At 77.7% G+C, this 57,493-nt stretch carries 50 protein-coding genes and 1 other RNA gene (2 of these 51 only partly in view); 34 read left to right on the top strand and 17 right to left on the bottom strand.

Annotated features, from left to right (window positions below):
- Together WDZ17_RS06360 and WDZ17_RS06355 are read left to right on the top strand one after the other, a co-directional pair.
- Positions 1-492: the 3' end of a lysylphosphatidylglycerol synthase transmembrane domain-containing protein gene (locus tag WDZ17_RS06360; RefSeq protein ID WP_339574296.1), read on the top strand. Its footprint begins 618 nt before the window's first position; only the last 492 of its 1,110 coding nucleotides appear in the window; the start codon falls outside the window, past its left edge; its stop codon occupies positions 490-492.
- 117 nt (positions 493-609) lie between these two features.
- Positions 610-1,401 carry a YflT domain-containing protein gene (locus WDZ17_RS06355; RefSeq protein WP_339574295.1) on the top strand — a complete coding sequence of 264 codons (792 nt, stop codon included), beginning with the start codon at positions 610-612 and terminating at the stop codon, positions 1,399-1,401.
- A gap of 72 nt (positions 1,402-1,473) precedes the next feature.
- On the opposite strand, the gene WDZ17_RS06350 is transcribed toward WDZ17_RS06355, so the two are convergent.
- Entirely contained in the window at positions 1,474-3,165 is a 1,692-nt protein-coding gene (locus tag WDZ17_RS06350; protein ID WP_339574294.1) for an aminopeptidase P family protein, read from the bottom strand.
- Between the two features lie 49 nt (positions 3,166-3,214).
- On the opposite strand from WDZ17_RS06350, the gene WDZ17_RS06345 reads away from it, so the two are divergent.
- Together WDZ17_RS06345 and WDZ17_RS06340 are read left to right on the top strand one after the other, a co-directional pair.
- Complete coding sequence (locus WDZ17_RS06345; protein ID WP_339574293.1) at positions 3,215-4,495, top strand: DUF2332 domain-containing protein; 1,281 nt, start codon at positions 3,215-3,217, stop codon at positions 4,493-4,495.
- A gap of 9 nt (positions 4,496-4,504) precedes the next feature.
- Positions 4,505-5,347 carry a PHP domain-containing protein gene (locus WDZ17_RS06340; protein ID WP_422631853.1) on the top strand — a complete coding sequence of 281 codons (843 nt, stop codon included), beginning with the start codon at positions 4,505-4,507 and terminating at the stop codon, positions 5,345-5,347.
- A 22-nt stretch (positions 5,348-5,369) separates the two neighbouring features.
- Here the strand turns inward: WDZ17_RS06340 and WDZ17_RS06335 are convergent, their stop codons facing one another.
- From WDZ17_RS06335 to WDZ17_RS06310, 6 genes are all read right to left on the bottom strand, one after another.
- The gene (locus WDZ17_RS06335; protein ID WP_339574291.1) at positions 5,370-6,218 is read right to left on the bottom strand and encodes an oxygenase MpaB family protein; all 849 of its coding nucleotides are present in this window, start codon (positions 6,216-6,218) and stop codon (positions 5,370-5,372) included.
- Between the two features lie 110 nt (positions 6,219-6,328).
- Positions 6,329-6,733 (bottom strand): ATP-binding protein, encoded by a 405-nt coding sequence (locus tag WDZ17_RS06330; protein WP_339574290.1) that lies wholly within the window; start codon positions 6,731-6,733, stop codon positions 6,329-6,331.
- A gap of 67 nt (positions 6,734-6,800) precedes the next feature.
- A complete protein-coding gene (locus WDZ17_RS06325) occupies positions 6,801-8,600 on the bottom strand; it encodes a DEAD/DEAH box helicase (RefSeq protein WP_339574289.1) in 1,800 nt (599 codons plus the stop codon).
- A gap of 307 nt (positions 8,601-8,907) precedes the next feature.
- The gene (locus WDZ17_RS06320) at positions 8,908-9,177 is read right to left on the bottom strand and encodes a GlsB/YeaQ/YmgE family stress response membrane protein (RefSeq protein ID WP_339574288.1); all 270 of its coding nucleotides are present in this window, start codon (positions 9,175-9,177) and stop codon (positions 8,908-8,910) included.
- A gap of 128 nt (positions 9,178-9,305) precedes the next feature.
- Positions 9,306-9,530, bottom strand: a complete 225-nt coding sequence (locus tag WDZ17_RS06315) for a DUF3107 domain-containing protein (RefSeq protein ID WP_339574287.1) — start codon at positions 9,528-9,530, stop codon at positions 9,306-9,308.
- A gap of 228 nt (positions 9,531-9,758) precedes the next feature.
- Positions 9,759-10,316, bottom strand: coding sequence for a TetR/AcrR family transcriptional regulator (locus tag WDZ17_RS06310; protein ID WP_422631860.1), 558 nt, complete (start codon positions 10,314-10,316; stop codon positions 9,759-9,761).
- A 341-nt stretch (positions 10,317-10,657) separates the two neighbouring features.
- Between WDZ17_RS06310 and WDZ17_RS06305 the strand changes: the two genes are divergently transcribed.
- From WDZ17_RS06305 to WDZ17_RS06285, 5 genes are all read left to right on the top strand, one after another.
- Entirely contained in the window at positions 10,658-11,530 is an 873-nt protein-coding gene (locus WDZ17_RS06305) for a DUF3152 domain-containing protein (protein WP_339574285.1), read from the top strand.
- A gap of 44 nt (positions 11,531-11,574) precedes the next feature.
- Positions 11,575-12,813: a ThiF family adenylyltransferase gene (locus WDZ17_RS06300; protein WP_339574284.1), complete on the top strand. Its 1,239-nt coding sequence runs from the start codon at positions 11,575-11,577 to the stop codon at positions 12,811-12,813.
- The gene (locus WDZ17_RS06295; protein ID WP_339574283.1) at positions 12,810-13,124 is read left to right on the top strand and encodes an MGMT family protein; all 315 of its coding nucleotides are present in this window, start codon (positions 12,810-12,812) and stop codon (positions 13,122-13,124) included. Before WDZ17_RS06300 ends, WDZ17_RS06295 begins: the two co-directional genes overlap by 4 nt.
- A gap of 166 nt (positions 13,125-13,290) precedes the next feature.
- Positions 13,291-16,674: an ATP-dependent helicase gene (locus WDZ17_RS06290; protein ID WP_339574282.1), complete on the top strand. Its 3,384-nt coding sequence runs from the start codon at positions 13,291-13,293 to the stop codon at positions 16,672-16,674.
- Complete coding sequence (locus WDZ17_RS06285) at positions 16,671-20,228, top strand: ATP-dependent helicase (protein WP_339574281.1); 3,558 nt, start codon at positions 16,671-16,673, stop codon at positions 20,226-20,228. The genes WDZ17_RS06290 and WDZ17_RS06285 overlap by 4 nt, the downstream gene beginning before the upstream one ends.
- 1,047 nt (positions 20,229-21,275) lie before the next feature.
- Here the strand turns inward: WDZ17_RS06285 and WDZ17_RS06280 are convergent.
- Together WDZ17_RS06280 and WDZ17_RS06275 are read right to left on the bottom strand one after the other, a co-directional pair.
- Entirely contained in the window at positions 21,276-22,085 is an 810-nt protein-coding gene (locus tag WDZ17_RS06280) for an endonuclease/exonuclease/phosphatase family protein (RefSeq protein WP_339574280.1), read from the bottom strand.
- 113 nt (positions 22,086-22,198) lie between these two features.
- Positions 22,199-23,131 carry a phosphotransferase gene (locus tag WDZ17_RS06275; protein ID WP_339574279.1) on the bottom strand — a complete coding sequence of 311 codons (933 nt, stop codon included), beginning with the start codon at positions 23,129-23,131 and terminating at the stop codon, positions 22,199-22,201.
- Between the two features lie 88 nt (positions 23,132-23,219).
- Here WDZ17_RS06275 and nudC point away from each other — a divergent pair, with 88 nt between their 5' ends.
- Entirely contained in the window at positions 23,220-24,170 is a 951-nt protein-coding gene (nudC, locus tag WDZ17_RS06270; protein WP_339574278.1) for an NAD(+) diphosphatase, read from the top strand.
- Between the two features lie 46 nt (positions 24,171-24,216).
- Here the strand turns inward: nudC and WDZ17_RS06265 are convergent, their stop codons facing one another.
- Both WDZ17_RS06265 and WDZ17_RS06260 read right to left on the bottom strand, forming a co-directional pair.
- A complete protein-coding gene (locus tag WDZ17_RS06265; RefSeq protein WP_339574277.1) occupies positions 24,217-24,792 on the bottom strand; it encodes a nucleoside/nucleotide kinase family protein in 576 nt (191 codons plus the stop codon).
- Between the two features lie 161 nt (positions 24,793-24,953).
- On the bottom strand, positions 24,954-25,217 hold the full coding sequence (locus WDZ17_RS06260) for a mycoredoxin (RefSeq protein ID WP_339574276.1): 264 nt from the start codon (positions 25,215-25,217) through the stop codon (positions 24,954-24,956).
- A gap of 165 nt (positions 25,218-25,382) precedes the next feature.
- On the opposite strand from WDZ17_RS06260, the gene WDZ17_RS06255 reads away from it, so the two are divergent.
- The 11 genes from WDZ17_RS06255 (at position 25,383) to WDZ17_RS06205 (ending at position 36,080) form a co-directional block, all read left to right on the top strand.
- On the top strand, positions 25,383-27,554 hold the full coding sequence (locus WDZ17_RS06255) for an ATP-dependent DNA helicase UvrD2 (RefSeq protein WP_339574275.1): 2,172 nt from the start codon (positions 25,383-25,385) through the stop codon (positions 27,552-27,554).
- Between the two features lie 185 nt (positions 27,555-27,739).
- On the top strand, positions 27,740-28,060 hold the full coding sequence (locus WDZ17_RS06250) for a hypothetical protein (RefSeq protein WP_339574274.1): 321 nt from the start codon (positions 27,740-27,742) through the stop codon (positions 28,058-28,060).
- Between the two features lie 139 nt (positions 28,061-28,199).
- Positions 28,200-28,496: a WhiB family transcriptional regulator gene (locus tag WDZ17_RS06245; protein ID WP_339574355.1), complete on the top strand. Its 297-nt coding sequence runs from the start codon at positions 28,200-28,202 to the stop codon at positions 28,494-28,496.
- 51 nt (positions 28,497-28,547) lie between these two features.
- Positions 28,548-28,871 (top strand): hypothetical protein, encoded by a 324-nt coding sequence (locus tag WDZ17_RS06240; RefSeq protein WP_339574273.1) that lies wholly within the window; start codon positions 28,548-28,550, stop codon positions 28,869-28,871.
- 90 nt (positions 28,872-28,961) lie between these two features.
- Positions 28,962-29,666 carry an AIM24 family protein gene (locus tag WDZ17_RS06235; RefSeq protein ID WP_339574272.1) on the top strand — a complete coding sequence of 235 codons (705 nt, stop codon included), beginning with the start codon at positions 28,962-28,964 and terminating at the stop codon, positions 29,664-29,666.
- 84 nt (positions 29,667-29,750) lie between these two features.
- On the top strand, positions 29,751-30,875 hold the full coding sequence (prfB, locus tag WDZ17_RS06230; RefSeq protein WP_339574271.1) for a peptide chain release factor 2: 1,125 nt from the start codon (positions 29,751-29,753) through the stop codon (positions 30,873-30,875).
- Positions 30,876-31,219: 344 nt separating this feature from the next.
- Positions 31,220-32,014, top strand: a complete 795-nt coding sequence (ftsE, locus tag WDZ17_RS06225; RefSeq protein WP_422631852.1) for a cell division ATP-binding protein FtsE — start codon at positions 31,220-31,222, stop codon at positions 32,012-32,014.
- Entirely contained in the window at positions 32,011-32,922 is a 912-nt protein-coding gene (gene ftsX / locus WDZ17_RS06220) for a permease-like cell division protein FtsX (protein ID WP_339574270.1), read from the top strand. The genes ftsE and ftsX overlap by 4 nt, the downstream gene beginning before the upstream one ends.
- 4 nt (positions 32,923-32,926) lie before the next feature.
- A complete protein-coding gene (locus WDZ17_RS06215) occupies positions 32,927-34,318 on the top strand; it encodes a peptidoglycan DD-metalloendopeptidase family protein (protein WP_339574269.1) in 1,392 nt (463 codons plus the stop codon).
- Positions 34,319-34,506: 188 nt separating this feature from the next.
- Positions 34,507-35,022 (top strand): SsrA-binding protein SmpB, encoded by a 516-nt coding sequence (smpB, locus tag WDZ17_RS06210; protein ID WP_422631851.1) that lies wholly within the window; start codon positions 34,507-34,509, stop codon positions 35,020-35,022.
- Positions 35,019-36,080 (top strand): LLM class flavin-dependent oxidoreductase, encoded by a 1,062-nt coding sequence (locus WDZ17_RS06205; protein WP_339574268.1) that lies wholly within the window; start codon positions 35,019-35,021, stop codon positions 36,078-36,080. Before smpB ends, WDZ17_RS06205 begins: the two co-directional genes overlap by 4 nt.
- Positions 36,081-36,131: 51 nt before the next feature.
- Here the strand turns inward: WDZ17_RS06205 and WDZ17_RS06200 are convergent, their stop codons facing one another.
- On the bottom strand, positions 36,132-37,157 hold the full coding sequence (locus WDZ17_RS06200) for an NADP-dependent oxidoreductase (RefSeq protein ID WP_339574267.1): 1,026 nt from the start codon (positions 37,155-37,157) through the stop codon (positions 36,132-36,134).
- 177 nt (positions 37,158-37,334) lie between these two features.
- Here WDZ17_RS06200 and ssrA point away from each other — a divergent pair.
- Positions 37,335-37,705: a transfer-messenger RNA gene (gene ssrA / locus WDZ17_RS06195) on the top strand.
- 132 nt (positions 37,706-37,837) lie between these two features.
- Positions 37,838-39,007, top strand: coding sequence for a DUF429 domain-containing protein (locus WDZ17_RS06190; protein ID WP_339574266.1), 1,170 nt, complete (start codon positions 37,838-37,840; stop codon positions 39,005-39,007).
- 59 nt (positions 39,008-39,066) lie between these two features.
- Here WDZ17_RS06190 and WDZ17_RS06185 read toward each other — a convergent pair whose 3' ends face one another.
- A complete protein-coding gene (locus WDZ17_RS06185; RefSeq protein WP_339574265.1) occupies positions 39,067-40,287 on the bottom strand; it encodes an NAD(P)/FAD-dependent oxidoreductase in 1,221 nt (406 codons plus the stop codon).
- A gap of 176 nt (positions 40,288-40,463) precedes the next feature.
- Here WDZ17_RS06185 and WDZ17_RS06180 point away from each other — a divergent pair, with 176 nt between their 5' ends.
- Entirely contained in the window at positions 40,464-41,393 is a 930-nt protein-coding gene (locus tag WDZ17_RS06180; protein WP_339574264.1) for a ribonuclease Z, read from the top strand.
- A 109-nt stretch (positions 41,394-41,502) separates the two neighbouring features.
- Here the strand turns inward: WDZ17_RS06180 and WDZ17_RS06175 are convergent, their stop codons facing one another.
- The 3 genes from WDZ17_RS06175 to WDZ17_RS06165 form a co-directional block, all read right to left on the bottom strand.
- A complete protein-coding gene (locus tag WDZ17_RS06175; RefSeq protein ID WP_339574263.1) occupies positions 41,503-42,384 on the bottom strand; it encodes a sulfotransferase domain-containing protein in 882 nt (293 codons plus the stop codon).
- A gap of 11 nt (positions 42,385-42,395) precedes the next feature.
- Positions 42,396-42,590, bottom strand: coding sequence for a hypothetical protein (locus WDZ17_RS06170; protein WP_339574262.1), 195 nt, complete (start codon positions 42,588-42,590; stop codon positions 42,396-42,398).
- Between the two features lie 107 nt (positions 42,591-42,697).
- On the bottom strand, positions 42,698-43,828 hold the full coding sequence (locus tag WDZ17_RS06165; protein ID WP_339574261.1) for a glutathione-independent formaldehyde dehydrogenase: 1,131 nt from the start codon (positions 43,826-43,828) through the stop codon (positions 42,698-42,700).
- Positions 43,829-43,996: 168 nt separating this feature from the next.
- On the opposite strand from WDZ17_RS06165, the gene WDZ17_RS06160 reads away from it, so the two are divergent.
- Positions 43,997-45,067, top strand: a complete 1,071-nt coding sequence (locus WDZ17_RS06160; protein ID WP_339574260.1) for an NADH:flavin oxidoreductase/NADH oxidase — start codon at positions 43,997-43,999, stop codon at positions 45,065-45,067.
- A 745-nt stretch (positions 45,068-45,812) separates the two neighbouring features.
- On the opposite strand, the gene WDZ17_RS06155 is transcribed toward WDZ17_RS06160, so the two are convergent.
- The gene (locus WDZ17_RS06155; protein ID WP_339574259.1) at positions 45,813-46,703 is read right to left on the bottom strand and encodes a GTP-binding protein LepA; all 891 of its coding nucleotides are present in this window, start codon (positions 46,701-46,703) and stop codon (positions 45,813-45,815) included.
- Positions 46,704-46,883: 180 nt separating this feature from the next.
- Between WDZ17_RS06155 and WDZ17_RS06150 the strand changes: the two genes are divergently transcribed.
- From WDZ17_RS06150 to thrB, 9 genes are all read left to right on the top strand, one after another.
- Positions 46,884-47,630: an ABC transporter ATP-binding protein gene (locus WDZ17_RS06150; protein ID WP_422631859.1), complete on the top strand. Its 747-nt coding sequence runs from the start codon at positions 46,884-46,886 to the stop codon at positions 47,628-47,630.
- Positions 47,612-49,252, top strand: a complete 1,641-nt coding sequence (locus WDZ17_RS06145) for a hypothetical protein (RefSeq protein WP_339574257.1) — start codon at positions 47,612-47,614, stop codon at positions 49,250-49,252. Before WDZ17_RS06150 ends, WDZ17_RS06145 begins: the two co-directional genes overlap by 19 nt.
- Before the next feature lie 51 nt (positions 49,253-49,303).
- Entirely contained in the window at positions 49,304-50,800 is a 1,497-nt protein-coding gene (locus WDZ17_RS06140) for an NAD-dependent malic enzyme (RefSeq protein WP_339574256.1), read from the top strand.
- 94 nt (positions 50,801-50,894) lie between these two features.
- Positions 50,895-51,461 carry a YqgE/AlgH family protein gene (locus WDZ17_RS06135; protein ID WP_339574255.1) on the top strand — a complete coding sequence of 189 codons (567 nt, stop codon included), beginning with the start codon at positions 50,895-50,897 and terminating at the stop codon, positions 51,459-51,461.
- A gap of 125 nt (positions 51,462-51,586) precedes the next feature.
- Entirely contained in the window at positions 51,587-51,916 is a 330-nt protein-coding gene (locus WDZ17_RS06130) for a DUF3039 domain-containing protein (RefSeq protein WP_339574254.1), read from the top strand.
- Positions 51,917-51,956: 40 nt separating this feature from the next.
- Entirely contained in the window at positions 51,957-53,753 is a 1,797-nt protein-coding gene (locus WDZ17_RS06125; RefSeq protein WP_339574253.1) for a DEAD/DEAH box helicase, read from the top strand.
- A gap of 205 nt (positions 53,754-53,958) precedes the next feature.
- Entirely contained in the window at positions 53,959-55,350 is a 1,392-nt protein-coding gene (locus WDZ17_RS06120) for a homoserine dehydrogenase (protein WP_339574252.1), read from the top strand.
- Positions 55,351-55,419: 69 nt separating this feature from the next.
- Positions 55,420-56,505, top strand: coding sequence for a threonine synthase (gene thrC, locus WDZ17_RS06115; protein ID WP_339574251.1), 1,086 nt, complete (start codon positions 55,420-55,422; stop codon positions 56,503-56,505).
- 19 nt (positions 56,506-56,524) lie between these two features.
- A protein-coding gene (gene thrB / locus WDZ17_RS06110) for a homoserine kinase (RefSeq protein ID WP_339574250.1) crosses the window boundary here: on the top strand, positions 56,525-57,493 show its 5' portion. 93 nt of this gene lie beyond the right edge of the window; only the first 969 of its 1,062 coding nucleotides appear in the window; its start codon is at positions 56,525-56,527; the stop codon falls past the right edge of the window.

Genomic DNA, 57,493 nt, shown 5'->3' with positions numbered 1-57,493 from the left:
CTGCTGCCGGGCGCGGTGACGCTCGTCACCGCGGGCGTGCTCGTGGCGCTCGTCGGCGTCGTCCTGGCCGTCCGGCCGCTGCGCTCGTGGGTGCTCCCCCGGGTGCGCGAGCCGCTGCAGGGAGCGGCGGCGGCGCTGCGCGGGCTGGCCCGGGCGCCGGAGCGGCTCGTCCTCGCCCTGGTCGGCTCCGCCCTCGTCACGGGCGGCTTCCTGCTGGCGCTCGGGGCGAGCGTCGCGGCCTACGGCGCCTCGGTCCCGCTGCTCGAGCTGGCCGTCGTCCTGTTCGCCGGCACGGCGGTCGGGAGCCTGTTCCCCACCCCCGGCGGGGTGGGCGCCGTCGAGGCCGCCATCACCGGCGGCCTCGTGGCGGTGGGGGTCCCCGCCGAGCCGGCGCTGCTGTCGGCCGTCACCTACCGCATCGCCACGCTGTGGCTCTGGGTCGCACCGGGCTGGGTCCTCACGTTGCTGCTCCGCCGCGCCGGGGATCTCTGAGCGGGCTCCCGCCGGGTCGGCCCGCCGGCTGGGACCCGGCTGTGCGTCGGCCCCGAGATCGCTCCACGGGTCCGGCTGCGGTGGTGCGCCGTCGCGGCGCGAGGGATGATCACGGGCATGGCCAGCCCCTTCTCGTCCTCCGCCCGCGGCCGCCAGGGCGTGCCCACGGCACCCACCGGTCAGGAGGTCGCGTCCTACGAGAGCTACACCGCCGCGCAGTCCGCGGTCGACTTCCTCTCGGACGAGGAGTTCCCCGTCCAGCACGTGACCATCGTCGGCACCGACCTGCGCATGGTCGAGCGGGTCCTGGGCCGGCTCACCTACGGCCGGGTCGCGGGGGCGGGCTTCGCCTCCGGGGCCTGGATCGGGCTGCTGATCGGACTCCTGCTCTTCCTGTTCGCGCCGCCCGAGGCGGGGCTGGTGACGATCCTGCCCGCGATCCTCATCGGCGGTGCGTTCGGGCTCATCCTCAGCCTCGTCAGCTACGCCGCGACGCGCGGACGCCGTGACTTCACCTCCGTCAGCCAGATCGTGGCCTCCCGCTACGCCATCTTCTGCGCGAGCGAGCACACCGGCCCGGTCCGCGAGGTCCTGCAGCGCAACCCGGAGGCAGCCCTCGGTCTGACGCGTCCCGGCTGGGGCACCCCCACGGGGGCGTCGCCGTCCGGGGCGGTCGTCGGGGCGCAGGGCGTGACGCCCGCCCCGGGCCGGGCGGCGCCCGAGGAGGCGCCGGCTCGGGTCAGCGGTCCCACGTACAGCGAGATGCTCGCCCGCCAGCGGCAGCAGGAGAGCGAGCAGCACGACGGCGGCCAGCACGACGGTGGCCAGCAGGACGGCGGCCGGGGCGAGGACGCCGGGACGGCGGTCGACGGGCCGAGGGAGCCGGACCAGGCCGGTCCCCCCCGCTGACGCCGAGGTCGAGCCGGACCGCCCGGTCGCCCCTCGGGGCGACCGGGCGGTCGCGCGTCCGGACCCCTCGGCTCAGCCCCTCAGCGCGGCCATCCAGGACTCGACGTCGTCCGGGGTGCGGGGCAGCATCCCCGACAGGTTCTCGCAGCCGTCGGCGGTGACGAGGACGTCGTCCTCGATCCGCACGCCGATGCCGCGGTACTCGGCGGGCACGAGCTCGTCCTCGCCCTTGAAGTACAGGCCGGGCTCGATCGTGAAGACCATCCCGGGCTCGAGCACCGCGTCCAGGTACATCTCGCGCCGGGCCTGGGCGCAGTCGTGGACGTCGAGCCCGAGGTGGTGCGACGTGCCGTGCACCATCCAGCGGCGGTGCTGGCCGCCGTCCTCGGACAGCGCCTCCTCCACCCCGACGCCGAGCAGGCCCCACTCCTCCAGCCGGGCCGCCACGACGCGCATCGCCGCCTCGTGCAGGTCGCGGAAGCGCGAGCCCGGCCGGGCGACGGCGAAGGAGGCGTCGGCCGCGTCCAGGACCGCCTGGTAGACGCGGCGCTGGACCTCGGTGAAGATGCCGTCCACGGGGACGGTGCGGGTCACGTCGGCCGTGTAGAGGCTGTCGACCTCGACGCCCGCGTCGAGGAGGACCAGCTGGCCGGGGCGGACCGGGCCGTCGTTGCGGGTCCAGTGCAGCGTGCACGCGTGCTCGCCGGCCGCGGCGATCGTCTCGTAGCCCACGCCGTTGCCGTCCTCGCGGGCCCGGGCCGCGAAGGCACCCTCCACGACCCGCTCGCCGCGCTCGTGCGCCAGGGCGCGCGGGAGGGAACGGACGACGTCCTCGAAGCCGCGCGCGCTCGCCCCGACGGCCAGGCGGAGCTGCTCCACCTCGTGCTCGTCCTTGACGAGCCGCAGCTCCGACAGCGCCACGACGAGCTCGTCGTCGGCCTCGGCGGCGTCGTCCTCGGGCGTCCCGGCGGACCGGCGCAGCTCCGCGACCCTCGCCGTCAGGGCCGGGTCGACGTCGGGCAGGACGCGCAGCGGGGCCCCGCCCGCGGCGAGCAGGTCGTCGAGCTCGGCGACGTCGCGGCACGTCAGGCCGAGCTCGGCCTCCATGTCGGCGAGCGACGGGCGGGCCCCCACCCAGAACTCCCCGTAGCGGGAGTCCGCGAAGAACTCCTGGGAGGTGCGGGGCGTCCGCGGGCGGAAGAGCAGCACCGCCTCGTGGCCGGCGTCGGCGTCCTCCGTCCCCGTGTCGTCCACCCCTCGGCCGGAGGGGCGCGGGTCGAGCACGAGGACGGCGTCCGGCTCGCGCTCGCCCCCCAGCCCGGTCAGGTGCACGAAGGCGCTGTACGCGCGGAAGCGGTAGTCCGTGTCGTTCGACCGCGTCTTGAGCGGTCCGGCCGGCAGCACGAGCCGCTCGCCGGGGAACAGGCGGGAGACGGCCTCGCGCCGCGCCGCGGCGTACGGGGCCGCCGGTGCGAGGCGGCCGGTCCCGTCGTCCCTTGCGCCGTCGTGCCGTGCGCCGTCGTGCCCTGCGCCGTCGTCGAGAGGGCCCCAGCCCGAGGCCATGAGCGCGCGGAAGGCCTCCGAGGTCGGGCGCTGCCGGTGGCTGCGCCGGGCCGCCCGCTCGGCCGGCGTCGCCGACGTCCTCGGCGTCCCGCTCCCGGCGGGGCGCAGGACCTCGCCCGCCTCGGCGCTCGCGCCCGCCGCGTCCTGCGCCGCCGGCGCCGGGGTGGTCGTGGTGGCCTGGCTGCTCGACGTGCTCGTCATGGGTCCAGGGTGCCACCGACGGACGTCCCCGCTGCCGCACCATGGGGCCGTGGGAGCAGCCGCCGTCCTCGAGCACCTGCAGCGCCAGGCGGGGACCTGCCGCACGCTGGGGGCGCCCTTCACGGCGGCCCTGTGCGAGGCGGCCGCGGAGGACCTGCGGCGCGCCGGCCCGGTGGCGGACGTCCTCGCGGGGGACGGCCGCGAGCCGGGGCCGTCCGCCCTGGGGCTGCGCCTGGTCGGGGCGCTGCAGCGCCTCGTGCTGGCGGGCGACGCGCCGGCGCTGGGACGCTGCTACCCGACCGACGCGCGGCCCGGCGGCGACCCGGCCGCGGCGGTCGCCCTGCTGCCCGCGGTGGTCGCCGAGCACGTCGAGGTGCTGCGGCGCGAGCTGGGCGCCGCCCCGCAGACGAACGAGGTGGGGCGCACGGCGGCGCTCTGGGGCGGCGTCCTCCGCCTGGTGGCCGAGGGGGTCGGCCGGGGGCTCCCCGGGACCGGACCCGCCGGGCAGGGCGGTGCTGTCCCGGTCCGGCTGGTGGACGTCGGCGCCTCCGCCGGTCTGCTCCTGCAGGCCGACCGGGTGCGGATGGTCGGCGACGACGGCAGCGCCTGCGGGCCGCCGGGCTCGCCGGTCCGGCTGGCCGCGGCCTGGGACGTCGCCCCCTGGTCGGGTCCGGGGGACGGGGGACCGGTCCGGGAGCCCCCGCCCACCCGGGTCGTCGCCCGCGAGGGCGTCGACGTCGCCCCGCTCGACGTCGCGCGCGAGCAGGACTCGCGGCGCCTGCGCTCCTTCGTCTGGCCCGAGCAGCGTGACCGCGTCCACCGCCTCGAGGGGGCGATCGCCCTCGCCCGCGCCCACCCCGTGCCCCTGCGGCGTGCCGGCGCCGGGGAGCTGGCCCGAGGGCTCGGGCTGCGCCCCGGGGTGGTCACGGTGGTGTGGCACGCCGTCGTGCGCCAGTACGTCCCCGCCGGGGAGCTGAGCGCCCTGGACGCCGCCCTGGTGCGGCTCGGCCGGGAGGCCGACGCCGCCGGCGGCGGCGCGCCGCTCGTGCACCTCGCGCTCGAGCCGGCTCGGCCCGTCGACGGCGGCCCGAGCCGGTTCGTGCTGTCCGCCACGGTGTCCGGTGCCCCCGGCGTGCCGCACGGCCCCCGCGAGCTCGGCGAGGCCGGGCCGCACGGCCCGCCCGTGCGGTGGTCCGGCCCGCCCGGACCGGGCCCCGGTGCGCCGGCGCCGGCCGAGCCCTCGCCGGCGCCGACCGGGCCCTCGCCGGCGCCGACCGGGCCCTCGCCGACGAGGCCGGTGCCGACGGGGCGGACGGGAGGCCCGGCCTAGGCTGGCGCGGTGATGATCGACCTCCACGCCCACTCGCGGGCGTCGGACGGCACGCAGAGCCCCGCGGAGGTCGTCGCGTCGGCCCGCGACGCCGGCCTCGACGTCGTCGCCCTCACCGACCACGACACGACGGCCGGCTGGGACGAGGCCGCCGCCGCCGCGACGTCGACGGGCGTGGCCCTGGTGCGCGGCACGGAGATCTCCTGCCACCACGGGGGCACGAGCATCCACCTGCTCTCCTACCTGCACGACCCGCTCGCCCCGGGCCTGCGGGCCGAGCTGGACCTCTCCCGCGCCTCGCGCCTGCACCGGGCCGAGGTGATGGTGGCCCGGATCGGCGCCGACCTGCCGCTCACGTGGGACGACGTCCTCGAGCAGGTGAGCGGCGACGCGACGGTCGGCCGGCCGCACGTCGCCGACGCGCTCGTCGCCAAGGGCCTCGCGCGCGACCGCGGCCACGCCTTCGCCACCGTCCTGTCCACCCGGTCGCCGTACTTCGTCGGCCACCACGCGCCGGACGCGGTGCAGGCGGTGCGGCTCGTCCGCGCCGCCGGCGGCGTGCCCGTCTTCGCCCACCCCCGTGCCGTGCTGCGGGGCCGCGTCGTCGCGGACGAGGTCGTCGCGGAGCTGGCCGACGCCGGGCTCGTGGGGCTCGAGGTGCACCACCGTGACCACGACGAGCCGGCGGTGCGTCACCTCGCCGACCTCGCGGGGGCCCTCGGCCTCCTGGTCACCGGCTCCAGCGACTACCACGGCGCGGGCAAGGACAACCGGCTCGGCGAGCGCACCACCGCCCCCGAGGTGCTCGAGGCGGTCGAGGCGCTGGGGACGCTCGAGGTGGTCCGGGGCTGAGGTGCCCGCGGGTCGGCCCGCGTCAGCCGTCGGCCGGGGTCTGCCCGGTGCGCTCGCCGGCGTCCCGTGCGGCCTCGCGCAGGCGGCGTCGCGCGTCCTGCAACGGCGGGGGCTCGCGCAGCGCGGGGACGAGCCGCTGCAGCCCGCCGACCCCACCGCGGAGCCCGCGCAGCGCCGCCGTCGCGGCCGCGTCCACGGCCGGTCCGACGACCGGGAGGTAGGGGAGGGCGTACAGGCGACGCGCCCAGGGCGGCAGCAGCGCCAGCGACAGCCCCCCGAGGGACGCCCAGAGCGGACGCACGGGCGTCGCCAGCGCGACGAGCGGCGGCAGCGGCGGCACGAGGACGCGGGCGACGGCGTCCCGCGCCGCCGGGCTGGAGCGCAGGACCGGCCGGTAGCCGTCGATGGCGTCGGCGAGCTCGCCCCTGCTGGCCGGGGCGCGGTCCGTGGGGACGCCGACGAGCTCGGCGGCGCGCACCTGCTCACGCACGTAGGCGTCCGCCTGCGCGTCGTCGACCGGTGCCCCGGCCCGCCGGGCGGTCGTCAGGAAGCTGTCCACCAGGCAGCAGTGCACCCACAGCAGCAGCCGGTCGTCCGAGGCCGCGTAGGGCAGGCCGGTCTCCGGGTCGGTGCCGTGCACCACCTCGTGCACGGCGCGGACCCGCGCACCGAGCGCGCGGGCCTGCGCGGACGTCCCGAACGTCGTCGTCGCGACGTACCCGGCCGTCGTCGTCAGCCGGCCCCACGGGTCCTCGCGGAAGCGCGAGTGCTGGTCGACGCCCGCCATCGCCAGCGGGTGCAGCGCCTGGAGGAGCAGGGCGCGCAGCCCCGCGACGCCGGCGACCGGGTCGGAGTGCAGCCGCCACGTCACGCTGCCGGGTCCGAAGAGCCCCGGGTCGCCACGGCCGTCAGGGGGCCCCGCGCGCGGCCCCCGGCCCCCGCCGGGTGGTGCGGACCGGGCGTGCGCCCGGCCCCCGGGGCTCATGCGGCGCCGGGGGAGCGGAGCTCGAACCAGACGCACTTGCCGGTGCGGCCGTCGTCGTGACGGGTGTCGGCCAGCCGGGAGCCCCAAGCGCTGGACAGCATCTCCACCAGCTGCAGGCCCCGTCCCCCGACGTCCTCGACGTCGGGGTCCTGCGGCCGGACGGGCGCGCCGCTCGCGTCGTCGACCTCGACCCGCACGACGCCGTCCTGCGACATCTGCGCGTGCACGTGCACCGGCGGACGGCCGTGCCGGACCGCGTTCGTGACGAGCTCGGAGGCGAGCAGGAGGGCGGTGTCGACCGCGTCCTCGTCGCTGGACCAGGAGCGCAGCGCCTCCTCGAGCAGGTGGCGCGCCCGCGGCACCTCCGAGGCGTCCGCCTCCAGCTCCGCGATCAGGTGCACGTCGGGATTGTGCACCACGCCGCTCGGCGCGGGCCCCGGCAGGGTCGCCGGGGCCCGCCGGCGCCGATCAGCCCTCCCCGCCGCCCGGCTGGCCCGACCCGCCGCGACCGCCGCGGCGACGGCGGCGACGGCGGGGTGCGCCGTCCTGCTCGCCCGTCCCCTCGCCCCGCTGCGCCGTCGCCGTCGCCGTGGTGCCGGGGCGGCCGCCGCCGGCGAGGGCTCCGCTCTCCAGGGCTCCGCCCTGCTGCGGGGGAGCGCTCGGGGCCGTCGTCCCGGCGCTGCCCGCGCCGCCGTCCGCCCCGGCCTGCGCGCCGCCGCCGGAGCCTGCGCCGGACCGGGTCCGCCGACGGGGACGCCCGTCGCCGTCGCCGTCCCCGGTCCGCCGTCGCCCGCCGTCCTGGCGAGCGCCGCGAGCGCCCTCTCGCCCGGCGTCGCGGCCGCCCTCACGGCCGGCCTCGCGCCCGCCCCGGGGGCCGCGACCCGTCTCGCCGAGGTCCTCGAGGGTCTCGGCGTCCAGCCCGGCCCGGGTCCGACGGCTGCGCGGCAGCCGGCCGGTGGTGCCCTCGGGGATGCCGAGGTCGGTGAACAGGTGCGGGGAGGTCGAGTAGGTCTCCACCGGCTCGGGGATGCCGAGGCCGAGCGTGCGGTCGATGAGGCCCCAGCGCGGCACGTCGTCCCAGTCGACGAAGGTGACGGCGATGCCCTTCTGGCCCGCCCGGCCCGTCCGGCCGATGCGGTGGACGTAGGTCTTGTCGTCCTCGGGGCACTGGTAGTTGACGACGTGCGTGACGTCGGTGACGTCGATGCCGCGGGCGGCGACGTCGGTGGCGACGAGGATGTCGACCTTGCCGCCGCGGAAGGCGCGCAGGGCCTGCTCGCGGGCGCCCTGCCCGAGGTCCCCGTGCAGCGCCCCGGCGGCGAACCCGCGCTCGACCAGGTCGTCGGCCACCTTCGCGGCCGTGCGCTTGGTCCGCGTGAAGACGATCGTGAGCCCGCGACCCTCCGCCTGGAGGAGGCGGGCCAGGACCTCGACCTTGTCCATGGCGTGCGCCCGGTAGACCAGCTGCCGGGTCGCCTTGACGGTGGCGCCGGTGTCGTCGGGCTCGCTGGCGCGGATGTGCGTCGGCTGGGTCATGTAGCGCCGCGCCAGGGCGACGACCGGTCCCGGCATGGTGGCCGAGAAGAGCATCGTCTGGCGGCCGGCCGGCGTCATCGCGAGGATCTTCTCGACGTCGGGCAGGAACCCGAGGTCGAGCATCTCGTCGGCCTCGTCGAGGACGACGCAGCGGGCGTTGCCCAGGCGGAGCTTGCCCTGCTGGGCGAGGTCGAGCAGCCGGCCGGGCGTACCGACGACGACCTCCACGCCCTTCTCCAGCGCCTCCAGCTGCGGCTCGTACGCGCGGCCGCCGTAGATCGTCAGCACGCGCGCCGACCGGTTGGCCGCCGCGGCGGTGAGGTCGCCGGAGACCTGCACGGCCAGCTCACGGGTCGGGACGACGACGAGCGCCTGCGGGTCGCCGGGGGCGAGGACCGCGTCCCAGCCCTCCTCGCCCGGGCCGACCACGCGCTGGACGGCCGGGATGCCGAAGCCGAGCGTCTTGCCCGTCCCCGTCTTGGCCTGGCCGATGATGTCGTGCCCCGACAGGGCCACGGGGAGGGTCATCGCCTGGATGGGGAAGGGGCGCTCGATGCCCTTGGCGGCGAGCGCGTCGGCGATCGCCGGCTGCACGCCGTGGTCGAGGAACGTCGGGGCCAGGAGCGCCGGGTCGGGTGCGGGTGCGTCGAGCGTCTCGACCGCGACGTCGTCGACGCCGGTGCCGTCGGCGGTGTCGTCCGTCTGGGGCTCGGTCGTGGTGCCTGAAGTCATGGGGTGAGGACCTTCGGGTCGTCGTCGGGCCGGGCCGCACGCGGGCCGGGCGCTCCAGCGCTCCGCACCACACGGGCCCCACGCGCCGGGTCGGCGCCGATCGCTGCGACGACCGGGCATGCGTGTGCGCGGTAAGGATAACCGGCTCCCGCCGGGCGGGCCCGGAGCGGCACGTCCGGGCGGTGCGGGAACGGCACGTCCGGGCGGTGCGGGAGCCCCGGGTCCGGGCGGCGCGGACCCGCCCCGGACACGCCGGAGGCCGCCGCCCCGGTCGGGACGACGGCCTCCGCGGGCGGGTGCCCGGTGGTCAGCGGCGGACGGACCTGCGCCCGCTGGTGCCGGCGACGATCGCCACGCCGATCACGGCCAGGACCACCTGGATGATGAGCGTCAGGAAGCTGAACCCGGGCTCGTCGTTGATGGCGTTCCCGATGAACCCGCCGATGAAGGCCGCCACGAGCCCGATCAGGAGGGTCAGCAGGATGCTGATGTCCTGCTTGCCGGGCAGGACGAGCCGGGCGAGGGCGCCGACGACGAGCCCGACGATGATGGCGCTGATGATGCCGCTGACGGTCATGGTGGTGCCTCTCCGTGGTCGACGTCACCGCGGATCAGGCGCCCGACGGGCGCCCGGTGGCGTCTGGTGATCACACGGTGGCAGAGCACCCCCGTCGGCGCGCGGCGACGCACCGCGCCGCGGACGGGTCAGGAGGCGCCGAAGCCCACCCGGCGCGGGCCCTCGGCCCCGATCTCGACGTAGCCCAGCACGCCCGCCGGGACGACGACGCGGCGGCCGCGCTCGTCCTCCAGCTCGAGCGCACCGCCGCCGCTGACGGCGGCGTCGACGGCGCTGCGCACGTCGTCGGCCGACTGCGTCGACTCCAGCACGATCTCCCGCGCCACGTTCTGCACGCCGATGCGGATCTCCACAGCTGCTCTCCCTCGGGTCTGCTCCCCGGGTCCCGACGGGCCCGGCTGCTCGCGGTGGGCGGGCCCGGGAGGGCGCCGGCGACCACCGCCTCCGGCGAACCTAGCCGCGCGGTGGCGCGGGACCGCACCCGGAGGCGGGCTGTTCGCCGCGGGCGCACCGACGTCGGCGGCGCCCCGCCGACGACCGGTCGGGCGCCCGTCCACCGCCGCGCCCGGCGACCGGTCGGGTCACCCACCGGGCTGGCGGGGGAACCCGCGCAGGCCGCGCCAGACCAGGGAGGCGATGAGGGCCGCGGCCTCCTCCCGCGGGACCTGCCGCCCGCTCGCCACCCACGACCGGGCCGAGACCTGCGCCGACCCGGCCAGGGCGACGGCCAGCACGTGCGCCGCCGGGCGCGGCAGCCCCGTGTCGGCGGCGACGACGTCCGTGATGGCGGCCGCGCAGGCCTCGTCGAGGGCGTCGAGGCGAGCGCGGACGCCCGGGTCGTTGGTCAGGTCCGACTCGAAGACGAGGCGGGCGCCGTCGTCCGCGTCGACGAAGGCGAAGTAGGCGTCGATCGTCGCGGAGACGCGGACGCGGTTGTCCTCGGTGCCGGCGAGCGCCCGGCGCACCGACGCCTCCAGCTCCGTGCAGGCGTGGTCGACCACGGCGACGTAGAGGTCGCGCTTGCCGGGGAAGTGGCGGTAGAGCACCGGTTTCGTGATGCCCGCGCGCCGGGCGATCGCGTCCATCCCGGAGGCGTGGTAGCCGGCCCGCGCGAACACCCGCTGCGCCGCCGCGAGCAGCTGCGCCCGGCGGTCGGCCCGGCCGAGGCGGCCACCCGGTCGCCCCGGGACGTCGTCCGGGGTCTCGCCCCGGGTCTCCTCCTGGTTCTCCTCGCGGGGCTCCTGCCGGGTCTCCTCGCGAGGCTCCCGCCGGGCCGCCGGCTGGGCGTCCTGATGGGCGTCCGGCTGGACGTCCGGATGGGCGTCCGGCTGGACGTCCGGATGGGCGTCCGGCCGGGCCGCCGGCACGGCCGGGACCCCTGGGGCGTCCTCGGGGGGCTGGTCCACGGGTCGTCCCTCCTCGGCCGGGCGCGGCGCCCGCCTGCCGGGGCGCGGCCGGCGCCGATCGTAGGGTCGCGCCCGTGGTGAGCAGCAGGGTCGTCCGCCGACGTCGCCAGGTGCTCGCCGGCGCGCTCGTCGTCGGCGTCGCGGGCGTCGTCCTCGGCGTCGCCCTCGGTGGGGAGGACCCCTCGGACGAGGCGGGTGGGGAGCAGGTGCAGGCCGCCGTCGTCGAGCAGCGCGCCGGTGACGGCACGGCCCCGTCCCCGGGGGCGACCACCGGGACGGCCACGAGGGCGGGCGACGGGGGCGCGCAGCCCGCGGGGGAGTCCTCGGGTGGTCCGGACGGCAGGTCCGCGGCCGCGGCGGGGACGGACCCGGACCGTGCCGCCGGGGTGCTGTCGCCCGAGGTCCCCGACGCGGCGAGCGGCCGGCTCGTCGCCGTGCCGGGCGCCGAGGACCCGGGGGGTGGCGCGCCGGCCGACGCCGAGGTCGTCGGTGTGCGGGTCCTCGTCGAGGAGGGCCTGCCCGCCGACGCGGGGGCGGTGGCGGGGACCGTCCTGGACGTGCTGCAGGACCCGCGGGGGTGGGCGCAGGACGGCTGGGCCTTCGCGCGCACCGACGGCGCCGAGGGGTCACGGCCCGTCGACGTCGACGTCGTCCTCGCCAGCCCCGACCTCGCGGAGGAGCTGTGCGCGCCGCTGGACACGGACGGCGTCCTGTCCTGCCGTACCGGCGACCGCGTGGTGCTCACCTGGTACCGCTGGGTGCGCGGCGCCGAGGCGTACGGCGAGGACCGGGAGGACTACCGGCGCTACCTCCTCGCGCACGAGGTCGGCCACTTCCTCGGGCACGGGCACGAGCGGTGCCCCGGCCCGGGCGAGCCGGCGCCGGTGATGCTCCAGCAGACCAAGGGCCTGCAGGGCTGCACCCCGAACCCGTGGCCGCACCCGTGAGCCCGGGGGTGGGTCCGGGGGTGGGCCCGGGGGTGGGTCCGGGGGTGGGTCCGGCGGCGGAGGCGTTCGCGCCCCTCGTGGCGCCGGGCCCGCCGCTCACGCCGGAGCAGCGGCGCCGGGCCGCGCGCCACCTCGTCCTCACCGAGCTGGGGGAGGAGGGGCAGCGGCGCCTGGCGGCCGCGCGCGTGCTGGTCGTGGGCGCGGGCGGGCTCGGGTCGCCGGTCCTGTCCTACCTGGCCGCCGCCGGCGTCGGGACGGGGGGGCGTGGCGCCCTCGGGGTCGTGGACGACGACGTCGTCAGCACGTCCAACCTGCAGCGGCAGGTGGTCCACGGGGCGGCCGACGTCGGGCGGCCGAAGACGGCGAGCGCGGCGGACGCGCTGCGCGCGCTCGACCCGGCCGTCCGCGTCGTCGAGCACCGGCAGCGGCTCGCCGACGCCCGCTCCGCGGAGGAGCTGGTCCGCGGGTACGACCTCGTCGTCGACGGGGCCGACAACTTCGCCACCCGGTACCTGGTCGCGGACGCCTGCGGGGCGGCGGGCGTCCCGGAGGTCTGGGGCTCGGTGCTGCGCTGGGACGGGCAGGTCAGCACCTTCTGGCCCGGGCGCGGCCCGACCTACCGCGACCTGTTCCCCCGGGCCCCCGCCGAGGGCTCGGTGGCGTCGTGCGCGCAGGCCGGGGTGCTCGGGGCCGTGTGCGGCGTCGTCGGCTCGGTGATGGCCGCGGAGGTGGTCAAGCTGGTGACGGGCACGGGGCGCCCCCTCGTGGGGCGCGTCGTCGTCCTCGACTCCCTCGCCCTGACCTGGCGCGAGGTGACGGTCCGCGCCGGCGGGCGGGAGGCCGCGGCCCGGCGCGGCGGTGCGGGCGCCGGCCCGGGAGCACGGCCCGCCGAGGACCGGCCGGGGGCGGCGCGCGGGGACCACGGCCAGGTCGTCGCCGCGCAGCGCCCCGGGGTGCCGGAGGTGGCGCCGGAGGACCTCGACGCGCTGCTGGCGCGCGGTGCGGCGGTCGTCGACGTCCGCGGCGAGGCCGAGCGCCGGGCGGCGCCGGTGCCGGGCGGGGTCCGGGTCGACCTGCACGAGGTGCTGGCCGCGCCGGGCTCGTCGCCGGCCGCGCTGCGCCCCGACGGTGCCCTGGCCGGCCTGGAGCGGACCGCGCCGGTCGTCGTCGTGTGCTCCACGGGCGTCCGCTCGCTGCTCGCGGCCGAGCAGCTGCAGGACGCCGGCTTCACCGCGGTGCTGCACCTGCGCGGGGGCGTCGCCGCCTGGCTGGAGCGGGCGTGAGGGGCGGGCCCACGTGGGAGGAGGACGTCGTCGACCTCGTCGCCCAGGTACCGCCCGGCCGCGTCCTGTCCTACGGCGACGTGGCCGAGCTGCTGGGCCGCGGCTCGGCCCGCGGCGTCGGCCGGACCATGCAGCTCGCCGGGTACCGCGTGGCCTGGTGGCGGGTGGTGCGCGCCGACGGCGGCCTGCACCCGCCGCTGCGCGAGCGCGCCGCCGCGGAGCACGCCCGGGAGGGGACCCCGCTGCGGCCCGACGGCCGCGTCGACATGGCGCGCGCACGCTGGGACGCCGAGGGGGTACGGCTGCCGTGAGGGCGCCCCGGACGGACCCGTCGGGGACCGGCCGGGCGGGCGGAGGGCCGGCGGGAGGGGCCGCGGCCGTCCTCGGCCCCGGTCGGCGGGCCTCGCCGGTCCGTCTCCTGCCGGTCCGGTCCCTGCGGGACGGGTCCTGTCGGTGGCGTGTGCTGGGGTGAGCGCCATGGACGAGCGGGGCCGTGAGCGCGCGGCGGGGGCGCGCCGTCCGTCGCTGCGGCTGGTCCGGCGGCGGCGGCCGGCCGCGCCCGCCCCGGAGCTCGACCCGGCGCAGCGGTCGGTCGTCGAGGCGGGGCCCGGCGGCGGGCCCGTCGTGCTCCTCGGCGCGCCGGGCACGGGGCGCACGACGACGCTCGTCGAGCTGGTCGCCGCCCGCGCGGCGGCGGGCGCCGACCCGTCCTCGCTGCTGCTGCTGGCGCCGGGGCGCCTGGCCGCGGCCTCGCTGCGGGACCGGGTGGGGGAGCGCGTCGCGCGCACGTCGGTCGAGCCCGCCGCCCGCAGCTGGCACGCGTACGCGTTCGCGCTGCTGCGGCGGTCCGCGCTGGAGCGCGACGAGCCCGCGCCGCGCCTCGTCTCCGGGCCCGAGCAGGACCGCGCGCTGGCGGACCTCATGGCCGGGCACGCGGCCGGCCACGGCCGCCCACCGGCCTGGCCGGCGGCCGTCCGGCCCGCGCTGGGGCCGACGGGCGGCGGCCTGCGGGGGCTGCGCGACGAGCTGCGCGACCTCGTCATGCGCTGCTTCGAGCGGGGCGTCACCCCCGAGGAGCTGGAGGGGCACGGACGCCGGGTCGGCCGTCCGGAGTGGGTCGCGGCGGCGTCGGTGCTCGCCGAGTACGAGGAGGTGGCCGCCCTGCGCGGCGGGGAGGCGCTGGACCCGTCGGCGCTCGTCGACGCCGCGGCGCGGCTGCTGGAGGACGACGAGGAGCTGGCGGCGCGGGAGCGGGCGCGGTGGTCCCTCGTCGGCGTGGACGACGCGCAGGAGGCCGGGGCCGCGGTCGCGCGCCTGCTCGACGCGCTCGCGCCGCCCGGGGCCGCGGGGCCCGACCTCGTCGTCGCGGGGGACCCGGACGCCACGACGCAGTCCTTCCGCGGCGCCGACCCGGGCGTGCTCGCCGTCCTGGCGGGCCGCTCGCGGGTGGTCGTCCTGCCCACGCGGCACCGGGCCGGGGGCGCGGTCGCCGCCGCGGTCCGCCGGGTCGCCGAGGGCGTGCCGAGCGCGGGGCTCGTGGCGCAGCGCCGCGCCGCGGACCCCGGGGACGACCGGCCCACCACCGTGGAGCGCGCCGTCCTCGCCTCCTCCGCCGCCGAGGGGGCCCACGTGGCGCACGTGCTGCGCGAGGCGCACCTGCGGCGGGGTGCGGCGTGGGAGGACATGGCCGTCCTCGTCCGCAGCGCCGGCCGCACCGGGCCGCTGCGTCGCGCGCTCGCCGGCGCCGGCGTCCCCGTCGACGACGCGGGCGGCGCCCTCCCGGTGCGCGACGAGCCGGCCGTGCGACCTCTGCTCCTGGCGCTGGCGGTGGCGTGCGACCTCGCCGACGGGCGGCGCGACGCCCTGGACGCGGACGCCGCGGTGGAGCTGCTCACCTCGCCGCTCGGCGGGGCGGACGCCGTCTCGCTGCGGCGGCTGCGGCGCCGGCTGCGGGCGGCCGAGCGGGCGTCGGCCCCCGGCGACACCCCGCGCGCGGGCGACGAGCTGCTCGTCGAGCTGCTCGCGGACCCGGCCGGGCCGGCCGCCGCCCTCCTGCTGCCGTCCGGCGACGGCGGAGCGGGCGCGGGGACGAGCTCGGCCGAGGACGTCCCGCCCGACGTCGTCCCCGCCGCCCGCGTGCTGCGCGCGCTGGACGCCGCCCGTGCGGTGGTGCAGGCGTCGGCCGGTGCGGCGGGACAGGCACCAGGAGGGGCGCGAGGAGGGGGCCCGACCGGTGCCCCGCACCTGCCGGAGGGGAGCCCGGCCGACCCGGGGGACGCCGAGGAGGTCCTGTGGGCCCTGTGGCAGGCCACGGGGCTGTCGGCGCGCTGGTCGGCGCAGGCGCTCGCCGGCGGCGAGGCGGGGCGGCGGGCGGACCGCGACCTCGACGCCGTCGTCGCCCTGTTCGAGGCCGTGGCCCGTTTCGCGGACTCCGCCGTCGTCCGCGGGCCACGGGCGCTGCTGGCCCAGCTCGGCGGTCAGGACCTGCGGGCCGACACGCTCGCCGAGCGCGCCTCCGCGGGCGGGCGCGTGGCGCTGCTCACGCCCCAGGCGGCGTCGGGCCGCGAGTACCGGCTCGTCGTCGTCGCCGGTCTGCAGGACGGCGTCTGGCCGGACCCGCGGGTGCGCGACGGCCTGCTGGGCGCCTCGGCGCTCGTCGACCTGCTCGCCGGCCGCGGAGACGGCTCCGGGCGCGGTCCCGGCGCCCGCGCGGCCGTCCTCGCCGACGAGCGGCGCCTGCTGCACGTCGCCGTGTCCCGGGCGTCCGAGCGCCTCGTCGTCACCGCCGTCGACGACGGCGAGCAGCGTCCGTCGCCCTACCTCGACCTCGTGGCGCCCCCGCCGCCCGGCGCGCAGGACGAGCTCACGAGGACACCCCGCGCCCTCACCCTGCCGGCGCTCGTCGCCGAGCTGCGGCAGGCGCTGGCCGCGCCCGTCCCGCCGGGCGGGCCGGCCGCGGAGGAGGACGCCCGTCGGCGCGCCGACGCGGCGGCCGAGCTGGCCCGGCTGGCCGCCGCCGGCGTCCCCGGCGCCGACCCCGACGACTGGTACGGCCTCGCGCCGCTGTCCGACGACGGCCCCCTCTCCCCGGGGGCGGAGCCGGTGCCCGTCTCGCCGTCGAAGGTCGAGGTGTTCGGGCGGTGCCCGCTGCGGTGGGTGCTCGAGGCGTCGGGCGCCGTGCCGCACGAGTCCTCGGCCGCCGGCACGGGCACGCTCGTCCACGACATCGCGGCGCGGCACCCGGACGCCGACCGCACCGCGCTGGGCGCCGAGCTGGACCGTCGATGGCACGAGCTGGGGCTGCGCGACACGTGGCCGGGACGGCGCGAGCGCCGGACGGCCGAGGAGGTGCTCGACCTCCTGGCGCCCTACCTCGCGGGCGCGGGAGGCCGGGACCTGGTCGGCACCGAGGTGGAGGTGCGCGTCGCCGTCGGCCGGGCGCTGCTCACCGGCCGCGTCGACCGCCTCGAGCGGGACGAGCAGGGACGCCTCGTCGTCGTCGACCTGAAGACCGGGACGCCGGCCAAGGGGGCGGACGTCCCGCGCCACCCCCAGCTCGGCGCCTACCAGGCGGCCGTGGAGGCGGGTGCCTTCGTCGGCGTCCCGGGCGCGGAGGGCGAGCGCCGCAGCGGCGGGGCCGTGCTCGTCAACGTCAAGCCCCCGCGCCGGGAGGCCAAGGAGCAGCGCCAGCCCCCGCTGGCGGCGGACGAGCAGCCGGGCTGGGCGGCGGAGCTCGTGGGGACGACGGCCGAGGGCATGGCCGGTGCGGCCTTCCCCGCGCGCGACGGCGACCTCTGCCGCACCTGCCCCGTGCGGACGTCCTGCCCCGTGCGCGACGAGGGCCGGCAGGTCGGCCGATGACCTCCGGTCAGGGCGCTCCGCGGTCCGGGGGGACGGCGTCCGAGGGGCCGTCGTCGCCGGCGCAGGGAGAGCTCGACCTCGACCTGCCCGGCGGGGGCGCTCCCGCGTCGGCGCCGCCCGGGGCACCCGACGCCCTGGCCGTCGCCCGGCTGCTGCGGCGCCCCCCGCCCACGCCGGAGCAGCGGGCGGTCGTCGAGGCGGGCCTCGAGCCGCTGCTCGTCGTCGCCGGCGCCGGCTCGGGGAAGACGGAGACGATGGCGGCGCGCGTCGTCCAGCTCGTCGTCACCGGGCAGGTGGCCCCCGACCGGGTCCTGGGGCTCACCTTCACGCGCAAGGCGGCGGGAGAGCTCGCCGAGCGGGTCCGGGTGCGGCTGCGCGGCCTGCGCGCCGTCCTCGCGGCCGACGGCGGGGCGCAGGCCCTCGCCGTCGTGCCCGAGGGCGAGCCGGTGGTCGCGACGTACCACTCCTACGCCGCCTCGGTGCTCGCCGAGCACGGCCTGCGGGTGGGCGTCGAGCCGGGCGCGACGGTGCTCGGCGAGGCGGCCGCGTGGCAGCTGGCCTCGGACGTCGTCGGGGGGTGGACGGGGGAGCTGCCCGGCGTGGGCAGCGCCGTCCGGACGGTCGTCACGGCGGTTCTGTCCCTCGCCGGCGAGAGCGCCGAGCACCTCGTCGACCCCGACGACCTCGACGCGGCGCTCGGCGCCGTCCTCGAGCGCGTCGGGCGCCTGCCGAAGGACGACGCCGGCGGCGCGCCGGGTCGGCCGACGGGACGGGTCGCCGACGTCCTCGGCGTGCTACGCGCGCGGCGGGCGCTGGTGCCGCTGCTGCGGGAGTACGCCCACCGCAAGGCCGCGGCGGAGGTGCTCGACTTCGGCGACCAGGTACGGCTCGCCGCGCACGTCGCGACCGGCGCGCCCGCCGTCGGGGCGGTCGAGCGCAGCCGCTACGACGTCGTCCTGCTCGACGAGTACCAGGACACGAGCCACGCCCAGCTCGAGCTGCTCCGCGCGCTGTTCGGGGGCGGGCACCCGGTCACCGCCGTGGGGGACCCCCACCAGTCCATCTACGGGTTCCGGGGCGCCAGTGCCGGGACGCTGCAGCGCTTCCCCCGGCTCTTCCCGCGGCGCACCGCGGGCCCGGTGGAGCGGGACCGGCAGGAGGGCGACGACGGCGCGCCGGCGCGCGTCCTGCACCTGTCGACGAGCTGGCGCAACGACCATGCGGTGCTCTCCGCGGCCAACGCCGTCTCCGCGCCCCTGCGGGCGCCGTCGGGGGTCCGGTCGGGGGAGGGGCCGGGGGAGGGTGCGGGTGCGCCCGCGGGCGTGGACGGCGACCCCCTCGTGCCGCCGCTCGCCGCCCGTCCGGGCGCGGGGGGCGGCGAGGTACGCCTGGCGTGGCACGGGGACTCCTCCGTCGAGGCCGACGCGGTGGCGGACGCCCTGGCCGTCGCCTGGCACGGGCGGGAGGGGGGCAGCGGCCCCGGCGGGCGTCCGACCGCCGCGGTGCTGTGCCGGCGTCGCGCCCAGGTGCCGGCGGTCGAGGACGCGCTGCGGGCCCGCGGCCTGCCGGTCGAGGTCGTCGGCATGGGAGGGCTGCTTACCCGTCCGGAGGTGCTCGACGTCCTCGCGGTGCTCGCCGTGCTGGACGACCCGGGGCGCGGGGACGCGCTCGCGCGCCTGCTGACGGGACCGCGGTGGCGCCTCGGGCCGCGCGACCTGCGCGCGCTCGGGCGCGAGGCGCGCCGGCTCGGCCGCGCGGCCGCCGGCCTGCCGGACGACGCCGAGGACCCGGGGCACGCCGGTGACGCCGTCGGGGGCGACGTCGGCGGTGATGACGGGGGAGGAGCGGCCGAGCGGCCCGAGCCGGCGGAGGCGGCCGGCCTCGTCGAGGTGCTCGCCGAGCTGGCGGGGGACCACCCCGACGGGCGGCCCCGGCGCGGGCTGTCCGCCGCGGCGCACGCCCGCGCCGTGCGGCTCGGGCGTGAGCTGGGCGCGCTGCGCCGGCGGGTCGGGCAGCCGCTGCCCGACCTCGTGGGCGACGTCGTCCGCACGACCTCCCTCGACGTGGAGCTCGCCTCGGCGCCCGGTGCGACCCCGGGGGGTGCGCGGGCCCAGCTCGACGCCCTCGTCGAGGTGGCGGCCGCCTTCGCCGCCACCGGTCGGGGTGCGGCCGGGTCCCCGGTGGGGGCCTTCCTCGCGTGGGTCGACGCCGCGGCCGAGCGCGAGCGCGGCCTCGAGCAGGCCGAGGTGGAGGAGCCGGTCGGCGAGCCCGACGAGGTCGCGGCCAGCCGCACGGCCGTGCAGGTGCTCACCGTGCACGCCGCCAAGGGCCTGGAGTGGGACGTCGTGGCCGTCCCCGGCCTCTGCGAGGGCGTCTTCCCCAGCGGCACCCGCGCCGGGGCCCCGGACACCGGCAGCGGGTGGCTCGTCGGGCTGGGCGCGCTGCCGTACCCGCTGCGGGGGGACGCCGGCTCGTTGCCGGTGTGGGGCGAGCCGGGCGCGACGTCGCTCGCGGACCTCACGGCCCGGACGGCGCGCTTCCGCGAGGACTGCGGCGACGCCGTCGTCGAGGAGGAGCGCCGCCTCGCCTACGTCGCGCTCACGCGGGCGCGCCGCACCCTCCTGCTGTCGGGCGCGACGTGGCTGCCCGGGCGGACGACGGCGTCGGCGCCGTCCCGCTTCCTGCGCGAGGTGGCGGACGCCCTCGGGGAGGACGTCCGCGACCGGCTGGACGCCGCCGTCGCCGCGGCGACCGCCGACGCCCCGCGACCCGAGCCGGCGACGGCGCCGTGGCCGGACGCGTCGGGGCCGGCGCCGGCGCTCGCGACGGCGGCCGAGGCCGTCCGCGCCGCGGCGGCCGAGGTCGGGGCCACCCGCCGGACGCCCTGGTCCGACGAGGTGGACCTGCTGCTGGCGGAGCGCGACGCGGCCCGCCGGGCGACGACCGACGTCGAGCTGCCGCCCCACCTGTCGGCCTCGCGCGTCGTGGCCCTCGCCCGTGACCCCGCGGCGCTGGCCCTGGCGGTCCGTCGCCCGGTGCCGTCGGCGCCCGCGCGCGCCGCCCGCCGCGGCACGGCCTTCCACGCCTGGCTCGAGCGCCGCTGGGGTGCCACCCCGCTCGTGGACCTCGACGACCTGCCGGGCGCGCAGGACGAGGGCGCGGCCGGCGACGACGCCCTGCCCGCGCTGCAGGCCGCCTTCGAGGCCTCGGAGTGGGCGACGCGGGTGCCCGTCGCCGTCGAGGTGCCGGTCGAGACCACCGTCGACGGGACCGTCCTGCGCGGCCGGGTCGACGCCGTCTTCGCCACCCCCGGCGGCGGCTACGAGGTCGTCGACTGGAAGACCGGGCGCCCACCGGGCCCGGGGGAGGAGCGGGCCGCCGCCGTCCAGCTCGCCGTCTACCGGCTCGCCTGGTCGCGGGTGACCGGCGCACCGCTGCAGGACGTCTCCGCCGCCTTCTTCTACGCCGCGGCGGGCCGCACCGTCCGGCCCGTCGAAGGGCTGGACGAGGAGGCGCTGCTCGACGTCCTGCGCGCCGCACCCTTCACGGGATGACGTGACGAGGCACCGCGTCGCGCGGACCTGCTCGGGGCGCGGGGCGGGACGTGACCGGGCTGCTCCGGCTCGTCGGCGGGGCCGTCGCCGTCCCCGTGCTCGCCGAGGCCGGTGTGCTGCCCGCGAGCGCAGCCGGCGTCGTGCTGGTGGTCGGGCCGTCGCTCCTCGCGGTCGGAGGCGCTCGGCGGGCGGACCTGCCGTCGTCGGTGGAGCGCTGGTCGTCGCGCCCGTCGTCGCGGACCTGCTCACCGCCCTCGCCGAGCAGCGCAGAACCGGCTCGTCGGACCCGCCGGCGCCGTGCGGGTCCTCGCGCCGAGGAGGTGGCTGCACCTCACGCCGTTCTTGCGGAGCCTGGCGCAGCCACCCTCGCGTCGGCCCGCGGTCCGCCGCGCCGACCGCTTCGTCGGGCTGCGCGCCCGTGGCGCCGCAGCGCCGAGGGGCAGCACCACGGGTCTCGACGGACCGGCGCGGACGACATGGGCGGGGCCGAGGCCGACGACGCGCCCCCTGTCGGCCGGCGCCGTCCGACGCCTGGCCCGCGACGCCCAGATCGTCCCCAGCCGTCCTCGGCACCCGCTCCGAACCCCTCGACCTCGTCCGCACCCCCTGCACCGTGACCCCGCACGTCGCCGTGCCCTGGCGCTGCGCGACCGCGGCCGCGCCGCACCCGGCCGCACCGCCGGCCCCGACCGCTGCCACGCCCACCACGGCCACCACCGGGCCGACGGCGGCCCCACCCACCTGACCACCCTCGTGCTCCGCGCGGCCACCACCGCCGCACCCGCACCGACCGCCTCGACGTCCACACCGTCGACGGCATACCCGTCGTCGTCCGCGCCGGCGACCCACCACCGAGCACGCCCCACCACCCTGGCGCGCACGCCGCGAACAGCTCGCGGGCGAGCCGGGTCACGCCGAGGCGCCGCCGCAGGACGGCGGCGACGCGGCGTCCTGCGAGCCGCCGGGCAGGAGGGACGGTGTCGACCCGCCCGGCTGGGGGTGACCACGGTCCTCCCCGGCCGGCTCGGTCGCCGCGGCGCCGGGCGATCAGCGGCGGGGTGGCACCTCGACGTCGACGCACAGCGGGCGGTGGTCCCCGACGCCCAGGCGGAGCTCCACCTCCGCCGCGCGCCACGGCAGCATCGGGTGCCCGCGGCGGTCGCCCAGCGGGGGCAGGGCGAGGACGTGGTCGAGCTGGCGCACGGGCGCCGGCAGCGGGTACGTCGGGGCGGTGACGAGGTCGCGGGCGCGCAGCAGGCGCGACGGCAGCCCGTCCGGGAGGTTGAGGTCGCCGACGAGCAGCACGGGGCCCGGCAGCCCGGCGGACCAGCGCCGCACCCGCCGCAGCTGGCGCACCGCCACGGGCGGGGCGAAGGACAGGTGGGTCGCGACGACGGTCAGCCCGTCCAGCTCGGCGGCCACGGCGACGCGCGGCTCGTCCGGCACCACGAGCACCCCCGGGCGCCCCGACGTCGGGTGCCGCACGGGCAGCGGGAGCGGCAGGCCGCCGGCGCGCAGCGGCAGCGCCCGCCAGCGCCGGACCGGCCGGCGGACCAGCAGCGCCGTCCCGTAGCGGGGCCGGTCGTCCTCGGGCCAGGCCGGGTCCTCGAGCCGGCCGGCCACGGGCTGCCGCGGCGCGCCGGAGCCCGGGATGCCGAGGACCGTCGGGGCGAAGCGCCAGTCGACGTCGCCCCCCGCCGCCGCGAGGGCGCGGGCGACGGCGGCCGGCTGGTGGACGCCCCCCGAGCGCTCGCCGCCGACGTCGAGCTCCTGCACGGCGAGGACGTCCGGCGCCACGTCCTCGAGCGGCGCCAGCGCGGCGAGGAACGAGTCCTCGTCGGCGAGGTGCACCGGCATGCCGTCCGCGGGGCCCGGGTGGTCCTGCTGAGCGGCGGCCGAGGCCCCCGGGCGTGGTGGAGCCGTCCCCGGTCCGCGGCCCGAGGCGAGGTTGGCGGTGGCGACACGGAGCCTCAGAGCGACTCGCCCCCGACGTCCGCGTCGAGGTCCCGCAGCATGGCGACCGCGTCGTCGACCACCCCGGCGTCGTCCAGCCGTACGCCGTGCAGGAGCCAGCGCACGAGCGCCACCTCCCCGCAGAGCTGGGCGCGCGCCGGCAGATGGCGGTCCGGCTGCTCGTGCCGGGTGACCGCGTAGGTCTCCAGCACCGTGTCCAGGGCGCCCGGCTCGGCGCCGACCGCTACCCACGCGAGGTCGTCCGCCGGGTCGCCGACGCGCGCGTCGCCCCACTCGACGAGCGCGACCACGCGGTCGCCGTCGGCGAGGACCCGCTCGGGGGTGAGGTCCCCGTGCACCAGGCAGGGCGAGAACCGCCAGCGGCCGACGTCCTCGGTGGCCTTCTCCCACCGGCTGAGCAAGCCCGGGGGCACCTGGCCCGTGCTCGCCGCCCGGTCCAGCTCGACGAGGCGGCGCTCGCGGTGCTCCTCCGCGGTGTACCCGGGCAGGCCGACCTCCTCGGCCACGTCGGCCGGCACGTCGTGCAGGCGGCCCAGGGCCTGCCCGAGCGCCGAGGACAGGCCCGGTCCGGGCCGCAGGTCGGCGGGGTCGACGGGCAGGCCGCCGAGGTGGCGGTGGACGAGCGCCCGTCCCCCGCCGCGCAGCGGCGTCGAGCCCGCCGGGTCGGGGACGGCGAAGGGCAGCCCCTCGTCCCCGGCGAGGCCGCCGAGGCGCCGCAGCAGCACGGCCTCGCGGTCCAGCAGGGCCCCGGAGGCGGGGTCGGTCGGGGAGCGCACGACCCAGGTGGCGCCGTCGGCCCCGATGACCACCGCGGCGTCGACGTCCTCGCCCACGCCGTCCTCGACGCCGGCGGCGCGCGCACCGGTCGGGGCGAGACCCGGGACGGCGGCGCTGGCGAGCGCCGCGAGCACGAGGGGGGAGCGGGGCACCGGCACACGGTAGACGCCCCGGACCCCACCGGCGGTGAGCCGCGGCGGCGCCGGTCGCGGCCGGCACGGCGCCGCCTACGGTGGCGGCGTGACGCTGCGCTCCCTGCTCCTGTCGAGGTCCGCGGTCGACCGTGACGGAGAGCGCCGCACCCGGCCCGACCTGCTCGCGGAGCTGTGGGCCGCCGAGAGCACGCGCGTGCTGAGGGTGCGCCCCGACGGCTCCGCGCCGGTCCGCCCGCGCGAGGGCGGCGGCGCGGCCCTGCAGCTCGTGCCGGCGCGCGCCGTCGCCGCCGCCCCGCCGCAGGACGCCGTCGTGCTCTACCTCGGGCGCGAGGCGGACGGCACCTCGCACGTCGCCGTCGAGGTCCCCGCGGAGCCGGCCGTCGGGGCGGGCCCGTCGGCGCGCCCCGACGACGAGCGGTGGTCGGGGCTGCGTGACGTCGCCCCGGACCTCGACGACCGCGACGCCGGTCTGCTCGTCGAGGCGGTGGGCGTCCTCAACTGGCACCGGGTGCACCCGCACTGCCCGCGGTGCGGCGCGCGGACGACGGTGACGTCGTCGGGGTGGACCCGCACGTGCCCGGTCGACGGCAGCGAGCACTACCCGCGCACCGACCCGGCGGTGATCATGGCGGTGGTCGACCCCGACGACCGGGTCCTGCTGGCGCACAACGCGCTGTGGCCGCAGGGGCGCTACTCGGCCCTCGCGGGCTTCGTCGAGCCGGGCGAGCCGCTCGAGGCGGCGGTGCGCCGGGAGGTGGCCGAGGAGGTCGGCGTCGTCGTGGGCGAGGTGACCTACCAGGGCAGCCAGCCGTGGCCCTTCCCGGCGTCGCTGATGCTCGGCTTCCGGGCGCGGGCGACCACCGCGGACATCCGGGTGGACGACGTCGAGATCTCCGCCGCCCGCTGGTTCACCCGCCCCGAGCTCGCCGAGGCCGTGCGGACGGGTGAGGTCCTGCTGCCGCCGTCGACCTCGATCGCCCTGCGCCTCGTCGAGGACTGGTACGGCGAGGAGCTGCCCGCGCGCCCGTCCTGGTGAGGTCCACGACGGCGACGGCGACGGCGGGGCGGGGTGCTTCTACGCGTCAGGCCCAGGCGCTCGGCGCGTCGCCCGTCAGCAGCGCCGGCCGCCGCGGGTCCTCGGCCCGCACGACGAGGTCCGCACGCGGTGCCGGATCCGTCTCGGCCAGGTAGCGGGCCCAGGCCCCGACGACCCGGTCGGCGTCGTCGCCCTGCAGCCGGCGTCGTACCGCGGCCGCCGAGACGTCCAGGTGCACGCCGAGGTCGATGGCGTCCGCCGTCTCCCAGCGCAGCAGGAAAGGGCCGTCGAGCACGAGCACGGAGCCGGGTGCGGCGACCTCGCGCGGCGCGCGGGTGGCGCGGTCGCGCCCGGGGTCCCAGAGCGTCGGCAGCCACCGCCCCGACCCTCCGGGGCCGAGCGGGTCGAGCACCTCGCGCCGCAGCGCCAGGTGGTCGGTCCACGCCTCGTACCCCGCGTCCGGGTCGGCGGGCCCGCGGGACAGCCGCACGGAGCGCGGCCGCAGGAAGTCCTCCGCCCGCACCCGGAGCACGCCGACGCCCTCCGCGGCGAGCGCGTCCGCCACGGCGTCGGCGACGAGGAGCCCGTCCGCGGGGACCGCGGCGTCGACGCCGACGCGCACGGCCGTCCCCGCTCCCGGGTCGTCGCGGGCCACCAGGGAGGCGGCCGTCGCCCGGTCCCGCACGAGGCGGGCCAGGGCCGGGACGTCGAGCGGGGTGAAGCGTGACGTGCGGTGCCCCGGCCCGGACCTCCGGCCGGGGCCCGCCCCGCCGGCCCGCGCGCTCAGAGGCGGCTCTTGACCTCGGCCAGCGACGGGTTGGTCGCCGTGGTCCCGTCCGCGAAGAGCAGCGTGGGCACCGTCTGGTTGCCACCGTTGACCGAGGCGACGAACTCGGCGGTGCCGGGCACGTCCTCGATGTTGACCTCGGAGTACGTGACGCCGCTCGCGTCCATCTGCCGCTTCAGGTTGCGGCAGTATCCGCACCACGAGGTGGTGAACATCGTCACGGAGCCGGCGGCGGGGACGTGGTCGGTGGTGGCGCTCATGGGGCTCGTGCTCCCGGGGGTCTGGGGGTCTGTCGGTCGTCCCGGACAACGCCCCGGCCGCCCGGCGTCATCCGTCGCCCGCCCGCGCCCGTCCACCGGCTCCGCACCGGGACGGTGGACGACGGGGCACGGCCGTCGGCGCCGGGTGCGAGCATGGCGCCCGCCATGACCGAGACCGCCGCCGCCGGGCAGACCGCCGCCCCCGCCGCCCCCGCCGGGGAGCGTCCTGCGCCGCCGCGGGACGCGGACGCCGTACTGGAGGCGCTCGACCCGGAGCAGCGGGAGGTGGCGACGTCGCTGGCGGGCCCGGTGCGGGTCCTCGCCGGTGCGGGCACGGGCAAGACCCGGGCCCTCACCCACCGCATCGCGCACGGCGCGCTCGCCGGCGCCTGGCAGCCGACGCAGGTGCTCGCCGTCACCTTCACGGCCCGGGCGGCCGCCGAGATGCGCACCCGGCTGCGCGACCTCGGCGTGCCCGGCGTCCAGGCGCGGACCTTCCACGCGGCGGCGCTGCGCCAGCTGCAGTACTTCTGGCCGCAGGCCGTCGGCGGGGCGCTGCCGCCGCTCGTCGAGCACAAGGCGCAGCTCGTCGCCCAGGCCGCCTCGCGCCTGCGGCTGCGCGTGGACCGCGCCGCGGTCCGCGACCTGTCCGCCGAGGTCGAGTGGGCCAAGGTGGGGATGCTCACCCCGGACGCCTACCCCGAGGCCGCGCGGCGGGCGGGTCGCGCGGCTCCCGCGGGCCTGGACCACCTGGCCGCCGCCCGCGTGCTGCGCGGCTACGAGGAGGTCAAGACCGACCGCGGCGTCATCGACTTCGAGGACGTGCTGCTGCTGACCGTCGGCGTGCTCGAGGAGCGCGAGGACGTGGCCCGGACGGTCCGCTCGCAGTACCGGCACCTCGTCGTCGACGAGTACCAGGACGTCAGCGGCCTGCAGCAGCGCCTGCTCGAGCTGTGGCTCGGCGACCGCGACGACGTCTGCGTCGTCGGGGACGCGAGCCAGACCATCTACTCCTTCGCCGGCGCGGACCCGAAGCACCTGCTCGACTTCGACCGCCGGCACCCCGGCACCCGCACCGTCCGCCTCGTGCGCGACTACCGCTCCACGCCCCAGGTCGTGGGCCTCGCCAACGGCCTGCTGGACCGGGCGCCCCGCGCCGCCACGCGCGCCCGCGTCGAGCTGGTCGCCCAGCGGCCCGCTGGCCCGGCCCCGGAGTTCTGGGAGAACGCCGACGACGAGGCCGAGGCCGCCCGGGTCGCCGCCTGGGTGCAGGCGCGGCTCGCCGAGGGCCACCCGGCGCGGGAGATCGCGGTCCTGTTCCGCACGAACAGCCAGTCCGAGCCGCTCGAGCAGGCGCTGTCCGCGCGGGGCGTCGGCTACCTCCTGCGCGGCGGGGAGCGCTTCTTCGCCCGCAAGGAGGTCCGCGACGCCGTCCTGCTCCTGCGCGGGGCCGCCCGCTCGGACGACGGCTCCTCGCCGCTGGGGTCGCTCGTGCGCGACGTCCTCTCCGGGGCCGGCTGGTCCGAGCAGCCGCCCACGGCCTCGGGCGCCGTCCGAGAGCGGTGGGAGTCGTTGCAGGCGCTCGTCGCGCTCGCCGACGACGTCGCCGCCGCCCGCCCGGAGGACCGGCTGCCCCAGCTCGTGGGCGAGCTCGACGAGCGGGCCGCCTCGCAGCACGCCCCGGCGGTCGAGGGCGTGACCCTCGCCTCCCTGCACGCGGCGAAGGGCCTCGAGTGGGACGCCGTCCTCCTCGTCGGCCTGTCGGAGGGGCTGATGCCCATCTCCTTCGCCGCGGACGACGCCGCCGCGGTCGAGGAGGAGCGCCGACTCCTCTACGTGGGCGTCACCCGCGCCCGCGAGCGGCTGGTCTGCTCCTGGACGCTGTCGCGCACGCCGGGCGGCCGCGCCTCGCGCAAGCCGTCCCGCTTCCTCGACGGTCTGCGCCCGTCCTCGGCCGCCGACGCCGCACCCGTCGGGGGAGCCCGCGGCGAGCGGGGCGGACGCCGCCGCAAGGGCCCGTCGCTGGCGCGCTGCCGGACCTGCGGCGAGCCCCTCACGACGGCGGCGGCCCGCAAGACCGGCCGCTGCGAGGACTGCCCGGCCACCTACGACGAGGGCGTGTTCGAGGCGCTGCGCGAGTGGCGCTCCCGGACCGCGGCCGAGGCGAAGGTGCCGGCCTACGTCGTCTTCACCGACGCGACGCTCGTCGCCGTCGCCGAGGCGACCCCCTCGGACGCGGCGGGCCTCGCGGCCATCGCCGGCATCGGCCCCGCGAAGCTCGACCGCTACGGCGTGGACGTGCTCGCCGTGCTGTCCGGCAGCTCCTCGGCGGGCTGACGGCCGAGCCGGGGACGGGGCCGTCCGCGGCCCCGGGCACGACGTCCTCGGACCCGTCCGGGAAAAGGCGTTGTGCGCGTCCGGCGGCCTCCCCTAGCGTCGGGCGCGCACCGAGAACGGCGCACGACGGACGACGCACCCCGCGACCGCGGGCGGTGCGCGAGCAGGTGAGGAGGTGGTCCCCGGTGGACAGCACGACGACGTGGACCGTCCCCGCCACCGGGCACCCCGTCGGGAGGCCCACGGCACACCCGGTCGGGCTCCCGGACGTCCTCGCCGAGCAGACGGCCGACGTCCACGTCGCGACGGCGTCCTCGCCGACCGGCTCCCGGACCCGAGGTCGCCGCGCCGACGTGGTCGAGGTCCCGACCTCCGTCGCCACCACCGCCGACGAGCCCTGCGAGATCCCCGATGCGCTCGTGGACGGCCCCGCCGTCGGCACCGTGCGCACCCTCCGCTCCTGCGGGACCACCGTCCCCGGCAGCGCCCGGCACCCGGCCCCCTAGGCCGCCGCCAGGCCCGCCGCGGCCGTGGCTCCCGATCCCCGGGAGCCGCGGCCCACCGATCCGCCGCGGCTCCTCCTGACCCGCCACCGCCCGCCGACCGCGGGCAGGAACCAGGAGAAGCACCGTGCACCTCACGGCCATGCTCGAGGCCCTCCCGAGCGTCGGACCCCGCAGCACCGACCCGGCGGGCGTCCCCTGCCGCGCCGGGGACGGCGACCTGTGGTTCGCCGAGTCCCCGTCCGCGCTGGAGGACGCCAAGGCGCGCTGCGCCCCCTGCCCGCTGCGCGAGGCCTGCCTCGCCGGCGCCCTGGACCGGCGCGAGCCCTGGGGCGTCTGGGGCGGCGAGATCTTCGACGGCGGCGCCGTCATCGCCCGCAAGCGTCCCCGCGGCCGCCCCCGCAAGCAGCCCGCCGACGCCGTCGGCGTCGCGTCCTGACCCCTTCTCCCGGTGCCACCCGCCGCACCAGACCCCGACCGGAGACCTGTCGTGAGCCACCGCAGACCACCCCGACCACCCCGACCACCCGTCCCCCGCACCTCCTCGCCCGTCCGGCCGGCCGTGCCGCTGCCGGAGACGGCGGCCACGCTGCTGCGGCTCGCCGCCGGCCCGCCGGAGCCCCGGGCGCTCGCCGCCCGGTCCGTGCGCGGCGCGCGCGACGAGCGGCGGCTCGCCGAGGCGCTCGCCCGGCGGGCGGCGCAGCGGTCGCAGGACCGCGCCGCGCGCGCCCGCGCCCGCGCCGAGCGGGCGGACCACCGCGCCGACCGCGCCCGGCGTCGCGCCGAGGCGGCCTCCGCGCTCGCCCGCGCGTGAGCCGCCCCGGCGGCCCGGGGCCCGCCCGTCCCGGGCCGCGACGTCCTCGGCCCGGGACGGGCCGGGCGGGCCGTCGGTAGCGTCGGACGCATGCGCAGCCACCTCTTCTCGCCCGCCACCGCCGAGCAGCAGACGGGCGAGCGGTGGGTGCGGCAGAACGAGAAGATGCTGCGCGTCGTGCTGGGTCCCGACGTCCTCGCGGCGAAGGGCTCCATGGTCGCCTTCCAGGGCGACGTCCGTTTCGAGCACGAGGGGGCGGGCAGCGTCGGGCGGCTGGTCCGGCGGCTGGCGTCCTCGGCGGACACGCCGCTCATGCGCTGCTCCGGGCAGGGGGAGGTCTTCTTCGCCCGACGGGCCGAGGACGTCTTCACCGTCGAGCTCGAGGGGGACGCCGTCGTCGTCGACGGGGCCAACGTCCTCGCCTTCGACGCCGACCTCGACTGGGACGTCCGTCGGGTGCAGGGCGCCGGGACCCTCACGGGTGGTCCCTTCACGCTCGAGATCTCCGGCCGCGGGACGGTCGCGCTCACGAGCGACGGCCCGCCGGTGCTGCTCGACTGCTCGCAGCAGCCCACGTCGGTGGACCTGCAGGCCGCCGTCGCGTGGTCCGCGGGGCTGGCCCCGCAGCTGCGCAGCAGCATGTCGGCCCGCTCGATGCTGCGGGGCGGCTCCGGCGAGGCCTTCCAGTACGTGTTCTCCGGACCCGGCTTCGTCGTCGTGCAGCCGAGCGAGGGCCGCCCCGCCCCCGCCGGAGGCCACGGCGGTGGCGGAGGGCTCGGCGACCTCCTCGGCTGACAGCGAGGACCTGAGCGAGCGCCGCCGCGGCCCCGCCCGCCGGACGCGGCGCCCGTCGCGCCGCGGCGCGTACCCTCGGCCGACGTGGCTGCCGTCGACTTCCCCGCCGAGATCCGCGACCTGCGGAGCACCTACGGGTCGATCCGCGAGGTGACCGACGTCGACGCGCTGCGGGCCACGATCCGCGAGCTCTCCGAGCAGGCGTCGGCGCCCGACCTGTGGGACGACGTGGAGCACGCGCAGCAGGTGACGAGCCGGCTGTCGCACGCCCAGGGCGAGGCGGAGCGGATCGAGCGCCTCGGGTCCCGCCTGGACGACCTGGAGGTCCTCGTCGAGCTCGCCGAGGCCGCCGAGGGCGACGAGCGGACGCAGACGCTCGAGGAGGCCGGCCGCGAGCTCGAGCAGCTGCACGCCGCGATGGCCCAGCTGGAGGTCCGCACCCTGCTGTCGGGGGAGTACGACCCCCGCGAGGCCATCGTCACCATCCGCGCCGAGGCCGGTGGCGTCGACGCCGCCGACTTCGCCGAGATGCTCCTGCGGATGTACCTGCGCTGGAGCGAGCGGCACGGCTACCCGACGGACGTCTACGACACCTCCTTCGCCGAGGAGGCGGGCATCAAGTCCGCGACGTTCAAGGTCTCGGCCCCCTACGCCTACGGCACGCTCTCGGTCGAGCAGGGCACGCACCGCCTCGTGCGCATCTCCCCGTTCGACAACCAGGGCCGTCGGCAGACGTCCTTCGCGGGCGTCGAGGTGCTGCCCGTCGTCGCGGAGACGGACGCGGTCGAGATCCCGGAGAACGACCTGCGGGTCGACGTCTTCCGATCCTCCGGGCCGGGCGGGCAGAGCGTCAACACGACGGACTCCGCCGTGCGGCTCACGCACCTGCCCACCGGTGTCGTGGTGTCGTGCCAGAACGAGAAGAGCCAGCTCCAGAACAAGGCGGCGGCGCTGCGGGTGCTCCAGGCGCGGCTCCTGGAGCGGGCGCGCGCGGAGCGCCAGGCCGAGCTGGACGCGCTCAAGGGCGCCGACTCCGGCAGCTGGGGCAACCAGATGCGCTCCTACGTCCTGCACCCCTACCAGATGGTCAAGGACCTGCGCACCGAGCACGAGGTCGGCAACACCTCCTCGGTCTTCGACGGCGACATCGACGGCTTCCTCGAGTCGGGCATCCGGTGGCGCCGGCAGGGGGAGAAGACCCCCGCCTGAGGGTGCTCGTCCACAGACCTCTCCCTCGACGAGGAGGGTCACCCGGCCGGGTGGTGACGGTGTCCCCGCCCGACCCGGACGGGTGGTCGTAGGACGACGGGCGCTCACGTCCGGTGGCCGAGGTGCCACTCTCGGTGACGCTCCCGGCCCGGTCGTTTCGGGTTGCCGGGGCCGAGCCCGTATGGTGCTGGAGGCCGGGGAGCTGCGCGTCCTGCGCGCGGGCGGCCGAGCAGGACGGTGCCGCGGGCGCCGTCCCGGAGGACCGCGCTCCCCCAGGGACAACGACAGCGACGACCGCGGCGCCCCCGCGGGCCAGACCCGAGACCCGGCCTCATGGACGTGCAGTGATCCGCTTCGACGACGTCACGAAGACGTACGACCGCACCGCGCGGCCTGCCCTCGAGGGTGTCGACCTCGAGGTGGCCCGTGGTGAGTTCGTCTTCCTCGTGGGCGCCTCGGGGTCCGGCAAGTCGACCTTCCTGCGGCTCGTGCTGAAGGAGGACGTCGCCACCTCCGGCGCCGTCCACGTGGCGGGCAAGGACGTCAAGCGGCTCTCGAGCTGGAAGGTCCCGCACCTGCGCCGGCAGATCGGCGTCGTCTTCCAGGACTTCCGGCTCCTGCCGGGCAAGACGGTCTTCCAGAACGTGGCCTTCGCCCTGCAGGTGATCGGGCGCTCCCGCTCCTCCATCAGCGCCGCCGTCCCGGAGGTCCTCGACCTCGTCGGGCTCCAGGGCAAGGCGGACCGGCTGCCGCACGAGCTCTCCGGCGGGGAGCAGCAGCGCGTGGCCATCGCCCGCGCCATCGTCAACAGCCCCGCGATCCTGCTCGCGGACGAGCCGACGGGGAACCTCGACCCGACGACCAGCCTCGGCATCACCCGCCTGCTGGAGCGGATCAACGGGCGTGGGACGACGGTCGTCATGGCGACCCACGACGACGACATCGTCGACAGCCTGCGCAAGCGCGTCGTCGAGCTCGTCGACGGCCGCGTCGTGCGCGACGAGCACCAGGGCGGCTACATGACGGGCTCGGTGCCGCTCGTGCCCGCCCCCGACGTGGCGGTCGACCACCGCGGCGCCGCGGTGGTGGACGTGCCGACGGACGGGGCCGCGGCCGACGCGGGGGGTGCCCGCGCGTGAGGTTCCAGTTCGTCCTCTCCGAGATCGGCATCGGCCTGCGCCGCAACCTGGCGATGACGATCTCGGTCGTGCTCGTGACCTTCGTCTCCCTCACCTTCGTCGGCGCCGGCGCCCTGCTCCAGCAGCAGGTCGCGACGATGAAGGGCCCGCTGTACGACAGCGTCCGCATCTCGATCTTCCTGTGCACCCAGGACAGCCTCTCGCCGAGCTGCTCCGGCGCGGCGACGGAGGCCAACAAGGAGGCCATCCAGGCCGCCCTGACGTCTCCGCCGCTGTCCGAGTACGTCGCCGAGGTGCGCTTCGAGTCCCAGGACGAGGCCTACGCGCAGTTCCAGGAGGACTTCTCCGACGACGAGCTGAGCGCCTCCGTCACCCCCGACCAGCTGCCGGAGTCCTTCCGGGTCGGCCTCGTCGACCCCGAGCGGTTCCAGGTCATCCGGGAGAGCTTCTCCGGGAGCCCCGGGGTCGAGCAGGTGGTCGACCAGGGCGAGGTGCTGGAGCCGTTCTTCTCGGTCCTCAACACGCTGACCGTGGCCTCGCTCGTCCTCGCGGCCGTGATGCTCGTCGCCGCGGTGCTCCTGATCGGAACAACCATCCGGCTCGCCGCCTTCAACAGGCGTCGCGAGACCGGCATCATGCGGCTCGTGGGAGCCTCGAGCCTCGTGCTCCAGCTCCCGTTCCTGCTCGAGGGCGTGATCGCCGTCTGCCTGGGGGCCGCGCTCGCCAGCGCGGCGCTGCTCGTCGCCGTCCGGTACGGCGTGAGCGACTGGCTCGCCGTCCAGGTGCCGTCGTTCGACTACGTCGGGACCGCCGACGTCTGGGTCGTCGTGCCCTTCCTGTTCGTCGGGGGCGTGCTGCTGGCCGCCCTCGCCTCGGTCGTGTCCCTGTCCCGCTACCTGAAGGTCTGATGAGATGACGAAGCCCCCGACCCCGGGCGTGCAGCGCTGCCTGCTGCGCCCCGCGGCCGCCGCCCTCGGCCTCGCCCTCGCCGTCTCCCTCGCGTCGGGCGGGACCCCGGCGTCCGCGGCTCCCGGTGACGACGCCCGCTCGCAGAAGCAGGCCGTCGACCAGGCGCTGGGCTCCGTGCAGGAGGACCTCGTCGGCACGTCCGCGGAGCTCCAGGGCGCCTACGCGGAGTACGCCGCCGTGCAGGCGGAGCTGCCGGGGGCCCGGGCCGCCGCCGAGCAGGCCAGGGCCGAGCAGGCCGCCGCGCAGGCGAAGGCCGACGACCTCGCGCAGCGCCTGGCCGCCTCGCAGACCGCGCGCACCGCCGCGGCGCAGGCGGTCGAGGAGACCGCGGCGGACATGGCGGAGTCCCAGACGTCCATCGGCCGGATCGCCGCGTCGGCGTACCGCAGCCAGGGCGTCCCGGAGGGCCTCTCGCTGGCCATGGGGTCCGGCAGCACGGAGGAGTTCGCCTCCCGCACCGCCACGGTCTCGAGCCTGTCCGCGGCCGAGAACGACGTCCTCGCCGACCTCTCCGCCGACGAGGCCGTGCGGCAGAGCGCCACCGCGCGGCTGACCGCGGTCACCGAGCAGGTCTCGCAGCTCAAGGGCGAGGCGGAGCAGCAGCTCGCCGTCGCCGCGCAGGCGACGCGGACGGCGGAGGACCGCCAGGCCGAGGTCGAGGCGCTCGTGGTCCGCCAGCAGAAGGCGGTCGACACGATCGAGGCGCGCCAGGCCGAGGAGCAGGCGCGGATGGCGCAGCTCGAGGCCGAGTCCGACGCCCTCGGCAGCCAGCTGCGCGAGATCGCCGCGGAGGAGCGCCGCAAGGAGGCGGCCCGCCAGGCGGCCGCGGCCGCCGCGGCGGAGGCGGAGGCGGCCCGCCGGGCCGCGTCGAGCGGCTCGTCGTCCGGCGGCAGCTCGGACCGCCTGCCGGCGCCGTCGTCGGTCAGCCGGTCGTCCCGCGACACCGGCGGGACCTTCCTGCGGCCCGAGGGCCCGTCGACCTCGCCGTTCGGGATGCGGATGCACCCCATCAAGCACTACATGAAGCTGCACTCGGGCCAGGACTTCGCCGCCGCCTGCGGGACGCCGGTCCGTGCGGCCGAGGACGGCGAGATCGTCTCGGCGAGCTACAACGGCAGCTACGGCAACATCGCCGTCATCAACCACGGCATCGTCCGCGGCCAGCCGGTCGCCACGGCCTACGCGCACATGCAGTCCTTCGCCAAGACGTCGGGCTCCGTCTCCCGCGGCGAGGTCATCGGCTACGAGGGCTCCACGGGTGGCTCGACGGGCTGCCACGTGCACTTCGAGGTGCGGGTGAACGGGGAGCCCGTGGACCCGTTGGGCTGGCTCTGACGCGAGCGACCGGGACGGGCCGCGCCCCGCGCTCCTAGACTGGGGCGCCGAGCGGCGCGGCGCCCGACCCACCGCGACCGCCGGTGCCCCGGGACGGGGCCACCGGCGGTCGTGCCCGTGGAGGCCCGTCGCCCAGGTGCACCACCGCGGACCCCTAGGGCCCGCGCCGACGAGGAGGAGGGGCCGCCGTGGCCAGGGCCGGGCACAAGACCGCCCAGAAGAAGGGTGGCCGGGGCGACGACGGCCGCCTCGTGGTCGCCAGCAACCGCCGCGCCCGGCACGACTACCTCCTCTCGGACACGTGGGAGGCGGGTCTCGTGCTCTCGGGGACCGAGGTGAAGTCGCTGCGGGCCGGGCGGGCCTCCCTCCTGGACGGGTTCGTCTCGGTCGACCGGGGCGAGGCGTGGCTCGAGGCCGTGCACATCCCCGAGTACACCGAGGGGACCTGGACCAACCACCCGCCCCGCCGCCGCCGCAAGCTGTTGCTGCACAAGCTGGAGATCGAGAAGATCGGCGCCGAGGTGCGTGAGGGCGGTATGACGGTCGTCCCGCTCCAGCTCTACTTCACGCAGGGCCGCGCCAAGGTCGAGATCGCCCTCGCCCAGGGCAAGAAGAACTGGGACAAGCGGCAGGCGCTGCGCGAGCGCCAGGACACGCGCGAGGCCCAGCGCGCCATCTCCCTGCGCGTGCGGCGGGGCGAGTGAGCGCGCAGGCCGGCGGGCGCGGCGAGCGGCTCGAGCTCGGGATCACGACCTTCGCCGAGACCTACCCGGACCCGGTCACGGGCGCGACCGTGGGTGCGGGGGAGCGGTTGCGCCAGGTCGTCGCCGAGGTGGAGCTCGCCGAGGCGGTGGGCCTCGACGTCTACGGCGTCGGCGAGCACCACCGGGCCGACTTCGCGGCGTCCTCGCCGGCGGTCGTCCTCGCCGCCGCGGCCGCCCGGACGTCGCGCATCGCCCTGACGAGCGCCGTCACCGTGCTGTCCTCGGACGACCCGGTGCGGGTCTACCAGGACTTCGCCACGCTCGACCTGATCTCGCAGGGACGGGCCGAGGTCATCGCCGGGCGCGGCTCCTTCGTCGAGTCCTTCCCGCTCTTCGGGTACGACCTGGACGACTACGACGAGCTCTTCGCCGAGAAGCTGGAGCTGCTCCTGGCGATCCGGGGCTCCGGACGCGTCACCTGGTCCGGTCGTCACCGGCCGGCGCTGCGCGGCGCCGAGGTGCATCCCCGCGCCGAGCGCGAGCTGCCCGTCTGGGTCGGCGTGGGGGGCAACCCGCAGTCGGTGGTCCGCGCCGGGCTGCTGGGGCTGCCCATGGCGCTGGCCATCATCGGCGGCCAGCCGGCACGCTTCGCGCCCCTCGCCGACCTGCACCGCCGCGCCCTCGGCGAGGCCGGCCACGCGCCGCAGCCGCTCGCGGTGCACGCGCACGGCTTCGTGGGGGAGGACTCCGCGGAGGCTGCGGACGTCTACTACCCCTCCTACGCCGTCGCCATGTCGCAGCTCGGCCGCGAGCGGGGCTGGGGGGCGATGACGCGCCGCGCCTTCGACGAGATGCGCTCGCCGGCGGGCTCGCTCGTCCTCGGCGACCCGCAGGTCGTGGCGGACAAGGTCGTGTCGATGCGACGCGACCTCGGGATCTCCCGGTTCCTGCTGCACGTCAGCGTGGGCACGCTGCCGCACGAGCAGGTGCTGCGGTCGATCGAGCTGCTGGGCACGCAGGTGCGTCCGCTCGTCGAGCGCGCGCTCGTCGCGGCCTGACGCGGCCGGGGCCCGTCCGGGCCCCGGCCGCGGGGGCGGCGCAGGTGCGGGTCAGACGTCGGGGTCGATGCGGACGAGCATCTTCCCGGTGTTGGCGCCGGTGAGGACGCCGCGGAAGGCGTCGTAGGTGCTCTCCACGCCCTCGGTGACGGTCTCCCGGTAGACGACGTCCCCGTCGCGGACCCAGCCCGCCATCTCCGGCACGAACTCGCGCATCCGCGCCAGGTGGTCGGTGACGATGAAGCCCTGGAGGCGCAGGCGCTTGCCGATGGCGAGGCCCAGCGTGCGCGGCCCCGGCGGCGGCGACTCGGCGTTGTACCCGGAGATCGCGCCGCACAGGGCGATGCGGCCGTGGTCGCGCATCCGGGGGATGGCGGCCTCGAGCGTGGGACCGCCCACGTTGTCGAAGTACACGTCGGCGCCGTCGGGGACCAGACGCCGGAGCAGGTCGCCCGGGTCGGCCCCGCGGTAGTCGGCGGCGTCGGTGAAGCCGGCGTCGTCGAGCAGCCAGCGGACCTTGTCCTCCCCGCCGGCGGTGCCCACGACGGCGCCGGCGCCCTTGAGCCGGGCGACCTGGCCGGCGATCGAGCCGACCGCCCCGGCGGCGCCGGAGACGAGGACGACGTCGCCCTCCTGCATCTGCGCGACGTCGAGCAGGCCGGCGTACGCGGTGAGACCCGTCGTGCCGAGGACCCCGAGGTAGGCCTGGGCGGGCGCCAGGTCCGCGTCGACCACCCGCGCGGCGTCGGCGGGCAGGACGGCGCGCTCGCGCCACCCGCGGTCGTGCAGGACGACGTCGCCCTCGGAGAGGTGCTCGACGCCGTCACCGACCACCTCGACGACGCCGACGGCGCCGCCCGTCATGGGCTCGCCGAGCGCGAAGGGCGGCACGTAGGACCTGGCGTCGTTCATCCGCCCCCGCATGTACGGGTCGACGGACAGCCAGGTGTTGCGCACCCGCACCTCGCCGGGCCCCGGGTCGGGGACGTCCACCTCCTCCAGGCGCGCGTCGCCGTCGGCGGGCTCGCCCTGCGGGCGCGCGACGAGGGACCACTGGCGGCTCGGGGCGGGGCTCATGCCCCCGACGCTAGGTGCCCGAGCGCCCGGGTGCACCGGCGCGAGGTCCGGGAACAGCGCGTGACGGCGGGCCGTTGACGCCGGTACAGTCGAGGGCTCCAGCGGGGTCTGCCCCATCGGGGCCGCGGCTGGACCGGGGACGGCGAGCACGTGCCGGACGCGGTGACAACTGAACAGGGGGGTGACAGGTTTCGACGTCGTTCTCTGAGCCAGGGGAAGCGGGTCGAGGATGCAAGGTCAACTCGTCGATGCTCCTTGCAAACCTATAGGTGCCGATTCCAAGCGCACCGACTTCGCCCTCGCCGCCTGAGCGAGGAGTAGAGGTCCGTCGGTCTGAGAGTGCTCTCGACTCAGTAACCGGCGTCAGCTAGAGAGCCACTGGGTGCGGTCCTCGCCATCGGGGCCGCTCCGACACGCAGATGGCTGGGCCCGGGTCGGCGGCGCGCCTGCGCGACCGCCGGGGCCGAGAAACTCCCGAGCAGGCTGCACCCGGAGAAGCCCTGGCGATGCGACGACGGACCCGGGTTCGATTCCCGGCACCTCCACGAGCGAAGGCCCCGACCACCAGGTCGGGGCCTTCGTCGTGCCGGACGACGACGGCCTGGCGGCGACACCGCTGTCCCGAGCAGGGCCGGAGGAGCTCCCCAGCCGCGGGCCGTCCTGCGCCGTAGGGTCCGCAGATGAGAGATGACGACGCGGAGGCGACGCGGTCAGAACGGCTCCTCATCGGGATCGACCTCGCCTGGTCGAGCGGGACGACCGGTCTGGCCGCGGTGGACAGCCGGGGTGCGCTGGTATCGCTCTCGAGCGTGAAGACGGACGAGGAGATCGACAGCTGGCTGGAGGAGCAGGAGAGACCTCTCGTCGTCGCCGTGGACGCCCCGCTCGTCGTGCCGAACGAGACGGGTCAACGACGTGCCGAGAAGGAGATCAGCCGGACCTTCGGTGCTTTTGGCGCCTCCGCGCACACGTCCAACCGGCAGCGATCGGCCGGTGGAGACAGCCGGGCCCGTCAGCTCGCCCGGCGGCGCGGGTGGCTCGTCGACCCGGCCTCCTCCGTGGGTGCAGAAGCAGTCTGCGTGGAGGTCTACCCGCACCCTGCACTCGTCGGTCTCTTCGAGCTCCCTTACCGGCTGGACTACAAGAAGGGCAGTGCCGAGCGCCGACGACCCGGTCTTCAGGCGTTGGTCTCCCTGGTCGAGTCGGTACCGGAGCTGCGCGCGCGGGAGCATCCGCGGTGGCGGCACATCACCGCGACGATCAGCTCCACCTCCCGCGGCCTCGGCGCCGTCGAGGACGAGGTGGATGCTGTCGTCTGCGCCCACCTCGCGTGGCTCTGGGTGCACCACCGTGACCGGCTGATGGTGTACGGAGACGTCCACGACGGCTACATCGTCGCTGCCCGTCCGCCGGTGCACGCCCCGGCGCGGCCGCTGACGGAGACGGCTCCCGCTCCCCCGCGACGAGCGACGGTCGAGCGGTTCGTCCGAGGACGTCCCACCGGGTACGGCGGCTCCCGTCACGAGGCCCTGTGGAGGCAGGCGGTGGCCGAAGCCTTCGACGGTGAGCACTTACTGGGACCCGACCGCGTGGAGGTGGTCCTCGACGTCGTCCTCGGCCCAGCGCAGGTCGGTAGGTCGGAACCCGATCTCGACAACGTGCTCAAGACCACGATCGACGCGCTCGGCAGCGTGCTCGGACGTCGGGATGGAACCGGTGACCGCGTCGAGGCCGACGACGTACGCGTCTCCCGCATCGTCGCGAGCAAGAGACCAGCTCGAGAGGGCGAGGTCCCGGGAGCGAGGATCGCGCTGACGCTTCTCCCCAGCTCGGGGCAGCGCGGGTCTTGAGAGTCCGACGAGGGCCGGATCGTCACCAGCCTCGCCCTCGTCGGACCCCTCCTCGTGCTTCAGCCGGCGGTGATCCGCCCGCGCAGCGAACCCTCGTCCTGCGGCGTGCGGTCGGCCAGGACCGCGGTGGCCTCGTCGGTCTTGTCGGGCACCGCCCACAGCAGCACGCCGGTGACCCGGGACTCCTCGTCGAGGTAGTAGACGACGCCGGGGCCGCCCACGCCGTCGTCGGACTGCCAGTCCTGCACGGTGCGGGCGGTGCCGTCGAGCGTCCCGACCGCCTCGTAGCGGGTGCCGAGCACCTGCGAGTAGAAGTAGGGCGTGTGGTCGTGCGGCTCCGTGCGACCGGCCATCAGCTCGCCGACCGCCTGCCCCATGGTCTTCGCGTTGTCGACGTGCTCCACGCGCGTCGTGCCGAGCACCCGGTCCGGGTACTGCGCGACGTCGCCGGCGGCGTACACGTGCGGGTCGGAGGTGCGCAGGAACTCGTCGACGACGACGCCGTCGTCCACGGCGAGGCCGGCGGCCTGCGCGAGCTCGGTGCTCGGCGCGATCCCCAGACCCAGCACGAGGGCGTCGGCGGTCAGCGGGCCGCCGTCGTGGTCGAGCTGCACGAGCACGGTGCTCGGGTGCGCCTCACCGCCGGTCATGCGCGCCCCGGGGCGGATCGTCACGCCCGCGCCCGCGAACATGCGCTGGAAGTGCAGGGCGAGCTCGGGCGGGAACATGGACCCCCCGAGGACGTCGTCCGGCGTGACGAGCGTGACGCGCGTGTCGTTCTGGATCAGCGCGGCGGCGATCTCGGTGCCGATGTAGCTGCCCCCGACCACGACGACGTGCCGCTGCTCGCCCGCGAGGCGCCGCAGGTGCCGGTAGTCCTGGGCCGTGCGGAAGGAGATGACGCGCTCGCCGTCCTCCACAGGCCCGGCCTTGGGCCTGCCGCCCGTCGCGAGGAGCAGTGTCTCGTAGCCGAAGACGTCGCCGCCGTCGGTCGTGACCGTGCGGGCGGCGGTGTCCACGGCCGTCACGCGCACGGACGTGCGGACCTCGGCTCCCGTGGCCGACGCGGTGCCGCAGTCGTTGTCCGCCTCGGTGAAGTCGGGGTCGGTCCAGAGCTTCTTCGACAGCGCCGGCCGCGTGTACGGCGGGTCCGCGTCCTCGCCGAGCACGACGATGCGGGCGTCGGCGTCGCGGGAGCGGATGCCGCGCGCCGCGGCGTCCGCGACCATCCCGCCGCCGACGATGACGTAGGGCGCCCGGTCGGTCGTCTCTGCTGCCACGTGCTCCTCCTCGAGGTCGGCCCCACGGGGCCGGCAGGGGTCGGTCGGTGCCCGCCACGCTAGGTCGGCCCCGGCCGGACCGCCCGACGGGCGACCGCCGGCCGCGGCGCGGGCCCGAGGGCGGCGACGCGGGGGACCGAGACCGGCGGCGCGCTCGCCGCCGCTACCGTCGCGCCGTGCCCGACCGCGAGCTCGTCGTCCTCGGGACGTCGTCCGCGGTGCCGACCCGGACGCGGAACCACTCGGGGCACCTGCTGCGCTGGGACGGCGCGGGGCTGCTCGTCGACCCCGGGGAGGGCACGCAGCGGCAGATGCTCCTCGCGGGCGTCTCGGCGTCCTCCGTCGACGTCGTCGCGCTGACCCACGAGCACGGCGACCACGTGCTCGGCCTGCCCGGCGTCCTCCAGCGCCGCGCGACGGACGGGGCGACGACGCCGGTGCCCCTCGTCTTCCCGGCCCCGGCGGCCCCGCTCGTCGGGCACCTGCTCGGCGCCGCGGCCCACGCCGGTGCGCTGGCGCTGCCGTGCCCCGTCGACGAGGACGGCCCCGTGCGTGGGCCGGACGGAGAGCCGCTGCGCGTCGGGGGTGCGGTGCTGCACGCCGTGGCCCTCGACCACCGGGTGCCCGCCTGCGCCTACCGTCTCGTCGAGGACGACGGCCGCCGGATGCTGCCGGGGCGGCTGGCCGCCCGCGGCCTCGCGGGGCCGGAGGTCGGCCGGCTGCGGCGCGACGGCGTGCTGACGACGCCGTCCGGCACGGTCCGCCTCGAGGAGGTCAGCGAGCGCCGGCCGGGGCAGGTCGTCGCGGTCGTCCAGGACACGCGCTGGTGCGACGGCGCTCGCCGGGCGGCCGCGGGCGCCGACCTCCTGCTCTGCGAGGCGACCTTCGCCGACGCCGAGGAGGGGCTGGCGGAGCCCTACGGCCACCTCACGGCGCGGCAGGCGGGGCGGCTCGCCCGGGAGGCCGGTGCCCGTCGTCTCGTGCTCACGCACTTCTCCTCGCGCTACCCCGACGTCGCGCCGCTGCTCGCGCAGGCGCGCGAGGAGCACGACGACGTCGTCGCGGCCGCCGACCTGGACCGGGTCGCCGTCCCGGCACGGCGCTGAGGTCGCGCCCCCGGTCGAGTGCCGCGCGGCGGCGGAGGGGACAGGTCGCCCTGGTCCCGCGACGGGCGGCCCTCGGTGCCTGACTCCGGGTGCCTGCCTCCGGCGCTCCTCAGCGGTGGAGCCACGCGCGGAGGTCGTCGGGGACGAGGGCCCGCATCCGGGCCGCGTAGCGCGCCAGCACGTCCGGTGACGCCGCCGCACGCCCGTCGCCCGAGCGCCCGCCGCGGAAGAAGGCGCGCCGGTCGCGCAGGACCCCGACGTCGGGCGCCAGCTCGTCGGCGCGCCCGCGCATCGCGGTGAAGCTCGTGACGTCCGCCACCGCGCCGACCTGCTCGTCGGTGGTTTCGACGCCGAGGCGGTCGGCGAGCCGACGCACCGACCCGGGCAGGTCGACCAGGAGGTCGGCGTGGTGGACGAGCGCGACGTCGTGCGGGCCGTGGCGCCGTCGCCAGGCGTCGCCGAGGTGCAGCGCCACGCCGGGCAACGAGTCGAGGGCCTCACCGGGCGCGGGGTCGTCGTCCACCCACCGCGCGAGCCACTGCCCGAGAGGCGGGCGCCCGGGGCCGGGCAGGGCGGCACCGTCCTCCCGGGCCGGCGCCGCACGGCGGAGGTTGGAGCCCTGGTGGAACAGCGACACGGCGGCGTCGAGCGGGTGCCGGGCGGGGACGACGTAGGTGACGCCGGGGACGAGGGGGACGCCGTCCAGCGGGGTGTGGGTCTTCAGCACCCGGCGGTGCCCCTGGGCCGCCAGCCGCTCGGCGAGCCGCTCGACCGGCTCGACGAGGTGGTCCACCCACGGCGAGAGCAGCGGCAGCCGGTTCGGCAGCGGCCCCGGGCCGTGCACGAGGTGCAGGAGCACCGCCTGGACCCAGGTGGTGCCGTGCTTGCTCCGGCTGCTGACGACGACGTCGCCCGGGCGCAGGGCCACGGCGTCCCAGCGGGCGCTGTCCTCGTCGGCGGAGCGGTAGCGACGGCGCGGGGTGGGCGGCACGCCCCGGCACGCTAGCCGCGGCGGCGCCCGACCCGGCGCAGGACGGCGAGGTAGAGGCCGACGAGGGCGATGACCGGCCCGGCGACGGCCCAGAAGCTGCTGCCCGTCATCGGGCTGCCGCCGACCACGCCGACGCCCTGGAGGAAGAACAGCGCGCCGAGCAGGACGAGCACGACGCCGACGACGGTGAGCACGCGGGAGGTCATGGCCCAGCGTCGCAGGCCCGACCCGTCCTCGGCGGGGACGCCGCAGGGGCGGCACCCGTGGAGGTGCCGCCCCTGCGGGCGTCAGGCCGTCGTGGCGGCGGGGGCGCTCACGGGTGCAGCAGCACCTTCGTCCAGCCGTCCTCGCGGTTGTCGAAGTGCTCGTACCCGCTGGCGGCGTCCTCGAGCGACATCTCGTGGCTGACGATGAAGCCCGGGTCGGCCTTGCCGGCGATGATCAGGTCGCGCAGCTGGCGGTTGTACGCCTTCGTGTTGCACTGCCCGGTGCCCATGGACTGGCCCTTGAAGAAGAACTGGCCGAACGGGAAGCGCAGCCGCCCCTCCTTCATGTCCGGGTCGGGCCCGTTCGGGTCCGCGGGCGGGAAGACGCCGACGACGCCGATGCCGCCCGTGGCCCGGACGACCTCGACGAGCGTGTCCAGCGTCCCGGCCGGGTGCTCCTCGCCCGAGTGGTCGTGGGCCTGCCAGCCGACGGCCTCGACGCCGCGGTCGACGCCGACGCCCTTCGTGGCCTCCATGATCTGGTCCTCCGCCGAACCCTTCGAGAAGTCGACCGGCGTCGCGCCGACCTTCTCGGCCAGGCGCAGGCGGTCGGGCTGCATGTCGACGACGTAGATCTGGTCGGCGCCCTGGATCCTCGCCGACAGCGCCGCCATGAGCCCCACCGGGCCGGCGCCCATGATCGCCACCGAGTCGCCCGGCTGCAGGCCCGCGAGGCGGGTGCCGTGCCAGCCGGTCGGGAAGATGTCCGAGAGCATCGTGAAGTCGTTCTCGTGCTCGGTGCCGCCCGGCAGCCGCAGCGCGTTGAAGTCGGCGAACGGCACCCGCAGGTACTCGGCCTGCCCCCCGTTGTAGGGGCCCATGTCGGCGTAGCCGTAGGCGCCGCCGGCCGAGCCCGGGTTCACCTCGAGGCAGAACGCGGTCTTGCCCTGCATGCAGTTGCGGCAGTGCCCGCAGGCGATGTTGAAAGGCAGGGAGACGCGGTCGCCCTTCTTCAGGCGGGTGACGCCGGAGCCGACCTCCTCGACGACGCCCATGTTCTCGTGGCCGAGGACCTTGCCCTGCTCGACGTCGGTCCGGCCCTCGTACATGTGCAGGTCGGAGCCGCAGATGTTCGTCGTGGTGATCCTCACGAGGGCGTCCGTCGGCGCCTCGATGGTCGCGTCCGGGACGTCCTGGACGGCGACGTCCTTCGGCCCGTTGTAGACGAGTGCTCGCACGGTGGTGCCTCCTGACGGTGGGCGAGGGGGTCCGCGGCGCGGGGCCCCCGGGGTGCTCCGACGTTACGAGCGCTCCAGCGCCGGCGCCCGGTGGAGGCGTCGGCGGCCTGGGCACGCACCGCTGGTTGTTCGGGAAGCGCCGTCGCCCCGGAGCGGTTGCCGACGGGCGTGACCTCCCTCTTCGAGCCCCTGCGCCTGCGCGACGTCGAGATCCCGAACCGCATCTGGGTGTCGCCGATGTGCCAGTACTCCTGCGACCCCGTCGCCGCCCCGGGCGTCGTCCACGACTGGCACCTCGTGCACCTCGGCTCCTTCGCCGTCGGCGGCGCCGGTCTCGTCCTCACCGAGGCCGCCGCGGTGAGCCCGGAGGGTCGGATCGCGCCCGAGGACGCCGGCATCTGGTCCGACGAGCAGGGGCGCGCCTGGGCCCGGGTCGTGGACTTCCTCCACGCCCGGGGCTCGCGCGCCGGCGTCCAGCTGGCCCACGCCGGGCGCAAGGCCTCGACGTACCGCCCCTTCGACGCCGCCGGGAGGGGCAGCGTCCCGGTCGACGAGGGCGGCTGGGAGACGGTGGCGCCCAGCGCCGTCGCGTTCGACGGGTACGTCGAGCCGCGGGCCCTGGACGAGGCGGGCCTGCGCCGGGTCGTCGACGACTTCGCCGCGGCCGCCCGCCGGGCCGAGGACGCGGGCTTCGACGTCGTCGAGGTGCACGCCGCGCACGGCTACCTGCTGCACGAGTTCCTCTCCCCGCTGTCCAACGAGCGGACCGACGGCTACGGCGGGGACCTCGTGGGGCGCGCCCGGCTGCTGCTCGAGGTCGTCGACGCCGTCCGCGGCTCCTGGCCCGCGGGCCAGCCGGTGCTGGTGCGCGTCTCGGGCACCGACTGGACCGACGGAGGCCTGACCCTCGAGGAGGTCGTCGAGGTCTCCGGGTGGCTGCGCGAGCACGGCGTCGACCTCGTCGACGTCTCCAGCGGCGGCAACGCCAAGGCCGACATCCCCGTCGCGCCGGGCTACCAGGTGCCGCTCGCCGAGGCCGTGCGTCGCGGCGCCGGCGTCGCGACGGGCGCCGTCGGGATGATCACCGACCCGGCGCAGGCCGCCCAGGTCGTCGCCCAGGGCCAGGCCGACGTCGTCCTGCTCGCCCGCGCCCTGCTGCGCGACCCGCGGTGGCCGGAGCGCGCCGCCCGCGAGCTCGGCGTCGAGCTGGCCCGACCGCCGCAGTACGCCCGGGCCTGACGCGCCCGACCCCCGGGCGCCGGGTCGTCTCGGGCCTCCCCCGGGGGCGAGGCTCCTGCGGCCGCCGCCGCCGCGCTCGCCGACGGCCGAGCGGCCAGGAGCTGGGAGGAGGGCGCCCCTGCCAGGAGGGGTACGGCGACGTCTCGACCTGCCCGGTCACCGGTCGGGGGTCGTCTCCTGGGACGGCGGCCGGAGGACGTCCCGGACGGTCGCGACGTCGAGGTTGCAGTCACCGCGGACGCCGTCCGTGACGGCAACCTCGATGTCGTCGCCGAGATGGAGGTTGTCGCCATGAAAGTGCTTCGCGCGTGACCACAGGCTCCATCTCGCGCCGGGTGCTGACGTGGCCCAGGGGTCCGACCTCCTGCTGCAGCGGCCCCCAGGTCGGTACGACGACGCGTCCGCATGTTGATTCGTTGCGGGTAGGTAGCCCGCCGCCCTCTCAGGTGATCAGCAACCTGTCCGTCGAGGTGCGAGACGGGGCGAGTCAGCCAGCGGTGAGTGCCACGGCTGTCGAGCCGCGCTCGCGACGGGTCGACTGCCGGGACAGAGCCGCCCGGGACCCGCACGGCAGCGGGGCGGTCCGAGAGCTGCGCATCGTCGGCGTCGCCCGCACCCTCGGGCACCACACCGACGGCACCGTCCTGGCTGCGTGCGGCCGCGTCGTCCGTCAGGACGCGCACGAGGAGATCCGGTCTGGTGGTCCAGGCGACGAGGAGGGCGAGCCTGGCGACGCGCCCCGCGGTCAGGCGGTGGTGAGGCCGCCCGCGCCGGCGGGGTGCCGCTCGCGGTAGGCGGCGACGGCGTCCTTGAGGGCGGCGAGGACGTAGCCGGGGACCTCCATGCCCTTCTGCCCCGCCCACAGGAGCTCGCGCTCGACCCGGGAGATGTCGCGGGCGAAGCCCTCGAGGTCGTCGTCGATCCCGAGGGTGGACACGACCCGGCCGTAGTCGGCGTCCTGCCCCGGACGGTTGACCCCCACGAGGGCGAAGGACTGCCGGCGCAGCACCCGGGCCAGGCGCAGCTGCCACGGCCGCAGGGCGCCGGACTGCATCATCTGCGTCGCCGCGAGCCGGTAGTAGGCGAAGTGGCCGGGCTCCTGCTGCTTGATGGGCGCCACGACGGTCCGGGCGACGGCACGCTCGTCCATCCGCTCCAGGCCCTCGGACAGCCGGTTGTAGGCGAGGACGGCCGAGCGCTCGGTCGCCGCGCCGGTCAGGTAGTAGAGGAGGCGCGCGACCTCCTGGACGGGACGCAGGTGCGAGAGCGCGCCGAGGAGCCGGATCTTCGGGCTGATGACGGTCGTGTTGGGCTCGGCCGCCGGCATCCCCAGGTCCTGCTGGAGCCGGTCGAGGATCAGCCCGTGCTGGATCTCCTGCGGCTGCCAGACGTCGGCGAAGAAGATGCGGTCGGTCGCGTCCACCTCGGGCAGCAGCGTCAGCAGCTCGAGGACGTTGCGGTCGACCTCGAGCTCGACGCGCGAGAGGTACCCGATGACGGGCCCGAAGGTCTCGCGGACGCCGCGGGGGTCGTGGACGGTGCGGTCGACGCTGTCCAGGGAGATCGGGGGGTGCTTCTCGCCGAGCTGCAGCACGTGCGCGCGCAGCTGCTCCGGCGTGACGGTCGCTCGGGCCACGGGGAGGACGGTAGTTGACCGCGCGAGCACCGCGGGGTCCCGCACCCGTCCGGGCGAGGGACCGACGTCGCCGACGCCGCTAGCGTCGGCGCGGTGACGGGTGGGCGGGCCGGGGGGCCGGCGGCAGGGCGCGACGGCGAGGACGGCACCGGGGCGGCCCCGGGCCCGCGACCGCCGGCGCTGGAGCTCGCCGGGCTCGTCAAGGTCTTCGACGGCAGGCCGGCGGTCACGGGCGTGGACCTCGTCGTCCCCGCGGGCTCGGTCACGGGCCTGGTCGGCCCGAACGGCGCGGGCAAGACGACGACGCTCTCGATGGCGACCGGCCTGCTGCGCCCCGACTCCGGCACGGCGCGCGTCCTCGGTCACGACGTGTGGGCCGACCCGGTCGGCGCCAAGCGGCTCGTCGGCCTGCTCCCGGACGGCCTGCGCCTGTTCGACCGGCTCTCGGGGGCCGAGCTCGTCCGGCACACCGCGCGCCTGCACGGCCTGCCGCGCGACGTCGCCGGCCGGCGTGCGCAGGAGCTGCTCGTCGCGCTGGGGCTGGCCGACGACGCCGGTCGCCTCGTCGTGGACTACTCGGCGGGCATGACGAAGAAGGTGGCCCTCGCCTGCGCCCTCGTGCACGCCCCGCGTCTGCTCGTCCTGGACGAGCCGTTCGAGGCCGTGGACCCGGTGTCGGCCGCGACCATCCGCGAGCTGCTCGCCCGCTTCGTCCGGGGCGGGGGCACCGTCGTGCTGTCCAGCCACGTGATGGAGCTCGTCGAGCGGCTGTGCGACCGGGTCGCCGTCGTCGCCGACGGCCGGGTGCTCGCCGCCGGGACGCTGGACGAGGTCCGCCGCGGCGCGACGCTCGAGGAGCGCTTCGTCGAGCTCGCCGGCGGCACCACCTCGCTGGGGGAGGGGCTCGCGTGGTTGGAGAGCTCGTAGCCCTGCGCCTGGCGCTGTGGCGGGCGGCGCTGCGCCGGGACACCTGGCGGGTCGTCGTCCTCGTCGTCGGCGGCCTCTACGGGCTCGGGCTCGCGGCCGGCGTCCTCGTCGGCCTGGCGGCCCTGCCGGGAGCACCCCCGGGCGTCGCGCGCGGCGTGGTCGTCGTGGCCGGGGCCGTCCTCGTGCTCGGCTGGGTCGTCGTGCCGCTCGTCGCCTTCGGCGCGGACCCGTCGCTCGACCCGGCGCGGTTCGCGACGCTCCCGGTGCGGCCGCGGCCGCTGGCGACCGGGCTGCTGGTCGCCGCGCTCGTCGGCGTCCCCGGTGCCCTGTCGCTGCTCGTCGGCGCCGGGACGGCGCTGGCCTGGGCCCCGCGCCAGGACGGCGTCGCGGCCGTCGTCACCGGGCTGCTCGCCGTCGTCGGCGGCGTCGTCGGCGTGCTGACCGCGGTCGCCGCCGGGCGGCTCGCGACGACGGCGGCGGCGGGGCTGCTGTCCGGCCGCCGCGCCCGCGAGGTCTCGGCCGTCGTCGGCGTGCTCGCCCTGGCGATGCTCGGCCCGGCCCTCGCCTCGGGCGGCGTCGCCGTGCCCGCGCTCGCCGAGCCGTCCTCGGCCGTCACCACCGTCGTCGACGTCCTCGCGTGGACGCCGCCCGGCCTGGCCTGGGCGGTGCCGGCGGACGCCGCCGCCGGCGCCTGGGGCACGGCCGTCGTCCGGCTCCTGCTCGCCGCGGCGGTGCTCGTCCTCCTGGTGCTGGCCTGGGCGGCCGTGCTGGGGCGCCGCCTCACGGCGCCCCGACCCCGTCCCGGCGGGCGCGGGTCCGGCCGGGCGGCACCGGCCCGCCCGTCCGCCGGGCTGGTCGCCCGGCTGCCGGAGGGCGTGCGGTGGGCGGTGGCGCACCGGTGCCTGACGTCCTGGCGGCGCGACCCGCGGTACGTCGTGAACGCCGCCGGCAGCCTCGCGGTCCCCGCCGTGCTCGTCGCCTCGACCGCCCTCGGCACCCTCCCGGACGGGGTGCTCTGGGCCCTCGGCCCCCTCGTCGCCCTCGTGCTCGGCACGGTGCTGCACGACGACGTCGCCTACGACGGGCCGGCCTTCTGGACCCACCTCGCGGCCGGTGTCCGCGGCGTCGAGGACCGTGCCGGCCGCGCGGGCGCCCTGCTGGTGCTGGCGCTGCCGCTCGTCCTGCTCGTCACGGTCCTCGGCGTCGTGCTGGCCACGCGCGGCGCCCCGCCGGGCGCCGACGCGGCCGGGCGTCTGGCCGCGGTCGCCGGGGTCGCGGTCGCGCTGCTGCTGGCCGGGACCGCGGCGTCCTCCGTCGTGTCCGCGGTGCGCCCCTACCCGGTGCAGGCGGCGGGGGAGAACCCGTTCTCCCAGCCCAGCGGCGCCGCCGTGCCGGCGTTCGTCGCCCAGACGCTGTGCCTGCTGGCGACGGCCCTCCTGGCGCTGCCCGCCGTCGTGGCCGGGGTCCTCGCCGCCGTCCTGGCGCCCGCGCTCGGCCCGCTCGCCCTGCTCGCCGCCGTGGTGCTCGGGGCGCTCGAGCTGCGGGAGGGCGTGCGCCGCGGCGGCGCGCTGGTCGACCGGCGGGGCCCCGAGCTGCTCGCGGCCGTGCGCCGGGACTCCTAGCCGCCGGGTGGCGGCCCCGCGGCGGGGCGCGGCTGCGGCAGGATGCCCGCCATGCCTGCTGCGCCGAGCGTCTCGTACTCGATCACCGTCCGCCTCGAGCTGCCCGCCCGTCCCACCGCGGTCAGCGAGCTGACGTCGGCGATCGAGAGCGGTCACGGCATCGTCACGGCCCTCGACGTGACGGCCTCGGGCGCCGGGCGGGTCCGCGTCGACGTCACCTGCGCCACGCGGGGCACCGACCACGCCGACGAGATCGTCGAGCAGCTGCGGGGCCTGGAGGGCGTCGCCATCTCGCGCGTGTCCGACCGGACCTTCCTCGCGCACCTGGGCGGCAAGATCTCGGTCGAGCCGAAGATGCCGATCCGTACCCGCGACGACCTCTCGCTGATCTACACCCCGGGCGTCGCGCGCGTCTGCGAGGCGATCGCCAAGGAGCCCGCGGACGCCCGGCGGCTGACCATCAAGCGCAACACGGTCGCCGTCGTCACCGACGGGACCGCGGTGCTCGGCCTGGGCGACATCGGGCCGCTCGCGGCGCTGCCGGTGATGGAGGGCAAGGCCGCGCTGTTCAAGCGCTTCGGCGGGATCGACGCCTTCCCGATCTGCCTCGACACCACCGACACCGAGGAGATCATCGCCGCGGTCAAGGCGATCGCGCCCGTCTTCGCCGGGATCAACCTCGAGGACATCGCGGCGCCGCGCTGCTTCGAGATCGAGGACAGGCTCCGCGAGGAGCTCGACATCCCCGTCTTCCACGACGACCAGCACGGCACCGCCATCGTCTGCACGGCGGCGCTGCTGAACGCGCTCAAGGTCGTCGGCAAGCAGCTGGCCGACGTCCGCGTCGTCATGTCCGGGGCCGGGGCCGCGGGCACGGCCGTGCTCAAGCTGCTGCTGGCCGCGGGCGCGCGCGACGTCGTCGTCGCGGACATCGACGGCGTCGTGCACGCCGGCCGGGAGGGGCTGCACCCCTCCGCGCTCTGGACGGCCGAGCACACCAACCCCCGTGGCCTGACGGGGACGCTCCGGGAGGCGCTCGCGGACGCGGACGTCTTCATCGGGGTCAGCGCGCCCAACATCCTCACCGGGGACGACATCGCGACGATGGCCGCGGACGCCGTGGTCTTCGCCCTGGCCAACCCCGTGCCCGAGGTCGAGCCCGTCGCGGCGGCCGAGCACGCCGCCGTCGTCGCGACGGGGCGCAGCGACTTCGCCAACCAGATCAACAACGTGCTCGCCTTCCCCGGTGTGTTCCGGGGGCTGCTGGACGCGCAGTCGCACTCCATCGACGAGCCCATGCTGCTCGCCGCCGCCCGGGCCCTGGCCGCCGTCGTCACCGACGACGAGCTCAACGCCGCCTACATCGTCCCGAGCGTCTTCCACCCCGACGTCGCCACCGTCGTCGCCGACGCCGTCGAGGCCGCCGCCCGGGCGGCCGGGGCGGGGGAGGCGCCCTCGCCCGTCGTCGCGGCGACGGAGGCCGCCGCGGCCGCCGGGGAGGACGTCGGGTCGCCGGCCGGTGCCGTCGCCGGCACGGGGACCGTCTGAGGCGGCGCGTCCCCGGCGCCGGGCGGCCTCGGGGCTGACGCCCCGGGGTGGGCTGCGGGTGGGCGTGGGGCCGGCCCGGGGGGAGGATGACCTCGTGGCAGGTGCGGCGGAGACCTACGTCGGCAGGCTGCTCGTGGCGGCGCCCTCGCTCGCGGGCGGTGACTTCCGCCGGAGCGTCGTCCTCGTGCTCGACCACGACGGCGGCGGGGCGCTGGGTGTCGTCGTCAACCGTCCGCTGCCCGTCCGCGTCGACGCCGTGCTGCCGCCGTGGCAGGAGCACGTCACCGAGCCCTCGCGCCTGTTCCGCGGCGGCCCCGTGGGCCTGGACTCCGCGCTCGGGCTCGTCGTCGTCCCCGGCGACGGCCCCGGGCCGCCGGGGGTGCGCAAGATCATCGGCGCCCTCGGCCTCGTCGACCTCGACGCCGAGCCGGCCGACGTCGCCCGCGGCGCCTCGGGCCTGCGCATCTTCGCCGGCTACGCCGGGTGGAGCCCGGGCCAGCTGGAGGGCGAGGTGGCCGAGGGGGCCTGGCTCGTCGTGGACGCCGAGCCGGGCGACGCCGTGAGCCCCCGCCCGCAGGACCTCTGGGCCGACGTCCTGCGCCGCCAGCCCGGACGCACGTCGCTGCTCGCGAGCTTCCCCGCGGACGCCTCGCTCAACTGACCGCCCGACCAGCGGCCGGGGCAGGGGCGGGGCCCCGCGGTGCCGCCCGCGGGCGGCCCGGCGGACCGGCCGCAGCGGCCCGCGCGGGGGCCGGTGGTCGGTGGCGCGTCGTAGCATCGGCGGCCATGAGCACCTCCTCGCCCGAGCCCCCGCGCGGTCCCGACGGCCCCGGCGCCGAGCCCTCGCGCTCGGCCACCGGCGTGCTCGAGCGCGAGGCCGTCGAGCAGCCGCAGCTGTCCGAGCCGGGCGACCACGAGCGCTTCGCGCACTACGTGCGCAAGGAGAAGATCATGGAGTCGGCGATGTCGGGGGAGCCCGTCACCGCCCTCTGCGGGAAGATCTGGGTCCCGGGCCGGGACCCGCAGAAGTTCCCCGTCTGCCCGCAGTGCAAGGAGATCTACGACGGGCTCCGGGCGCCGGCCGACGGCGGCCCCGGCAGCGGGGGCGGGCAGTGACGGGGGCGCTCGCGCGGCGCGCCGGGGGCTCGCCGACCCGTTGAGCACCCGCACCGCAGCCCACCCCGTCCTCTCCCGCGAGACCGCCACGAGCTCGGCCGCCACCCCGGCCGGTCGTCGCCCGCTGCGCGCGTGGCAGAGCGCGGCGCTGGACCTCTACGACGCCGAGCCGGCGCGGTCGGACTTCCTCGTGACGGCCACGCCCGGCGCCGGCAAGACCACCTTCGCGCTCGCGCTGGCCGCCCGGCTGCTGGAGCGCCGCGTCGTCGACCGCGTCGTCGTCGTGTGCCCGACGGACCACCTGCGCACCCAGTGGGCCGACGCCGCCGACCGCGCCGGCGTCGTCCTGGACCCCTCGCTGCCGAACAGCGTCGGTCCCGTCCCGGCCGGGGCCCAGGGCTACGTGACGACGTACGCGCAGGTGGCGGGCAAGCCGGCGCTGCACGCCGCGCGCTCCACGGCGCGCCGCACGCTCGTGGTGCTCGACGAGGTGCACCACGCCGGCGACGGCCTGTCCTGGGGCGACGCGTGCGCGCAGGCCTTCGAGGGCGCGCGCCGGCGGCTGTCCCTGACGGGCACGCCCTTCCGCACGAAGCCGGGCGAGCGCATCCCCTTCGTCCACTACGAGGACGTCGGCGGCGGTGAGCTGCGCAGCCGCGCCGACTACACCTACGGGTACCGGGAGGCGCTCGCGGACGCCGTGGTGCGACCGGTCGTCTTCGCGGCGTACACGGGCACCTCGCGGTGGCGCAACAGCGCGGGGGAGGTCGTCGCGGCGTCGCTGTCCGAGCCCGGGACCCGCTCGGTCGAGGCGGCGGCGTGGAAGACGGCGCTCGACCCGCGCGGCGGCTGGGTCCCGCACGTGGTCGCCGCCATGGACGACCGCATCACGCACCTGCGCGAGAACGGCGTGCCGGACGCCGGGGGCCTCCTGCTCGCGAGCGACCAGGACGACGCGCGCGCCTACGCCGGCGTCGTCCACAAGGTGACCGGCGAGAAGCCGGTCCTCATCCTCTCCGACGACCCGCGGGCGTCCGGGAAGATCGAGGAGTTCGCCGCGGGCACGCAGCGGATGGCGGTCTGCGTGCGGATGGTGTCCGAGGGCGTCGACGTCCCCCGCGCGGCCTGCCTGGCGTGGATGACGAGCTACCGCACGCCCCTGTTCTTCGCGCAGGCGGTCGGCCGCGTCGTGCGGGCGCGCACGCCGCGGGAGTCCGCGACGGTGTTCCTGCCCGCGGTGCGGCCCCTGCTCGCCCTGGCGGCGGAGCTCGAGAGCGAGCGGGAGCACGTCATCCCCGCGCCGGCGGAGGCGCCCGACGACGCGCTGGACCTGCTGCCGCCCCCGGAGCGGGAGGCCGGCGACGGGGTCGGCGAGCACGAGTCGCTCGAGGCGGACGCCCAGTTCGCGCACGTCCTGCACGGGGGGCGGGCCGTGACGGGCGGCGGGCCGGTGGCGCCGGAGGACGAGGACTTCCTGGGCATCCCCGGGCTGCTGACGGCGGAGCAGACCGCCGCGCTGCTCTCCAGCCGGGACGAGGAGACCCGCCGGCGCATCGCCGCCGGCCGCGCCGACGACCGGGACGACGACCGGGGCGACGACCGGGCCGACGCGGGGGACGAGGACGCGCCGGTCGAGGAGGACGTCGCCGCCTGGCGCAGCACGGCCGGGCTCCGCCGGGAGGTCAACCGGCTCGTCGGCCAGCTCGCGGCGCGCTCCGGGGTGCCGCACGCCGTCGTCCACCGCCGGCTGCGCCAGGAGGTGCCGGGCCCCGCGTCGGCGACGGCCTCCCCCGACCTCCTCGCCCGGCGACGCGACCACCTGCTCGCGTCCCTGTGAGGCCCCGTGACGGCCGCGGGGCGGGTACTGGTCCCAGCAGGTGGGACGTGGAGCACCCGAGGGATGGACCGCGAGAGGATCCCCGCCGTGGCGGGGGACGCGCGGCGCGCGCTCCGCACCGTGGTCGGGCGCCGGCCGGCCCGACGACCGTGACCGAGTGACGACAGTGGACCGGGCGACGCCCGACGAGCCCGGAGGTGCCCCGATGGACGAGCCGGCCACGGGGACGGGCAGGGGCCGGGCGAGCGGGGACGCGACGGCCGGGGACGCGACGGCCGGGGGCGGACCCGTCCTGCGCGTCGCGCTGCTCGGCTGCGGCGTCGTCGGCTCCGAGGTGGCCCGCCAGCTGCAGGAGCAGCAGGACGAGCTCGCGGCCCGCGTCGGCGCGCGCCTGGAGCTCGTCGGCATCGCCGTCCGCCGCCCCGGCCGCACCCGCGCCGCGGGCGTGGACCCGTCGCTGCTGACGACCGACGCCGACGAGCTCGTCACGCGCGCCGACCTCGTCGTCGAGGTCATCGGTGGGATCGAGCCCGCACGGGGCCTCGTCCTGCGCGCGATGGAGCACGGCGCGTCCGTCGTCACGGCGAACAAGGCGCTGCTCGCCGAGGACGGCCCGCGCCTGTACGCCGCGGCGGACGCCGCCGGCGTCGACCTCTACTTCGAGGCGGCCGTCGCCGGCGCCATCCCCATCGTCCGGCCGCTGCGCGACTCGCTGGTGGGCGACCGGGTCGAGCGGGTCCTCGGCGTCGTGAACGGCACGACGAACTTCGTGCTCGACCAGATGGACACCACGGGCGCCGACCTCGGCGACGCGGTGCAGGAGGCGCAGTCGCTCGGGTACGCCGAGGCGGACCCGACGGCCGACGTCGAGGGGTTCGACGCCGCGGCGAAGGCGGCCATCATCGCCTCGCTCGCCTTCCACACCCGGGTGCGCGCCGCCGACGTCCACCGCGAGGGCATCACGGCCGTCACCGCCGCCGACGTGGCCGCCGCGCGCGAGGCGGGCGCGGTGCTCAAGCTCCTCGCCATCTGCGAGCGGACGGGCGGCGGGGACGGGCCGGACGGTGCGCCGGAGGGCGTCTCCGTGCGCGTGCACCCCGCGATGGTGCCGCGCGAGCACCCGCTGGCCGGGGTCCGCGGGGCCTACAACGCCGTCTTCGTCGAGGCCCGGGGGGCGGGCTCGCTGATGTTCTACGGCCAGGGCGCCGGGGGCGCACCGACCGCGAGCGCGGTGCTGGGCGACGTCGTCGCCGTGGCGCGCCACCGGGTCGGCGGCGGCCGCGGGTCGTCCGAGTCGGCCTACGCGGACCTGCCCGTGCGGCCCATGGGCGAGGCGGTGACCCGGTACCACGTGCGCCTGGAGGTCCACGACCGCCCCGGCGTGCTGGCCCAGGTCGCCCAGGTCTTCGCCGACCACGGCGCGAGCGTGGAGACGGTCCGCCAGACCCCGCTCGGCGGCGACGCGCAGGGGGCGGCCGCGCTCGTCGTGGCGACGCACGAGGCGCCCGACGCGGCCCTCGCCGCGACGGTGGAGGCCCTCGCCGCCTCCTCGGCCGTGCTGGGGGTCACGTCCGTCCTGCGCGTCGAGGGCGTCTGAGCCGCCCCGCCGGCACCGTACGAACCGTCCAGAGCAGCGAGCAGCAGGGACCGAGCAGAGGAGGGGCCCGTGGCCCACGTGTGGCGCGGCGTCATCGAGGAGTACCGCGACCGGCTGCCCTTCGCCGCCGGCGACCCGGTCGTCACCCTCGGCGAGGGGGGGACGCCCCTCGTGCCGGCGCGCGCGCTGTCCGCGCGCACCGGCTGCGAGGTCTGGGTCAAGGTCGAGGGCTGCAACCCCACGGCGTCGTTCAAGGACCGCGGCATGACGGCGGCGATCTCCCGCGCGAAGGCGCTGGGGGCGAGGGCGGTCATCTGCGCCTCGACGGGCAACACCTCCGCGTCGGCCGCGGCCTACGCGACGGCGGCCGGGATGACGTGCGGCGTCCTCGTGCCCGAGGGCAAGATCGCGCTCGGCAAGCTGAGCCAGGCCATCGCCCACGGCGCGACGCTGCTGCAGGTCGAGGGCAACTTCGACGACTGCCTGACCCTCGCCCGCAAGCTCGCGGAGTCCTACCCCGTGGAGCTGGTCAACAGCGTCAACCCGTACCGGGTCGAGGGGCAGAAGACGGCGGCGTTCGAGGTCGTCGACGTCCTCGGGGACGCGCCCGACGTCCACTGCCTGCCCGTCGGCAACGCCGGCAACATCACGGCGTACTGGAAGGGCTACACCGAGTACGTGCGGGACGCCGAGCAGCCCGGCCCGGCGACGCGGACGCCGCGGATGTGGGGCTTCCAGGCCGCCGGGGCGGCGCCCATCGTGCTCGGGCACCCCGTGGACGACCCCGAGACGCTGGCGACGGCGATCCGCATCGGCAACCCGGCCTCGTGGCCGCAGGCGCTCCACGCGCGGGACTCCTCGGGCGGGCTCGTCGCCTCGGTCACCGACGAGGAGATCCTCGCCGCCCACCGGCTCCTGTCCAGCGAGGACGGGGTCTTCGTCGAGCCCGCGTCCGCGGCCGGCGTCGCGGGGCTGCTGCAGCGCCACGCCGCGGGGGAGCTCGCGCCCGGGCAGCGGGTCGTCGTCACGGTGACGGGCCACGGCCTCAAGGACCCGCAGTGGGCGCTGCGCGCCGCGGACGGCGGCGACGTCGAGCCCGTGCGCGTCCCCGTCGACGCGATGACCGCGGCCGGCGCCCTCGGCCTCGAGGGCTGAGCGCCCTCGTGGGGACCTCGTGACGGCCCCGTCGGCGGGGACCCCCGCCCGGCTGCGGGACGGCGGGCGGACCGGCACCGCGGCGACGGCGTCGGTGCCCGGCTCCAGCGCGAACCTGGGCCCCGCCTTCGACGCCGTCGGGCTGGCGCTGGACCTGCGGGACGAGCTCCGCGTCGAGGTGCTCGAGCCCGGCGCGGGCGTCCGGGTCGACGTGGAGGGCCAGGGCGCCGGCCGGGTGGGCGCGGGGGAGGCGCACCTCGTCGTGCGCGCGCTGCGGCAGGCCCTCGCCCGCGTCGGCGCCCCGCAGCCCGACCTGGGCCTGACGTGCCGCAACGGGGTGCCGTTCGGCCGGGGGGCCGGCTCGTCCGCCGCGGCGGTCGTCGCCGGCGTCGTGCTCGCCCGCGGGTTGCTGGAGGAGCCCGGCCGGCTCGACGACGGCACGGCGCTCGACGTGGCGGCGGGGATGGAGGGCCACCCCGACAACGCCGCCGCCAGCCTGCTGGGCGGCGCCACGCTCGGGTGGGCGGAGCCGGGCTCCGGGGTCGAGGGGGCCGGTTCCGAGTGGGCCGGTCTCGAGGGGGCGGGCGCCGGGTGGCCGCCGGGCGACGGGGGTGCCGGCGCTCTCCGCTGGCGCGCGGTGCGGGTGGAGCCCCACCCGGACCTCGTCGCCGTGCTGTGCGTGCCCGCGGTGGAGCTGCTGACGGCGCACGCCCGGGCGCTGCTGCCGGACGTCGTCCCGCACGTCGACGCGGCCTTCAACGCCGGTCGTGCGGCGCTGCTCGTCGAGGCGCTCGTCCGGCGGCCCGACCTGCTGCTGCCCGCGACGGCCGATCGGCTGCACCAGCCGCAGCGGGCCGCCGCCGCGCCCGCGACGGCGGCGCTCGTGGCGGACCTGCGCGCGCGCGGCCTGGCGGCCGCGGTGTCCGGTGCCGGGCCGAGCGTCCTCGTCCTCGGGCCGGGAGCGCCGGCGGGGGCCGCCGCAGCACCT

The organism is Pseudokineococcus basanitobsidens, assembly GCF_037482545.1.
In the GTDB taxonomy this organism is placed as follows: domain Bacteria; phylum Actinomycetota; class Actinomycetes; order Actinomycetales; family Quadrisphaeraceae; genus Pseudokineococcus; species Pseudokineococcus basanitobsidens.
The sequence above is the reverse complement of the archived record's forward strand: the minus strand, read 5'-3'. Positions and strand labels throughout refer to the sequence as shown.

Coding starts and splice junctions, on each gene's coding strand:
- WDZ17_RS06355 (WP_339574295.1), top strand. CDS start 610: ATGGCCAGCCCCTTCTCGTCCTCCGCCCGCGGCCGCCAGGGCGTGCCC.
- WDZ17_RS06350 (WP_339574294.1), bottom strand. CDS start 3,165: ATGACGAGCACGTCGAGCAGCCAGGCCACCACGACCACCCCGGCGCCG.
- WDZ17_RS06325 (WP_339574289.1), bottom strand. CDS start 8,600: ATGACTTCAGGCACCACGACCGAGCCCCAGACGGACGACACCGCCGAC.
- WDZ17_RS06320 (WP_339574288.1), bottom strand. CDS start 9,177: ATGACCGTCAGCGGCATCATCAGCGCCATCATCGTCGGGCTCGTCGTC.
- WDZ17_RS06290 (WP_339574282.1), top strand. CDS start 13,291: ATGGACGAGCGGGGCCGTGAGCGCGCGGCGGGGGCGCGCCGTCCGTCG.
- WDZ17_RS06285 (WP_339574281.1), top strand. CDS start 16,671: ATGACCTCCGGTCAGGGCGCTCCGCGGTCCGGGGGGACGGCGTCCGAG.
- WDZ17_RS06280 (WP_339574280.1), bottom strand. CDS start 22,085: ATGCCGGTGCACCTCGCCGACGAGGACTCGTTCCTCGCCGCGCTGGCG.
- WDZ17_RS06260 (WP_339574276.1), bottom strand. CDS start 25,217: ATGAGCGCCACCACCGACCACGTCCCCGCCGCCGGCTCCGTGACGATG.
- WDZ17_RS06255 (WP_339574275.1), top strand. CDS start 25,383: ATGACCGAGACCGCCGCCGCCGGGCAGACCGCCGCCCCCGCCGCCCCC.
- WDZ17_RS06245 (WP_339574355.1), top strand. CDS start 28,200: ATGCTCGAGGCCCTCCCGAGCGTCGGACCCCGCAGCACCGACCCGGCG.
- WDZ17_RS06235 (WP_339574272.1), top strand. CDS start 28,962: ATGCGCAGCCACCTCTTCTCGCCCGCCACCGCCGAGCAGCAGACGGGC.
- WDZ17_RS06215 (WP_339574269.1), top strand. CDS start 32,927: ATGACGAAGCCCCCGACCCCGGGCGTGCAGCGCTGCCTGCTGCGCCCC.
- WDZ17_RS06200 (WP_339574267.1), bottom strand. CDS start 37,157: ATGAGCCCCGCCCCGAGCCGCCAGTGGTCCCTCGTCGCGCGCCCGCAG.
- WDZ17_RS06190 (WP_339574266.1), top strand. CDS start 37,838: ATGAGAGATGACGACGCGGAGGCGACGCGGTCAGAACGGCTCCTCATC.
- WDZ17_RS06170 (WP_339574262.1), bottom strand. CDS start 42,590: ATGACCTCCCGCGTGCTCACCGTCGTCGGCGTCGTGCTCGTCCTGCTC.
- WDZ17_RS06140 (WP_339574256.1), top strand. CDS start 49,304: ATGCCTGCTGCGCCGAGCGTCTCGTACTCGATCACCGTCCGCCTCGAG.
- WDZ17_RS06130 (WP_339574254.1), top strand. CDS start 51,587: ATGAGCACCTCCTCGCCCGAGCCCCCGCGCGGTCCCGACGGCCCCGGC.
- WDZ17_RS06120 (WP_339574252.1), top strand. CDS start 53,959: ATGGACGAGCCGGCCACGGGGACGGGCAGGGGCCGGGCGAGCGGGGAC.